Source organism: Vibrio sp. HI00D65 (assembly GCF_001635455.1).
GTDB lineage: Bacteria > Pseudomonadota > Gammaproteobacteria > Enterobacterales > Vibrionaceae > Vibrio.
In genome coordinates, this window is the sequence record NZ_LWEH01000192.1 from 1 (window position 1) to 43087 (window position 43087).

31 protein-coding genes and 4 pseudogenes are annotated in these 43087 nt (G+C 41.1%); 16 read left to right on the forward strand and 19 right to left on the reverse strand.

Annotation, left to right across the window (positions count from 1 at the left end; all coding sequences use genetic code 11):
* The first annotated feature begins 206 nt into the window (after positions 1 to 206).
* Together A3712_RS15005 and A3712_RS15010 are read left to right on the forward strand one after the other, a co-directional pair.
* Positions 207 to 623: a CesT family type III secretion system chaperone gene (locus tag A3712_RS15005; RefSeq protein ID WP_063524087.1), complete on the forward strand. Its 417-nt coding sequence runs from the start codon at positions 207 to 209 to the stop codon at positions 621 to 623.
* A gap of 17 nt (positions 624 to 640) precedes the next feature.
* Positions 641 to 1456 carry a hypothetical protein gene (locus A3712_RS15010; protein ID WP_063524088.1) on the forward strand — a complete coding sequence of 272 codons (816 nt, stop codon included), beginning with the start codon at positions 641 to 643 and terminating at the stop codon, positions 1454 to 1456.
* 416 nt (positions 1457 to 1872) lie between these two features.
* Here A3712_RS15010 and A3712_RS15015 read toward each other — a convergent pair whose 3' ends face one another.
* Positions 1873 to 2625 carry a hypothetical protein gene (locus tag A3712_RS15015; protein ID WP_063524089.1) on the reverse strand — a complete coding sequence of 251 codons (753 nt, stop codon included), beginning with the start codon at positions 2623 to 2625 and terminating at the stop codon, positions 1873 to 1875.
* 791 nt (positions 2626 to 3416) lie between these two features.
* Here A3712_RS15015 and A3712_RS15020 point away from each other — a divergent pair.
* The 6 genes and pseudogenes from A3712_RS15020 to A3712_RS15045 all read left to right on the forward strand — a co-directional run bounded on the left by A3712_RS15020 (position 3417) and on the right by A3712_RS15045 (position 11224).
* On the forward strand, positions 3417 to 4856 hold the full coding sequence (locus A3712_RS15020) for a 6-phospho-beta-glucosidase (RefSeq protein ID WP_063524090.1): 1440 nt from the start codon (positions 3417 to 3419) through the stop codon (positions 4854 to 4856).
* 96 nt (positions 4857 to 4952) lie between these two features.
* Positions 4953 to 5951, forward strand: coding sequence for a LacI family DNA-binding transcriptional regulator (locus A3712_RS15025; RefSeq protein ID WP_063524091.1), 999 nt, complete (start codon positions 4953 to 4955; stop codon positions 5949 to 5951).
* A 482-nt stretch (positions 5952 to 6433) separates the two neighbouring features.
* Positions 6434 to 7582, forward strand: coding sequence for an S-(hydroxymethyl)glutathione dehydrogenase/class III alcohol dehydrogenase (locus A3712_RS15030; RefSeq protein ID WP_063524092.1), 1149 nt, complete (start codon positions 6434 to 6436; stop codon positions 7580 to 7582).
* Positions 7583 to 7747: 165 nt separating this feature from the next.
* Positions 7748 to 9028, forward strand: a complete 1281-nt coding sequence (locus tag A3712_RS15035; protein ID WP_063524093.1) for a dicarboxylate/amino acid:cation symporter — start codon at positions 7748 to 7750, stop codon at positions 9026 to 9028.
* Positions 9029 to 9125: 97 nt separating this feature from the next.
* A pseudogene (locus tag A3712_RS15040) lies at positions 9126 to 9488 on the forward strand (TetR/AcrR family transcriptional regulator); the annotation flags it as partial.
* Between the two features lie 206 nt (positions 9489 to 9694).
* Positions 9695 to 11224, forward strand: a complete 1530-nt coding sequence (locus A3712_RS15045; RefSeq protein ID WP_063524094.1) for a phospholipase D family protein — start codon at positions 9695 to 9697, stop codon at positions 11222 to 11224.
* A gap of 105 nt (positions 11225 to 11329) precedes the next feature.
* Here the strand turns inward: A3712_RS15045 and nfsA are convergent, their stop codons facing one another.
* Complete coding sequence (nfsA, locus tag A3712_RS15050; RefSeq protein WP_063524095.1) at positions 11330 to 12052, reverse strand: oxygen-insensitive NADPH nitroreductase; 723 nt, start codon at positions 12050 to 12052, stop codon at positions 11330 to 11332.
* A gap of 516 nt (positions 12053 to 12568) precedes the next feature.
* On the opposite strand from nfsA, the gene A3712_RS15055 reads away from it, so the two are divergent.
* Positions 12569 to 12955: a hypothetical protein gene (locus A3712_RS15055; protein WP_063524096.1), complete on the forward strand. Its 387-nt coding sequence runs from the start codon at positions 12569 to 12571 to the stop codon at positions 12953 to 12955.
* A gap of 399 nt (positions 12956 to 13354) precedes the next feature.
* Positions 13355 to 13591, forward strand: coding sequence for a YdcH family protein (locus tag A3712_RS15060; RefSeq protein ID WP_004740376.1), 237 nt, complete (start codon positions 13355 to 13357; stop codon positions 13589 to 13591).
* 181 nt (positions 13592 to 13772) lie between these two features.
* Here A3712_RS15060 and glpD read toward each other — a convergent pair whose 3' ends face one another.
* The 4 genes from glpD to A3712_RS15080 all read right to left on the reverse strand — a co-directional run bounded on the left by glpD (position 13773) and on the right by A3712_RS15080 (position 19110).
* Positions 13773 to 15332 carry a glycerol-3-phosphate dehydrogenase gene (gene glpD / locus A3712_RS15065; protein WP_063524097.1) on the reverse strand — a complete coding sequence of 520 codons (1560 nt, stop codon included), beginning with the start codon at positions 15330 to 15332 and terminating at the stop codon, positions 13773 to 13775.
* Positions 15333 to 15620: 288 nt separating this feature from the next.
* Positions 15621 to 16415: a DeoR/GlpR family transcriptional regulator gene (locus A3712_RS15070; protein ID WP_004740378.1), complete on the reverse strand. Its 795-nt coding sequence runs from the start codon at positions 16413 to 16415 to the stop codon at positions 15621 to 15623.
* Between the two features lie 260 nt (positions 16416 to 16675).
* On the reverse strand, positions 16676 to 18196 hold the full coding sequence (gene glpK / locus A3712_RS15075) for a glycerol kinase GlpK (protein ID WP_063524098.1): 1521 nt from the start codon (positions 18194 to 18196) through the stop codon (positions 16676 to 16678).
* Positions 18197 to 18255: 59 nt separating this feature from the next.
* Complete coding sequence (locus A3712_RS15080) at positions 18256 to 19110, reverse strand: MIP/aquaporin family protein (protein ID WP_063524099.1); 855 nt, start codon at positions 19108 to 19110, stop codon at positions 18256 to 18258.
* Positions 19111 to 19608: 498 nt separating this feature from the next.
* Between A3712_RS15080 and A3712_RS27410 the strand changes: the two are divergent.
* Positions 19609 to 19707, forward strand: a pseudogene (locus A3712_RS27410) (LysR family transcriptional regulator); the annotation flags it as partial.
* A gap of 92 nt (positions 19708 to 19799) precedes the next feature.
* On the opposite strand, the gene arsB reads toward A3712_RS27410, so the two are convergent.
* Positions 19800 to 20855, reverse strand: a complete 1056-nt coding sequence (gene arsB / locus A3712_RS15090) for an ACR3 family arsenite efflux transporter (RefSeq protein ID WP_063524101.1) — start codon at positions 20853 to 20855, stop codon at positions 19800 to 19802.
* A 108-nt stretch (positions 20856 to 20963) separates the two neighbouring features.
* Complete coding sequence (locus tag A3712_RS15095) at positions 20964 to 21305, reverse strand: ArsR/SmtB family transcription factor (protein WP_063524102.1); 342 nt, start codon at positions 21303 to 21305, stop codon at positions 20964 to 20966.
* A gap of 321 nt (positions 21306 to 21626) precedes the next feature.
* On the opposite strand from A3712_RS15095, the gene A3712_RS15100 reads away from it, so the two are divergent.
* Positions 21627 to 22424 carry a Cof-type HAD-IIB family hydrolase gene (locus A3712_RS15100; protein ID WP_063524103.1) on the forward strand — a complete coding sequence of 266 codons (798 nt, stop codon included), beginning with the start codon at positions 21627 to 21629 and terminating at the stop codon, positions 22422 to 22424.
* 139 nt (positions 22425 to 22563) lie between these two features.
* On the opposite strand, the pseudogene A3712_RS27415 reads toward A3712_RS15100, so the two are convergent.
* Positions 22564 to 22710: pseudogene (locus A3712_RS27415) on the reverse strand (MFS transporter); the annotation flags it as partial.
* 195 nt (positions 22711 to 22905) lie between these two features.
* Here A3712_RS27415 and A3712_RS15110 point away from each other — a divergent pair.
* The 3 genes and pseudogenes from A3712_RS15110 (at position 22906) to A3712_RS15120 (ending at position 25016) form a co-directional block, all read left to right on the forward strand.
* Positions 22906 to 23244: a hypothetical protein gene (locus A3712_RS15110; RefSeq protein WP_063524105.1), complete on the forward strand. Its 339-nt coding sequence runs from the start codon at positions 22906 to 22908 to the stop codon at positions 23242 to 23244.
* A 105-nt stretch (positions 23245 to 23349) separates the two neighbouring features.
* Positions 23350 to 23766: pseudogene (locus A3712_RS15115) on the forward strand (GntP family permease); the annotation flags it as partial.
* An 80-nt stretch (positions 23767 to 23846) separates the two neighbouring features.
* Entirely contained in the window at positions 23847 to 25016 is a 1170-nt protein-coding gene (locus A3712_RS15120) for a glycerate kinase (RefSeq protein ID WP_063524107.1), read from the forward strand.
* Between the two features lie 201 nt (positions 25017 to 25217).
* On the opposite strand, the gene A3712_RS15125 is transcribed toward A3712_RS15120, so the two are convergent.
* From A3712_RS15125 to A3712_RS15155, 8 genes are all read right to left on the reverse strand, one after another.
* On the reverse strand, positions 25218 to 29042 hold the full coding sequence (locus tag A3712_RS15125; protein WP_063524108.1) for a hypothetical protein: 3825 nt from the start codon (positions 29040 to 29042) through the stop codon (positions 25218 to 25220).
* A 20-nt stretch (positions 29043 to 29062) separates the two neighbouring features.
* Positions 29063 to 30295, reverse strand: coding sequence for an RHS repeat-associated core domain-containing protein (locus A3712_RS15130; protein WP_063524109.1), 1233 nt, complete (start codon positions 30293 to 30295; stop codon positions 29063 to 29065).
* 140 nt (positions 30296 to 30435) lie between these two features.
* Positions 30436 to 32397 carry a hypothetical protein gene (locus A3712_RS15135; RefSeq protein WP_063524110.1) on the reverse strand — a complete coding sequence of 654 codons (1962 nt, stop codon included), beginning with the start codon at positions 32395 to 32397 and terminating at the stop codon, positions 30436 to 30438.
* Positions 32398 to 33175: 778 nt separating this feature from the next.
* The gene (locus A3712_RS28900) at positions 33176 to 33382 is read right to left on the reverse strand and encodes a hypothetical protein (protein ID WP_443083599.1); all 207 of its coding nucleotides are present in this window, start codon (positions 33380 to 33382) and stop codon (positions 33176 to 33178) included.
* A 52-nt stretch (positions 33383 to 33434) separates the two neighbouring features.
* A complete protein-coding gene (locus tag A3712_RS15140; RefSeq protein ID WP_231891820.1) occupies positions 33435 to 34157 on the reverse strand; it encodes a LytR/AlgR family response regulator transcription factor in 723 nt (240 codons plus the stop codon).
* On the reverse strand, positions 34135 to 35082 hold the full coding sequence (locus A3712_RS15145; RefSeq protein WP_197465837.1) for a sensor histidine kinase: 948 nt from the start codon (positions 35080 to 35082) through the stop codon (positions 34135 to 34137). Before A3712_RS15145 ends, A3712_RS15140 begins: the two co-directional genes overlap by 23 nt.
* 712 nt (positions 35083 to 35794) lie before the next feature.
* Positions 35795 to 36319 (reverse strand): superoxide dismutase family protein, encoded by a 525-nt coding sequence (sodC, locus tag A3712_RS15150; RefSeq protein WP_063524112.1) that lies wholly within the window; start codon positions 36317 to 36319, stop codon positions 35795 to 35797.
* A 223-nt stretch (positions 36320 to 36542) separates the two neighbouring features.
* The gene (locus A3712_RS15155) at positions 36543 to 38732 is read right to left on the reverse strand and encodes a BspA family leucine-rich repeat surface protein (protein ID WP_082856246.1); all 2190 of its coding nucleotides are present in this window, start codon (positions 38730 to 38732) and stop codon (positions 36543 to 36545) included.
* Between the two features lie 858 nt (positions 38733 to 39590).
* Between A3712_RS15155 and A3712_RS15160 the strand changes: the two genes are divergently transcribed.
* Complete coding sequence (locus A3712_RS15160; protein WP_082856247.1) at positions 39591 to 40493, forward strand: LysR family transcriptional regulator; 903 nt, start codon at positions 39591 to 39593, stop codon at positions 40491 to 40493.
* Between the two features lie 332 nt (positions 40494 to 40825).
* On the opposite strand, the gene A3712_RS15165 is transcribed toward A3712_RS15160, so the two are convergent.
* Both A3712_RS15165 and A3712_RS15170 read right to left on the reverse strand, forming a co-directional pair.
* The gene (locus tag A3712_RS15165; protein ID WP_063524114.1) at positions 40826 to 41425 is read right to left on the reverse strand and encodes a TfoX/Sxy family DNA transformation protein; all 600 of its coding nucleotides are present in this window, start codon (positions 41423 to 41425) and stop codon (positions 40826 to 40828) included.
* Between the two features lie 423 nt (positions 41426 to 41848).
* On the reverse strand, positions 41849 to 42673 hold the full coding sequence (locus A3712_RS15170; RefSeq protein WP_063524115.1) for a hypothetical protein: 825 nt from the start codon (positions 42671 to 42673) through the stop codon (positions 41849 to 41851).
* Positions 42674 to 43087: the final 414 nt, after the last annotated feature.

The window sequence follows — 43087 nt, forward strand, 5'->3', positions numbered from 1 at the left end:
TTTTCTAAAAATTGTATCTAATGATGTAAAATTAAAATAAATAATTATGCTTTAAAATTAAAAAACACACCATTATTGATGTTTCAACAATTGAATGTGTCAAAAGTATCAGACGAAAATATAAAAAAACAAGTCCGTAAGTGATATTTATTTCTTCTTTTTCTATATAAGATTAATGTAATTTTATAGAAAAAGGGACCTAAATTATGGATTCACTTTTGAATGTTGTAGCATTATTTTGTGAAAAAGTCGGTCTACCCCACCCGACAGAGGAAAAAGATGTTTTTACCTTCATTATTGAAGAGCAAGAAATTAACATTACTCAACTCCCAGCTGGTCATTTATTGATGTTTAGCACTCTACCTGATCACTATATTGAGAATTACCATCAAATAGAGATATACAGTAATAACTTATACAAACCATCGATTGGGTGGTCACAAGATGCTTATGCGTGGGTGATGTGGAATCGACAACCCTTCGAACATTTGGATATAAATACAATCTATCAACAGGCGTTCAACCTCAGTGAGGGGTATGCCCAGGCTTCAATAAAGGCAACACGAGAACCAGTGCCTGAACCACAAATGAATAACTTATTTTCAACAGCAATCAAAGCATAGAGTAAAGGTGGTCAAGAATGCCGTTAAATATCAATTCTAATGCAGTAAATAGCAGAAATATTCAGCAAGAAACAACCACGCAAACAGACGCAAAAATCGGTGATAAGTCAGTAAAAAATGCGGAAACTTCATCAAATGCGACTCTCCTAGCCAGAACACCGGATCTATCTGTAATGTCGCAGAAAGAGCTCCGACGAACGCAAAAACACGATTTAGTTAGCGATTTGGTGAGTTTGGTTGAAGCAGGGCGAGGAGGAGAAAGAGCTCTCATGAACTCAGCATTTGAGAATACATTCGAGAAGCTTGGTGTGCTTATGATTAAAGTAGAGGCGGATGAGAACCTGAAAGACATCTTATCGAACTCTAAAGGCTTTTCACGTAAACCTTCTGGAGGAATTACTGGAACTGACATAGACAACAAAAACCTTTATCAGTTTCTGAAGGCACACACATCAAGAGACTCTGCTGATAGTGAAACCTTCTGTCTACAAAGTATGGTAAAAGACGTCAAAAGTTGGACAATGCAGGCCATTGATAAGCAAGATAACAGCTTTAACAGCATCCAAAAAAAAGCGTTTAAAGAGAAGCTTGAAAAAGCCAATGAAGTTGGAGCTGACGAATATCGTAAGAATCCCGCGATGCGAGAACCAGAAACAGTCGAGGAAGCAGCGCAATACCTGTACTTTGCGGCTGGTCTCTTCGGTAGTGAAAAAGATTGGTTGGAACTAGCAAAGGAACCAACACAAGAACTTTTCGGTGCAGTAGCAAATATTTCCTACGCGAGAGCGAAAGGCATTTATGAAAAAAATGTTATCAATGGCATTTACTCCTAACTAAACAAGCCTATAGCAGGGCCTTAAAAATATATAGGCTGCTCGATAATGAGTGGCCTATTTGCTTTTATATTTGAATCTTAGATTGATACGTACCATCTCGAAGTATCTGTACGGAGATAAATGGATACTCAATAAACACAATAGTCGCAAGAAGTGTTAAATATAGAGTAGGCTTAGTTTATCAGTAGCTTTTTTCATCTTTACTTTTTTGCTTGGATCGCCACAGTCGCATTGCTTGAATACGTTCATAAAAACGTATAAATAACGTGATGTTTTCAAGGGTACCAATTAAAAAATAAAGCCTCGTTTAGTTGCAAACGAGGCGATAAGAACATTTCCTATGTAGGTCTATACTCAACAAGCAACGTTACAGTGTTTGTTATAAAGAAGTATGACGATATAAAAAGGATGTTCTATTTAGCGTCTTCATCAAGCAGCCACCATTCAACGCCTTCGGGATATAATTTTGCCGGCATTCCATAAAAATCCACCCCATTACTTGTATCGACGTACTCTTCATTCGTATATGCACCAGCCTTGTAGTCAAACATGGCAACTAGAGGTGAGGGTGAGACGAGGAGATCATTGTCCATATTAAATGAAATATCTTGTACAAAATTAGCTCTATTTTTGTTCGTTTTTACTTCATAAGAGCATGAGTGAGCATTGGTTGGATCAATGTTCTCAGATAAAGAAATCATCGCTTCTTTGAAAAAGTCGTAGTGAAGAGTGGTGCTGCCGTATGAGTTAGTTAAATATTGGTTGAAAAAATCATAGTCACTAAGGTTAGATAACTCTCGAATGTTACCTTTGAATCTATCTGCAGAGGCTGAAACTGAATCAATATTGAAGTTGTTTAACAATGTTTTATCTTGGGTAATACGAACTATATGTCCCATCATTACTTGTTTTAATAACTTGCCAAAATCAGGGTGGCCTTCACCGTTTAGTCCTTGTTGTAATAACTCAACAGCATTATGTTCTCTATATTTTGCTAGCCTAAATTCGTGCAGAATAACGGGAGAAAAATATTGGGAGAAAGACTGATGCTCTCTCGCTTGGCTAAGTTCTCCAATCAATGTGGAGAAATTACATTCCTCGGCTGAAACATTCAGTGTTAAAAGAATCGCTGAGAGCCCGAATAGTGATATTTTTTTATTTTTCATAATGATATAAAAACCTAAATTTACAAGAGCTTGATTCTATTGATTAATGATTATTTTGCATGGTGTTTTTTATAAAAATACCAAAATTGCAATTGTTTTCAGCAATAAAAAAAGAATTTAATTTCAAGTTTGTTAATAAAAGTAGTAATGAATTTGACTACACCTTGTTCACCAGAACTTACAAAGTAGGTTAATCCTGCCTTTTTAATAAAATTTCAAATTTTTGTGATGTTGTGAGCTTCTTGCTCAAATTGTCTAAAAAGTGAATGACTTTCAAATAGTATATGAGTTTCAAGCATACTAAACCTTGTAAGCTTGTTTAGCTCTTTGTCATTGTATCGGTCTCACCAAATATCTTTTATCACATCGTTTTTTGCTGCGTTTATCTGTTTCACTTTACGTTCCTTCCAAAAGAGTATTTGAATCAAACCTGGTACCAAGACCTTAGATTTATCCAAATTAATAGCAAAAAAAACAATGGCTTGGAATCTGACCATCCTTCTCTTTGCCCTCTATGGGGTAAAAATCTAGGCAGATAACTTAATAGGGTTTAGTGATGTACCGAGTTAGCTTTCTGCCTTCACTGTTGGCGTTTTTGAACGTTAGCTGTAAATCATGAGCACTTCCCTTAGATTAACTTTGTGATCAAAAAAAGATCAAAAACAGTTGTTGAAACCGGTTTCAGAATGTATCTTTATTGTATCTTGAAATTGGTTTCAGAGTTGCAGCTTTTAAGTTTGTTACCTTAAACCTATCTATATTCTAGCGAATAACTTGTAGCGAGTGATGGTATGAACAACGAATTTCCAAACGATTTTTTATGGGGTGGCGCGGTTGCGGCACATCAGCTAGAAGGCGGCTGGGATGCCAATGGTAAAGGTGTGAGCGTGGTTGACGTATTAACGGCAGGCGCTCATGGTGTACAACGTCGAATCACCGATGGTGTAATCGATGGTGAAAACTACCCAAACCAAGTAGCGGTTGATTTCTACCATCGCTACAAAGAAGACATTAAGTTATTTGCTGAGATGGGCTTTAAGTGTTTCCGCACTAGTATCGCGTGGACGCGTATTTTCCCGAATGGTGATGAAGCTGAGCCATGTGAAGCGGGCTTAAAATTTTACGATGACCTGTTTGATGAGCTTCTGAAATACGATATCCAGCCAGTTGTAACGCTGAGCCACTTTGAAATGCCTTACCATCTAGCGAAAGAATACGGTGGCTGGATGAACCGTAAAGTGATCGATTTCTTCGTTAAGTACTCAACCACTGTGATGGAGCGTTATCAGCACAAAGTGAAGTACTGGATGACGTTTAACGAGATCAATAACCAGATGAACACCTCAGCGGACATCTTCGGATGGTTATGCTCTGGCGTGAAGTTTCCACAGTGCGAAAAGCCGCAAGAAGCGATGTACCAAGCAGTTCACCATCAGTTTGTTGCAAGCGCATTGGTGGTGAAGAAAGGTCATGAGATCAACCCAGATCTTCAGATTGGTGCAATGTGTGCGATGGTGCCTTTCTACCCTCGATCTTCAAAGCCAGAAGACATCATGGTGGCGCAGCAAGCGATGCGTGATCGTTACTTCTTCTCTGATGTCATGGTTCGTGGTCACTACCCAAGTTACGCCAAGCGTGATTGGGCTATTAAAGGCTTTAATATCGAAATGCTGCCTGAAGATGAGCAAATCTTGAAAGAAGGCAAAGCGGACTATCTTGGCTTTAGCTACTACATGTCGAATACTTTGGATTCTTCTTCGCATCAGTCGACTGAAGAAGTAATGGACGGTGGTCATGAAAATTCGGTCGAGAACCCGTTCATCAAGTCGAGCGATTGGGGCTGGCCGATTGACCCAACAGGCCTGCGTTACTGCTTAGCGTCTCTTTATGAGCGCTATGAAGTGCCACTGTTCATCGTTGAGAATGGTTTTGGTGCGGTCGATACCATCGAAGAAGATGGCAGCATTAATGATGACTATCGTATTGCTTACCTTGGCGATCACATCAAAGAGATGAAAAAAGCCGTTGCGATTGATGGAGTTGATCTCATGGGCTACACCCCTTGGGGCTGTATCGATTTGGTGTCGTTCACCACAGGTGAGATGAAAAAACGTTACGGTTTCATTTATGTAGACAAACACAACGACCAGTCAGGAACACTAGAGCGTAAGCGCAAGAAGTCTTTTGAGTGGTACAAAGGCGTGATTGCATCTAATGGTGCCTCTATTTAGAATGCCTACAATTAAACGGCAGCGAGCGTTGCCGTTTCACTAAGCAATACAATTAGCTGGCTTAGGTCGGCTAATTTTTTATAGAAGGGTAAGTGAATGGTCACAATGCTTGATGTCGCGAATCGCGCTGGCGTCTCGAAATCGACGGTCTCTCGCGTGCTGAACGGCAAGAACATCGTAAGGCCTGACGTTGCCAAGAAGGTCTTTGATGCGATTCAAGAAACGGGCTATCGACCAAACCTGTTAGCTCAGCAATTGGCGACCAAGAAGACCAACTTTATCGGCTTTGTCATTACCAACGAGCTTTTCAACGGTCCTTACTTTTCATCTTTGATGTATCACGCCGCTTCTTACAGTGAAAAATCCAATCATCAGTTGGTGATTACCGATGGTAAACACAGTGCTGAGGACGAGCGCAAAGCCATTAACTTTTTACTCGATATGAAGTGCGCCGGGATCATCATTTACCCGCAATGCTTGAGTGAATCTGAAATCGCGCAGATTATTGAGAACACTGACACTCCCATTCTTGTACTTAACCGTGAAATGCCTTCGAAGCCTGAGCATGCGATCACTACCGATCATTATCAAAGTGCTTGTTTGATGGTTGAACACATCATAGAGCAGGGACATACAGAGATTGCGGTGATTCGTGGTAAAGCTGGCTCGTCGACCGATGAACAGCGTTATCAAGCGTATCAAGATGTGCTCACTAAGCATGATATTGAGCTAAACCAATCTAACGTTGCTCAAGGCGACTGGACGATGGAGAGTGGCTACGGTGCCGCGCAAGCTTTAATGGCAAGTAAAGTAAGTTTCACTGCGATTCTTTCTGAAAACGATGACATGGCGATTGGTGCGATTAAGGCGTTAACTGAGCTGGGATATTCATTACCTCAAGATATTTCTATCGTCGGCTTTGATAATAGCAAAGTGGGCGAGTTCCTCACACCAAGCTTAACCTCTGTGAGCGTTCCATTAGAGCAAATGACGCAAAAAGCGATTCTACAAATCGTTGGAGGTTCGAAACAAGCAGATGCCATCGACACCACTGGTAGTCTTGTAATTCGAGACTCAGTTGCTCAGCTTACCTAAACGATATACTACATCAATTTCAACTGGCCTTTGCTTAATAGCAAAGGCTTTTTTATTGGTGTCATTTATATGTGTCGTTTGTTGTGCATGAATTGCAATGGGTCGTTCACTACAAATCGTGAGAGGAAGCGCATCTCAGCAAGCCTCTTAAAGCCGCTCTTATTGTGGGAGGAAAAGATATGCGATATTGCATTTTTTTGCCGATGTATTGACTATTACTGGGTAGGTAGTGTGATGATAGGTAAATAATGCGAAAACAGATAAATAGAAGGTGTTGGCTGGAGAGCTTTATTTAGCCGAGGCCAAACCTTTTTTCCATTAGACGAATTGAATTTTACTATCTATTATTACCAATCTGTAATAATTATTCTCAAAAATATAGGATTATCAAATTGAATGATCACACCTATACTAGCCTCAACAAAACGAGAGAGTGATAGCAAACAAGCTCAACGTTGACTGACTAATATAGGAAATATCACATGACTATCGAAATCAAACCTGGTCAAACTCATATCCAATCTAAAGCAATGGTTGCTTGGAAAGCTGGTGAGCCACTAAAGCGTGAAACGGTTGATGTTGAACTGCCAAAGGCTGGCGAAGTACTTGTTCGTATCGTTGCTACTGGTGTTTGTCACACTGACGCATTCACTCTTTCAGGTGACGATCCAGAAGGTATCTTCCCTTCTATCCTTGGTCACGAAGGTGGCGGTATCGTTGAAATGGTTGGCGAAGGCGTAACAAGCGTTGAAGTTGGCGACCACGTTATCCCACTTTACACAGCAGAGTGTGGCGAATGTAAATTCTGTAAGTCTGGCAAAACTAATCTTTGCCAAGCGGTTCGCGAAACTCAAGGTAAAGGTCTAATGCCAGACGGCACAAGCCGTTTCTCTATCAATGGTGAGCCAATTTTCCACTACATGGGTTGTTCTACTTTCTCTGAGTACACTGTACTTCCAGAAATCTCACTAGCGAAAGTAAACAAAGAAGCACCTCTTGAGGAAGTTTGTCTTCTAGGCTGTGGCGTAACCACTGGTATGGGTGCGGTACTAAACACAGCTAAAGTTGAAAAAGGCGACACAGTTGCTGTATTCGGCCTAGGCGGTATCGGTCTTTCTGCAATCATCGGTGCTCGTATGGCGGGTGCAAGCAAAATCATCGGTGTTGATATCAACGAGAGCAAATTCGAGCTAGCAAAACAACTTGGCGCTACTGACTGCATTAACCCAATGAAATTCGACAAGCCAATCCAAGACGTTATCGTTGAGATGACAGACGGTGGCGTTGATTACTCATTCGAGTGTATCGGTAACGTAAACGTGATGCGTCAAGCTCTTGAATGTTGTCACAAAGGTTGGGGCGAGTCTGTAATCATCGGTGTTGCAGGCGCAGGTCAAGAGATCTCAACTCGTCCATTCCAACTAGTAACAGGTCGTGTATGGCGTGGTTCTGCTTTCGGTGGTGTTAAAGGCCGCTCTGAACTACCAGAGATCGTAAACCGTTACATGGCGGGTGAGTTCGGACTACAAGAGTTCATCACTCACACTATGGGTCTTGAAGACGTAAACGAAGCATTCGAACTAATGCACAAAGGTGAGTCTATCCGTACTGTTCTACACATGGATAAATAGCCTTAAGTCCTAAACCTTATCTGATTTTCTTAAAGTCCGTTAGAGCAAATCTAACGGACTTTATTTTTTATTAGGCACGCTTTACCAAGGCATATTTTTTATTTAAGGTGTCTTCCCTTTATAAAGTTATCTGAACTGTCCTACAGGGTTACTGGAACCGTACTTATGTTAACTAAACTTCGCCACTCTCTACCTCTACAGTTAATGTTAGCTGCTTTGCTTGCATGGCTTTTTGCACAACTTATTGCTTCAACCACAGGTATTACCCAAACGGGGTGGTATCAGTTCTTAATGCTTGGCAAAACTACCTATATCGGCTTGCTAAAAATGGTCGTTGGCTTAGTGGTTTTATTCTCGTTATTGCAAGGTATAACCAGCATTGGTTCGATAACTCGATTGAAGCAAATTGGCCGTAACACAGTACTTTTCTATAGCTTCACGACGCTGATAGCCATCTCTTTGGGCTTGGGAGCTTCACTGCTTTTGCCTGCTTGGGAGCCTTTAACCAGCGTTGCTATGATTGGAGACGATGTTCAGCTCATAAGCGAAGATGCGGCAGGTGGAGTTGCGATTGCTAGCAAGCTTTTTAGTATGGCTTTAGTTAACCCAGTAGCGGCGTTAACTAACGGTAACTTGCTCGCGATTGTCGTGTTCTCATTCATGCTCGGTATTGCTTTGCTTTCTTCATTGCCAGAAAAACACCCGATTTTTGAGGTACTGAATGGCTTAAATAAGAGCATCAATACCATTGTTGGTTGGATTATTCGTTTAGCTCCGTTGGCGGTTTTCGCCATTGTCCTTGATTTTACCGTTCGTGGTGGCGAGTCACTGTTTGAGCAATTGGCACAGTTCGCTTTGCTCGTGTTTGTGTTGACTTTGATCCACGGAGCGATTGTCCTGCCGACTATTGCCAAGGTGATGACTGGGATTCGTATTAGTACGCTGTTCAAAGGCATCTCTGCACCAATGGCGATGGCGTTCGCAACGTCTTCAAGCTCTGCTACCTTGCCGCTGGCAATGAAGAGCGCAGAAGAAAAGCTGGGCGTATCGCAAACTACAAGTAGCATGGTGTTACCACTTGGCGCAGTGATGAATATGGATGGTACGGCACTTTTCGAAGGTGTTGCGGCAATCTTCTTGGCTCAACTGTTTGGTGTGGACCTCACGACTTCTGGCTTGGTGATGATCTTCATTATGGCGATGGTCTCTTCAGTGGGGGCTCCTGGTATGCCATCTGGATCTATGTCTGGCATGCAGTTGGTGTTATTGGCCGCAGGTATACCACTGGAAGCGATCGCGATTCTGCTTATTATTGAACGCCCGTTAGATACATTCCGTACGGCAGTTAATGTAGAAGGTGACATGATTGCTGCACTGGTCGTGGATAAATGGCAGAAACAACAAAAGACAGTGCTTGAACCTGCACTGAGCGAGTCTGTAGCTTAGAGAGTATTAAGTTCAATGAAAAAGCCCGTTCAGGTGTTCTGAACGGGCTTTTTGTTGTTTGTTAATGTGTGCAGTCAGTGACTAAACGATTTTCGTCATCTCATTGGTAAGTGAAGTGGGACAGCCTTAGCAAAATCAAGTGTGGCAAGAGATCCTTTACCAGCTTAGCGTGAGCTATCTGTCGGTGTTGAACGACTACCGTGGGCTATTAGAAACTTTGCTGACGATGAAATTGCTTGGGCCCGTTGAGGTATTTAGTGAGCGCTTTGAAGCGGTAGTGAACCCGTTGAATCTCGCATTAGAGCAATCCGAAGATACTCTTCATTTGCTAGTAGACTATTTACATGGCTGTGTACTTGCATTGAACTGTAACCCGGATAGAACTTAGATTACGGTTGAGATGGTGAGAAAGCCTTTGGGCCTATATTGTCTGAGTATCGAACAACTGAAAGCATCATGACCTTTTAGTCAGTATTGATGCCTGAATAGGTGAATTTGGTACTGTGTTCCTCATGATGACGTCGCTAAGTTTTACTTATACTGGATAATTACCTATAAATTTCTGGATTTAGCAGTAATAATCAATGAGTAGCCTCGCACAACTTGGTCGTTGAAAAGTTGTCGAGGCCAATTCAAAGACCTCATTGTGAAAAGGAAGTCAAACACATGCCTGTGCTTCAACGCATCAGCTTAACCTTATTACTCGTCGCTGTACTCGGTGGCTGTTCTTCATTACCTGAAGGCATCGATCACCCGGCAGAACCATACCCCTCTTACGGACCAAGCGCTTTATCGGTTTTGGTGGATGAATATCAGCCCGCATCAGAGCAGGCGACGACGGCCGTTCGTTTACAAGAATCCGGTTGGGACGCTTTAGCTCAGCGCTTGGCACTAGTTGAAAGTGCAGAGCACACCATCGATATTCAATACTACATCTGGAACTCGGACAAATCGGGCAAGTATCTCGCTAGCCGCTTGCTAGCCGCTGCTGATCGTGGTGTTAAGGTTCGAGTGATGCTGGATGACATCAACCTCAATGAGCGTGAAGGGCTATTATCAGCACTCGACGCTCACCCGAATGTAGAGATCCGAATTTTCAACCCAACACCAACGCGCCGTGGTTTCAGTAAGTGGTTGAGCTTCCTTGGTAATTTCTCTCGTTTAAACCGCCGCATGCACAATAAATCGTTCACTGTAGATGGTACTTTGTCTGTGGTGGGTGGGCGTAATATTGGTGATGAGTACTTCGATCTTTCTGACGAGATCAACTTCCGCGATCGTGATGTATTGGTGATGGGTACCGTCGTTACCACTATTCAAACCAGCTTTATTGAGTATTGGGACAGCCGTTGGTCTTATCCTGTCACTATGTTGGGTGACGAAGAGCAACCGGATCTTTCAAAGATTGACGACATAACTGTTCCGCAATACAAAAACTACCCAGATTTACCATTAAATCGTGAAGCAGCAGATAGCTTACTGAAGAAGGCTCTTGATGAGATGACTTGGGTGAAGGCTCGTTTCGCTTACGATCGCCCTGTGCCTGTTGATTCAGACAATACTGATGAACCAAAAGCAACGGCAGTTCTATTGGGACAACTAGCGAGTGAGTCGAAACAAGAGATCTTGCTTGAGTCGGCTTACTTGGTATTTGATGATGGCCAATTAGAAGAGTGGCAAACGTTGAATAACGAAGGCGTTGAGATAAAAGCATTGACCAACTCAATGGCGTCAAATGACTTGGTTACTAACCACTCTGCTTACGCGGGCAGACGCTACGATATGTTAGAGCATGGCATCGACCTGTTTGAACTAAAACCAGATTCTAAGTTGTGTGAAGCATCTACCCAAGACGTGTCTAAATGTGCACCTGAGACAGCTTATGGTCTGCATGCTAAATCTGTTGTATTTGACCGCAGTATTGCGAGTATTGGCTCATTCAACTTCAACCTACGCTCGACATACTTAAATACGGAGTCGGTGTTAATCATCGAAAACAAAGCAATTGCTGAAACGCTAGCTGAAACTATCGAACAGGCTATGAGCGGATACAACAGTTGGCGTTTGGAGCTTGAAGACGCTGATGTGTATTGGTACTCAGGTGAGCAACGTTGGGACAGCGAACCAGAAACCGGCAAATGGGAACGCATGCAATCAGGCTTCCTACAGCTTCTCCCGATAGAGAAATATCTTTAAGAGAGTGGACCTCAGAATAAGGAAAAATGTCAGCGCGTAATGCGCTGACATTTTTGTTTGTGGTGATTGAAACTTAGCTTGTTTATCTGAGTTAGGTTTTGAACGCTACCTCTTAGTCAGTTGTTTACTGTTCAAGTACGGCAAAATATGTGGGCGAGATTCACCAGAGAGTTTCTGTGTGATCTGTTGTGACCAACTGCTTTGCTTTTGGTTACTTGAGCGGTTGGCGTAGTAGCTCTGCATTGAATCATCATAGCTAGCGATTTCATCTAGGCTTAATGGATGGTATTGGTTTTCGTGCATCACCACATGAGCTGGAAGTCGGGGTTTTATCTCTGGTTGCTGTGCAGGATGACCTAAACATATACCAAATAGCACGGCTGTGTGCTGTGGAAGTTCTAATAGCTCATCAACCTGTTGAGCGCTGTTACGTAAGCCACCAATGTATACGCCACCTAATCCCAATGACTCCGCTGCTAGCATACAGTTTTGCGCCATAATGCCAGAATCGACGGCGCCAATCAGGGTAAGCTCAGTAAAGTCGGTTTTTACTTCAGGGTTAATCTGGGCGTGGCGTTGATAGTCGATACAGAACACTAAAAACTCAGCGGCACTTTCCACATAAGACTGGTTGCCAGCGTATTCCGCTAGCAGTTTACGCTTGTCTTTGTCTGTTACTCTGATGATAGAAACAGCCTGCAGTAAGCTTGATGATGACGCAGCGAGACCTGCCTGGACAATTAAATCGAGGTGCTCTTTCTCTATTGGTTGATCGGTATACTGACGAATGGAGCGATGCTCCAAGATGGTCTCAATCGTACTATTCATAGCGCTCTGACTGTCCTTGTTTTGATGATGTATTACAAATCACCATAACGACATTTTTTAGTGGGGTAAACCTTTAACTCCGTAACGCATTTGTTTTTGAACTTGGATCTTTTTTGCGTTCAAAGACTGGCTGTATATGTGTCGATTATAATGCACATACGCGGGCGACCGCTATGTGGGCATATTTTCATGTGCCAGTTGAGCAATTCCCTCTGGCCTTTGTTGATATCGCTAGCTGTAGTGAAAAATGAACGCTTCAATAGAGCAAGCGCCGCACAGATTCAATAGTAACACATTGATATGTCGTCAAAGTATTTAGCTTTTATGTAGACACTGATATTTCTAAGAGTGGGTTACGAGTCATTTTCTTCTTTTAGAAAGCCCCAAATTGAGTGAATTAGAACTCTGCATCACATTTATTATAAATTAGTAGATATACCAATACACATTTATTTATCTTGTGAATAGAATCTCGTTCTAGCGTTATTTTGACGATGTAATTGAATGAGAATTAAAATGAATTTAAAATCTATTATTTTGGCTTGTCTGTCAGCAACGGCTCTTTCTGGTTGTTTGAGTGTTCCAATTGAAGAGTTACAACCAACAGCAGATCAAGAAACAATTGATACCGCTATTGAACACCTAAGCGATATAAAAGGAATGACGATTACAGAAAATGGTGTGATCTATTACGTTGAGTCACTGCCGAGAGATTCTCGATGGTCAACTGCACACATTTCGGAGTTGAGCTACCGTTATTCTTGCCAAGATCTTCGTTGGTTTGTTGATAGAGGCATGATCGTGAGAATGAGATTCCAAGGTAACAGTGGCACGACCCAAGATTATGACCTTGAGCGCTGTGAGACGGAAATTCCAACAGACTTATATGAATCTAAACAGTAGGCTGCTAATTATTTCACATTGAGATAAAGCATCGCTTTTATCAATAGCACATTAATACCCTTTCCTTCTGGTGAGGGTATTTTATTTAAAATTTAACAACTGATTCGACTATATTGTGGATTATCAACGAATGCTGACGCTGATACGCTTTGGTGTATTCGAGCACGCTCTGTGCTTGTAGACTGGAGAGACCAATATGAAATATGAGGGAAAAGTATATCGTTACTGAGACAATTCAATTTAACACCCTCGATTTTGTAGGGGGATGTTGTAAATTTGTGAGTCTAAATTGTCTATATTCTATGCTGTGTACTGGATCTCATTTGTTATTTGAGTCCCTTGCTAAGCTTAATGATGAACATGTAATACCAATCACTTTAATCAACCGAAGAGGTTTCTATGCTAGGTGAAAATCACTCTCTTGTTCACGAATTTCCTGAAATGAAAGACAAAATTGCTGAGCTTGCTAAAACTGATGATGGCTTTGCAACAGACATGAAGACATACGACAACCTTGATAAAGAGATTCGTAAACTTGAGCTGAAAGATTCACCCATTGATGATGGCTCAATGCACCAACTGAAGCACGACCGTTCTGTGCTGAAAGATGCGTTATATGCTCGCTTGAACAGCTAATGGACGACAGCTTTTAGATATCGACAATAAAAACTCCTTCGGGAGTTTTTTTGTTTGTAAGAGATGGCGCTTGCTCAAGTGATTGGGTGTGGTTTGATTACCTGGTAATAAAAAAGCTTAGCGCGGGGGACGCTAAGCTTGGTTATTAATCAGGTTTTTGAAATGTGCTTGTTGGCTGGTATTAGCCTACTTGAGAAAAGCTTACCACTTTACGTTGTAGCTTCTCTTTTAAGTAGTCAGACAATGCTTGTTGCTCAGATTCGCTCATGTACAAGCCAAGCTTGGTTCTGCGCCATAAGATGTCTTCTTCTGTCATTGCCATCTCTTGGTTGATCAAGTAATCAATCTCAGCTTGGTAAACACCGTGTGCTTCGCTTGAGAACTGGATACCAAGGTCCGATTCACACGTAGCGCCTTCAAGTAGATGCCATGTGTAAGTGCCAAATTGGGTCACGTAACGAAGCAGCAGTGCTTCTGATGCCCAAGGGTATTTCGTGTGCATCATTGTGGCAAGCTGTTCGCGGCTGCAGCTGAAGTTACCACCCGGTAGCGTGTCGTTAGCTGTCCAAGGTGCCCCCATATGTTTCAGGTAAGGTTCTAGCTTGTTTACAGCTGCTTCACCGAGCTTACGATAAGTGGTTAGTTTGCCACCGAAAATAGAAAGCAGTGGCGCTTGGTCAAATTCAGCATCTAATTCTAATGTGTAGTCACGGGTTATTGCTTGTGGTGAGTCAGATTCATCATCGCAAAGCGGTCTCACGCCACTGAAAGTCCACACTACATCGTCACGCTCTAGTTGCTTAACAAAATGCTGGTTTACAATATCAATTAAGTAATCAACTTCTACATCGTCGATAGCTACTTCGCGAGGATCGCCTTTGTATTCAAGATCGGTTGTACCGATGAGTGAGAACTTATCTAAGTAAGGGATCATGAACACGATGCGGTTATCTTTATTTTGTAGAATGTATGATTGTGGTTCGTCATGAACACGCGGGACCACAATGTGTGAGCCTTTGATTAGGCGAATATTACGCGGTGATGTTTGCTCCAAACCATCATCAAAGAACTGTTTCACCCAAGGGCCAGCTGCGTTGACCAACGCTTTCGCTTTGCGCTCAAAACGTTGGTTTGTCATCACATCAAGAATAGTTACATGCCAAATGTCGCCTTCACGGTGTGCTTTTTCAACTCGGCAGTAGTTGCGTACTTCTGCGTTGTTTTCTTTCGCTGCCAACACGTTCAGTAATACCATACGCGCATCATCTACCCAGCAGTCTGAGTATTCGAAACCTGTTTTCATTTCTGGTTTCAGCAAACCTGATTGAGCCAAGTTCACCGTTTTACTTCCAGGAAGAGTCGTACGTTTGCCCAAGTTGTCGTAAAGGAACAAGCCACAGCGAATCATCCAAGCTGGGCGTAAAAATGGACGGTGCGGTAAACGGAAACGCATTGGTTGTGCAACATGAGGTGCTTTTCTCAGCAACACTTCACGTTCTGCGAGTGCTTCTGAAACTAAACGAAACTCGTAATGTTCAAGGTAACGTAAGCCACCGTGGATTAGCTTTGAACTTGCAGAAGACGTCGCAGAGGCGAAATCATTTGCTTCGTATAAACCAACGTTTAGACCACGACCAGCAGCATCTGCCGCGATACCCGCACCATTGATGCCGCCGCCAATAACGATTAAGTCTAGAGTTGAAGATGTACTATTGTTTGAATTAGTTTGTTGAGCACTCATGGTTTTGACCTCTTTCTGAGCGAACGAGCATTTTAGAACATAGTTTAATCCTATATTAACTTTCGTTTTCGGTCATTTATTATTTTCGTTTATGCGCGTTTTATGTGATTTGCACATAAAAAAACCTTCGTTTATGACAGCGAAGGTTCCAAATAACTTTTATTCGAGCATAGAAGTGATACTGATCATGTTCAAGTACGACTTTCTAAGTAACAAAAGAGCCTATTATCGACAGAGTGATCTATCAATGGTGAGCTCTTCTAATGAACATGATTTCTGAGCGTTTTTTTATTCGTCCGACGCTAGTGGTTGAGAAGCAGTCTCGATCACTTCTAGTGGGATCGATGAATCCTTGAGGATGTTCAGGATCTCTTCTGGTGGTTGTTTATTCGTGAATACCATGTGTGCTTGAGAGATGTTACCCAGCTTCACCATTGCGTTACGACCAAACTTACTGTGGTCGACTGCCAGGAAGATGCTACGGCTGTTTTCAATGATGGCTTGCTTCACTCGAACTTCATGGTAGTCAAAATCAAGCAGTGAGCCGTCAAAGTCGATACCGCTGATCCCTAGAATGCCGAAGTCGAGGCGGAACTGCTTTACGAAATCGAGTGTTGCTTCACCCACGATGCCACCATCACGGTTTCTTACTTCACCACCTGCCAAGATAACTTTTATCTCTGGGTTTGGTAAAAGGATACTGGCAACGTTGATGTTGTTAGTCACGACTCTGAGTTGTTTGTGGTTTTTGTTCAGCGCGCGTGCCACGGATTCTGGTGTGGTGCCGATATCAACGAACAAGGTTGCACCATCTGGAATGTGTTTTACCAGCTCGTCGGCAATCACATCTTTTTCATTGAAGTTAAGCGCTTTACGCGTGTTGTAAGAGGTGTTTTCTGAGCTAAGAGGAATAGTAGCACCACCATGATAGCGACGGATTTTATTGCTATCAGCCAGCTCATTGAGATCTCGTCTGATGGTTTGTGGGCTAACATCGAACTTCTCTACGAGCTCTTCGGTGCTCACATATCCTTGTGTTTTTACCAGGTCTACAATCTGCTGGTGTCTTGGTATTTGCTTCACTTAACTTACCACTCCCTGCGCGCTGCAATACTTTAGCGCACCTAATTCTAAATATTACGTCGCGCTATTGTGCTCGAATTGATACTCAGAGAGAAGTAATGATGGTAAGGAATTATGTCTAAAGCGCAAAAACGTTGATCAAAACATGAAAAAAAGGCCCCAAACGCAAAAAAGAGCACAAAATAGTGCTCTTTTTAGTTTCGTTTACTGAGGAACGAACAATTCAATCGAAAAGAGAGTGATTATTCGAACGCTCGATTTTACTCTTCGTCGTCATCGTGCAGTTCAGACCAAACTTGTGCACACTTGATAGCACGTTTCCAACCTTTGTAACGGCGGTTACGTTTCTCTTCATCGTGGTGTGGCAAGAAAGTACGGTCTAGTACTGCTTTGTCTTGAAGCTCATCGATGCTGTCCCAGAAACCAACCGCCAGACCAGCAAGGTATGCTGCACCCAGAGCCGTTACTTCAGTTACTTCAGGACGGTGAACTTCTGTATCTAGCACGTCTGATTGGAACTGCATTAGGAAGTTGTTCGCTACTGCACCGCCATCAACACGTAGGTTTGCTAGCTTGATGCCAGAGTCCGCTTGCATCGCATCCAGTACGTCACGAGTTTGGTAAGCAATACCTTCCAGTGTTGCACGGATGATGTGGTTAGAGTTAACACCACGAGTTAGGCCAACAATCGTACCGCGAGCGTAAGCATCCCAGTATGGTGCGCCTAGACCAGTAAATGCAGGAACAACGTAAACACCGTTTGACGTATCGACTTTAGTTGCGAAGTATTCAGAATCTTCTGCGCCAGCCAGTAGTTTCATTTCATCACGTAGCCATTGGATAGATGCGCCACCCATGAATACCGCACCTTCAAGTGCGTAAGCTGGTTCGCCTTTAGGACCACATGCTAATGTCGTTAATAGACCGTTCTTCGATGTTACTTTCTCTTGGCCTGTGTTCATCAGTAGGAAACAGCCCGTGCCGTATGTGTTTTTCGCTTGGCCAGCTTCAACACACATTTGACCGTAAAGCGCTGCTTGTTGGTCACCCGCAATACCCGCGATTGGAATACGAGTACCACCTTTACCACCAAGGTTCGTTTGGCCGTAAACTTCAGAAGAGCGTTTCACTTCAGGCATCATAGATGCTGGAATACCCATCTCGTCTAGTAGCTTGCTGTCCCAGCATAGGTCATTGATGTTAAACAACATAGTACGTGATGCGTTAGTGTAATCCGTAACGTGTACACGGCCTTGAGTCATCTTCCAAACCAACCAAGTATCAACCGTACCGAACAGTAACTTACCTGCTTCAGCGTCTTCGCGAGCACCTTCAACGTTGTCTAGAATCCATTTTACTTTTGTACCTGAGAAATACGGGTCAAGGACTAAACCTGTATTGTCACGTACGTAGTCTTCTAGGCCGCGTTCTTTAAGTTCTTCACAGATTTCTGCAGTACGACGACATTGCCATACGATAGCGTTGTATACCGGTTTGCCAGTCTCTTTGTTCCAAACGATAGTGGTTTCACGTTGGTTAGTGATACCGATACCCGCTAGCTCGTCGCTGCGAATACCTGCTTTTGCTAGAGCTTCAACCAATGTAGAGCTTTGAGTCGCCCAGATTTCCATTGGATCATGCTCAACCCAGCCAGCCTTTGGATAAATTTGAGTAAATTCTCGTTGAGAAGAGCTTACGATGTTTGCATCGTGATCGAGGATTACAGCGCGAGAGCTTGTAGTGCCTTGGTCTAGGGCAACAATGTATTTTTGCTCGGTCATGGTAAGAATCCTTTTTGTTCCGTTATTTATATTTTAGTAAATTTAAGGTCGCTTGGGGGTTAAGCTTGAGCTTGTTCAGCTTCTTCCTCTGTTCCACATTGGTTTGGAATTGTGCAGCCTTGGCCTTCCACTGGTAGGTGAGCACCGATAACACGCGGGTACAACCAGCCACCAAAACACGCACCAGCAATAGGAGCAAGAATTGGAACGATGAAGTAAGGAATATCACGAGCACCGGTTAATGCAAAATCCCAACCTGCAAAGTAAGCGAAAAGTTTTGGTCCGAAGTCACGTGCTGGGTTCATCGCAAAGCCAGTTAGTGGACCTAATGAGCCACCAATTACCGCGATAAGAATACCGATCAGTAGAGGGTTCATTGGGCCGCGTGATGCACCATTGTTTTCGTCACCCAGTGCCAGAATGGCAAACATCAATACTGCAGTAATCACGAATTCCACAGCAAAAGCGCCGAAGAAAGAGAGTGAAGCATGTGGGTAAGTCGAGAAGATACCAGCAGTTGATAGTGCGTCTTGGCTGCTACGAACAAAGTTATGAGCAATTTCGTAATCGGTGAACAAGTTGCTGTATAGGCTGTAAACCAAAGCTGCAGAGCAGAAGGCACCAAGTAATTGAGAGATGATGTAAGGCACAACTTTCGCCTTATCAAATCCATGGAACATGGCTAACGCAATAGTTACTGCAGGGTTTATGTGTGCGCCAGAAACGCCAGCTGTACAGTAAATTGCGATAGATACGCCGAAGCCCCAGATGATACTAACTTCCCATTGTCCGAATGTTGCACCTGTCAATACCAGTGCAGCCACACAGCCAACGCCAAAGAAGATGAGCAGGCCAGTACCGATAAATTCGGCGAGGCATTGCCCAAATAAAGAAGGTTGTTTGTTTGTTGTCATGTTCGAGTCCTTGTTATTTTTGCTTATCTAGCACGCGTATTGTGCATAAATTTGCGAACTCGAAAATAAACGAGCATTAGAAATGAGCGTTTGAGCATGGAATTGTTAATTAAACTGGCTTGAAATGTTAAACCGAACACTTTTGCTCGAAAAAGAAGCTTCTATGGACGCTATTGCGCGAATGTATGTCTTGTGAGGTCGCTAAAAGTACCTGTATGTAAGCAGATGCACAACTGGTACGAGGAGTTGATGGCTGGATTTGTGATGATGATTCGAGAGTGGTGGTTTATTAAACTTGGATCTTGTGGACTTATCCGGGCTCTCAAATGTTGGAAAAGCGTTAACAAACAGGAATGTTCTTACGTTATGACTAAAAAATGCCAGATCCATACTGAATCTGGCAATTCGCTTGGTCTATCGCTCAGTGGTGATATTTGAGCGAATTGGTGACTTAATTGAGAGCGCTAACTTTGCCTTGTGTTACAAAGTAGTCTCTTAACGCCTCCCGTTGACTTGATTTTATCTAAAACACGCTCGAAAGGGCCAGTATTGCTATGGCTTGAACAAGCATTGAAAGGCCTATTTCACCAAACATAAGCTGGATGAGACTTAAACTGGATGAACTAGAATAAAGAAAAGGCTCACTAATTACTTTGTGAGCCTTTCTGTTTAAAGCGATACACGAATTTCTAGTTCGTAGATTTCACTACTAAACCGTTGTAGTACTTGTCTTTCATCTTAAGTGCAACGTTCACTAGGTAAATCAGCACTGGAACTTCAATCAGTGGCCCAATAACGCCTGCAAATGCTTGATCTGAGTTGATACCGAATACAGAGATTGCAACCGCAATCGCTAGTTCAAAGTTGTTACCTGTTGCTGTAAATGCAATTGATGCGTTCTTGTCGTATTCAATGCCCATCTTCTTACCAATGAAGAAGCTGATGAAGAACATCGCAGTGAAGTAGATAGTCAGTGGAACAGCTATCAATAGAACGTCCATTGGCAGCTCAACAATCATTTCACCTTTCAGGCTGAACATCAGAACGATAGTTGCTAGTAGTGCAATAAGCGTCGTTGGAGAAATGCGCGGAATGAACACGTCGGTGTACCATTGTTCACCTTTCATCGACACAAGGATCTTACGGCTTAAGAAGCCTGCTAAGAATGGGATACCTAGGTAGATAAGTACGCTGTGTGCAATATCGATCATTGAGATATCAACCAGCATGCCTTCGTAACCGAATACTGGAGGAAGAACGCTGATGAACAACCACGCCATAAAGCTGTAGCTAACAACTTGGAACGCACTGTTCAGAGCAACCAACGCGGCACCGTATTCTTTGTTACCGCCACCGATGTCGTTCCAAACTAGAACCATTGCCACACAACGAGCAAGGCCAATTAGAATCACGCCGACCATGTAACCAGGGTGATCACCTAAGAAAGTCAGTGCCAATACGAACATTAGAATTGGGCCAACAAACCAGTTCATGATCAAAGAGAGCTTGATGGCTTTCTTATCTTTTACCACGGTGCCTAGCAGGTTGTAGTTAACCTTAGCCAGAGGTGGATACATCATTAAGATAAGACCAATAGCAAGTGGAATGTTGGTGGTGCCAACGGACATTGAATCGTTCCACTGTTCGATCTGTGGGAATAGGGTACCCAGCAGTACACCAAGGCCCATGGCGATGAAGATCCATAGTGTTAAGTAGCGATCTAGAAAACCTAACTTTGGTTTCATGGTAATCTCTCTTTATTGAAATCGTAAATCGTCGAAAAACGATTAGTTATGAAAAAAAAAACGCTTAAAAGTAAAGGCTATCAAAGCCAATCATTCAAGCGTGAACTTCTATTTTAAAATGCTGTTAAATACCGATTCGAAGCGTTGAATATTTTCGCGGTCGATGCGGTAACACATCTTTGGCGGAATAGACTCAGCGGTAATGAAGCCTGAGTTTTTTAATATTCTTAAGTGTTCTGACACTGTTGATTGAGCTAAACCTAATTCACTCACCAGATCACTGTTTAAGCAGCCGCCTGACTTTTCTAGTGCAGACAAGATGCTAAGTATGCGAATTCGAGCTGGATGCGCGAGTGATTTTGCTAACGCTGCCATTTCTTTTTCTGCTTCTGCATTACTCGGCGGAAGAGGTAGAGAACAGCTTTCTGTTGCTTGGCATGTTGCAGTCATACTTAGGTGGCTCACTTAATTCTAATCGTAAAAAGACGATTAATGGTAAGCCTATTTTTTTTAGCGGTCAATGTGAATTTTAAAAGTCGCCTTAAATTGACCAGCCTAGCTCGTTGTTTTGATGACGCTTGATATCCGATCAGTTATCTAATTGAAATCCTATTAGACATTAACAAGATCTAAGATTTAGGCAAATAAACCGACCGAAAAGCATTTCACTCACTCGCTACTCTAGCGATATAATCGAACGCAGAACCGTTACCCAAGATAACGAAAAATCATAATTTACAATTTTATTTATATTTATAGGTAAGCTCTGAAATGCCACAACAGAACATCAAATTTATCGCTGCTGATATGGACGGCACTCTGCTTAATGAACACGGAAAATTAGACCCAGAATTTTTTAACCTCTACGAGCGACTAGAAGCTCAAGAAATTATCTTTGCTGCTGCGTCGGGTCGTCAGTACTACAGTTTAATGGAAACTTTTGCTCCTATTAAAGATCGCATGATGTTTGTTGCTGAAAACGGCACATTAGTGATGCATAAAGGTGAAGAACTTTACAGCTGCTTGCTAGATACAGATGCCATCAAAGAAATCATTAAAGAAGCGCGTGCTATCGAAGGCGCTCATATTGTGCTATGTGGTAAGAAGTCGGCGTACATCGAAACCAAAGATGAGCGTGCTCTAGAGGAAATCTCTAAGTACTACCATCGCCGTGAGCAGGTAGAAGATCTGCTGGCGGTTGAAGATGAGTTTATCAAGGTTGCTATTTGCCACTTTGATGGCTCACAAGAGAGAGTAAACCCAAGCATCGACGCTAAGTTTGGTGAAAATTACCAAGTGGTTGTAAGCGCAAAAATTTGGTTGGATGTGATGAATGCTGAGGCTTCAAAAGGGGCGGCAATTAAGCATCTCCAGAACACATTAGGTTTTACTTACGAACAGACCATGAGCTTTGGCGACTACCTAAATGATTACGAGATGCTTAAAGAAAGTTACCACTCATATGCGATGGAAAACGCACATCCAAAACTGAAAGAGATAGCTCGTTTTAGTGCGCCAAGTAATGTTGATACGGGTGTATTCCAAGTGTTGGAGAAGCTTCTCGCGTAACGTTTGAAATCCTTTTTAGCTTTATATCAAAGCCGACTCACTAACATGATTCGGCTTTTTTTGTTGGTAATCTCGAATTTGAAAACTCGCCTTAACATTGATTCGCTAGGGTACACTCCGGCTTGATTTGTCTGCCAAGTTAACCCATCCAAAATGTGGCAGCCAGAACCACGGCCCCAGCAATGGTAAAACCATAAATAATCGCATCGGCTTGCGCCAATACGGTAATCAACACATAATTTAGGCTCTTAGTTAAGGTGGCGAACAGCGCAAGTCCTCCATCTAATACCTTAGCCAAATTCTGTATCTGCTTCATGTTTGATGCCTCGTACGTTATCAAGCATGAGCGTTTTTCCAAACCCTCTAGCCATTTATTCCCATAAACACTTTGCATTTGAAACCGTCAGAGTGTCCAATATCGGTTAAGACTAAATTGACCAAAAACCTTATACTTTAAGGTGTTAAATGAGGGCTTTGCTTCATGCGTAAATCAGACAAGAAGATCGAAAATCAAATTAGAGATGTGCTAACTGACGTTTGTGAAGATACGTTGAAAGGCTACGACGGTTTTCTTTGGGTGACTCATACGGTCAACTTCTCATCTTTTCCTCAAAGCTTAAAAATCGTTTGTGTGTTCGATAGCAATCAAGATAAAACGAATTTCTTAGAGGCCGATGGTCAGCAACATGTGGCTTCAGTTATTCAAAGCGCATTCAATCGAGGCGGGATTAAGCTGAAGAACATTGATAAGCACTTAAGCTTCGATACACAAGAAAATTGCGACCGTGACCACCAAGGCAAGTGGAGTTTAAGGCTGTAATTCTGTCCCCAGAACATCTTGATACTCGATCAACAGTTACGGATTTTGGTGGTGTTGCTTTGGAAGCACCACAACTCCTCTCTATCCAAAGTTCTCATTTTGAGAATAAATGCTATCTCAATTTCAACACTATTGGTACCACTAGCGATTGCTTCTATGCTTTTTCTAATTCAAGGTTCAGCAACTTCAAGGTTCAGCAACGGTACCAATGATGGTTGCAGCAACGATGATAATACCATTGGTTGAAATAATTAGCCTTGATATCGCACCTCATGACTCTTACTTCCATATCATAAACCCTACTCTTGGTATTACTGATTTAACCGATAAAATCAAGATTTGGTCAGTTTCATCCACTATTGCGTGGGCAATTGGCGCATCTGTCATCATGATTTTAAACTTAGTGTTTGGTAAGGGTGGCACGATACTCGACCCATTAGTGCCAATTGTTGTACTTGGTGTGATTGTGGTTTGGTTAAATTTAAAGAGAAGTCACAAGTAAAAGCTTCAGCAGCAATCTAACACGGTATCTCTGGTTATACTGCCCCTATCGTTTGATTGGCTTATCGATCACTTATAGGGGCTTATTGGAACTGCGGGTTATGAGAATAGTTATTGCACCAGACTCATTTAAAGAGTCATTAGACGCTGTATTTGTGGCGAAATGTATTGAAAATGGATTTCGAGAAGTGTTTCCTAATGCAGAGTATGTCGCACTTCCTTTGGCTGATGGTGGTGAGGGCACGGTGGATGTTTTGCTGCAAGGCTTAGCAGGGAAAAAGCGAGTAACCCGGGTTGAAGGGCCGTTGGGTGAACTTGTAAACGCAGAATGGGCGATGCTTGAGCCATCCACACGAACCTCGAAAAAAACAGCACTGATTGAGATAGCGGCTGCGTCGGGTTTAGATTTACTAACGCCAGAGCAGCGTGATCCGCTGATGGCTTCTTCATACGGTACAGGTCAGCTCATTTTAGAAGCGATACAGCAGGGCGCTCAAACGATCATTCTTGGCTTGGGCGGCAGTGCAACCAACGATGGCGGCGCGGGGGTTGTTCAAGCGTTAGCAGGGAAGTTGCTCAATAGTAAAGGGCAGGAGCTCAGCCGAGGTGGTGCCGCGTTATCGGAGTTAGCTTCTATTGATTTAGCTGACATAGATTCGCGCTGCACGGATATCGAACTGATTGTCGCGTGCGATGTTGATAATCCGTTATGCGGTGATAACGGTGCCAGCCATATATTCGGCCCCCAGAAGGGAGCAACTCCGGAACAAGTTTTGATGCTTGATAAGGCCCTTGCTCACTTCGCTCAAGTTTCTGAGTCACAAGGCTGTGTTGAAGGTAAACAGTCGATTTACGAACGTACCGGTTATGGTGCGGCTGGTGGTACACCGATGGGGCTAAGTTTGTTATTCAACATGCAGATTAAACCGGGCATTGAGATGGTGCTTGATGTATTACAAGCCGATGAGATATTGAAAGGAGCGGACCTTGTGATTACGGGGGAAGGGCAGATGGACAATCAAACTCTACAAGGAAAAACACCTTATGGGATTGCTAAACGAGCGAGTTTACACGGTATACCCACGATTGGAATAGCAGGCTCTTTGGGAATTCAAGTTGAGGCTTTGTATGGTGACATGGCCTGTCTATTCGGAACCGTACGTTCTCCCCAGCCCCTTGAACAAGTGCTGCAAGAAGCCGAATTGAACCTAACCAGAACCGCAAGAAACATTGCATCAACGCTGAAATTAGGTCACACAATTCTCAAATAAAACATGGTTTGGTGCCAGGCATAGGTATGAGGCGACCAATATTGACGCTCAATAAATAGCAGTGTTGACCGCTTATAAAAATGCCCCGTAGTAATGGCAGGCTAATACCTGGGGTGAACCATCACCGAACGGGGCTAAAGAAGTTACAGTTAAAAATCTGTATTCTGTAACTCTAAAACGCTTAGCTAGACTTCGGCAACGTTACGCACGGAACCCATATGGCATATAAGCATAGAGCTGATCTTGAGCATTTCCTCTCTTTACCTTCAAAGGTGAATTAGATGTATTGCACAAGTAGTCAGTAATCATCTCTTGGTTTAGCGTTTTAAATTTCTTACTAACCATGCGCCCATCGACTAATGAGTGGCTAAGACCTAAATCTCCTTGTTGAATATAAACGAGATTATCATTCGCATAGCGGTATTCAATAGCCGGCTGATTAGGAATATTCTGTCTGCTCATGCGCCCAGCAACATCATATTCGTAGCTTGTTAATTCCTGCATTTGCGCATTAAAGACTTTTACTAGCTCTCCATACTTATTGTAGCTGAATTGTTTCCCTTCTTGGTCCTCTGTCAGCGATCCGTGAACGTTGTATTTCCCTTCTAAATTAACATTAGTGTAGGCAGGGTTACTATGTTCAATAGAGTACAATTGTGTTGGGTAATCTGGGTTATACGTATACACGGAGACATTGCTCGTTTGGTCTTGCATGTCACTGAGCACTTTCCTGGTATTACCAAAGTCATCAAATATGAAGTGCTGTTGTAAAATAGCTTTGCCGATCTCATCTTTAGGCAATAAATCCGGAGTACCTGATGCAGAATAATTCACCAAACGTCGCATGGCATCGTATTCAAAAAATTCAACCAGTTCTTGGGAACCTAGACGCGTTACTTTATTCTCGAGCAAACCATCTTTAGTGTAATGCTCGATTTCTTGTAAAACGTCTTGACCTTGCTCGGTCTTCGTTACCATCATCTCGGGAAGACCGGAGTAGTCATACGTAATTGTTGTTGGGGTTGCACCCGTGATTTCAACTCTCTGTGGTCTAGAGAAAGGATCAAAATTTAAGTACCGTGCAACGTTTATTCCATCATCAACCGTTTCAATTCGTTGAAAATCATCGTAAGTAACAATATCATAATTATCACCAGCGACGGAGCTCGCAAGTATTTTACCTAGCAAGGTGTAATCATAGCTATTTGTCACACCATCGATTTTCTCGCTTGCCACTAAACCATCAAATCGATGCGTATATTCTACAGATGAACCCGTTTCTTCATCGTAAGCTTCTTCAATTAACCCTCTAAGGTTCGGGTTTTGCACTTTAGCTCCTGTCCTTTTATAGAGATTAAATTCAGGATCATATTCAGTATCTAAAACGGTCCCATCCGGGCAAGTCACTTGATAATGCTGCATACTACCGGGGCGATAACTTAGGGTGGAAACACTATTGTTTATGGTTTGTTTACGTAAGCGAGCGAAAGCATCGTAGTCATTTTCCCCTAATAGTGATCGGTTGATAGAGATTGATTTAACACAATCTTTTCCAACTAGGTCAGGCGCATACACAATGTCTTTGGTTATTTCACGTTGCTCTCCTTCTGCATCGATATAACTTTTCGTAGTATTTCTAATGCGGTCCAGCGCGTCGTATAGATAATTTGTTGTGACGCCAAAGCCATCTAAACTAGTACTTGGCTTCTCAAACATATCAACCGTTACTTCAGAATATGTAAGCAATTGATTATTTTTATCAAAGGTTTTCTCGATCTGTTTTCTATCAGCCAATATGAATTCGGTTTGTTTATACTCCCTTCCTTCAAGGCCAGAAGTCTCAGTCTGGGTAATGGGATTAAAATCACTAATTTGAACCGTTCCATCAGGTTGAATTGTCCGTGAAACATTCATCCACCCATCGTATTCATAGTTTGTTCGCAGTTGCCATGTTCGATTTTGTACTGATGCACCCGTTTGAATCGCCACCAGTGAAGTATCTATCATCGTCTGACTAATTTGTTGCCCTAGGGTGTTGTATTCTCTTCGTTCAACGACAAAATCACTCACAATGTCAGGTACCGTTATTTGAATCTCAGTCATGTTACCTAAGCCATCGAAATAACTTCGTTTAGTATTATTGAATTGATCTCGCATTAGGGTCATTGACTGCTCATCAAAATATTCATACTCACGAGCACATTCATAGACACTATTAGGACTGCTGATTTCTTTTTTTAACCGCCCATCTGGATAATATTCCATTTTTGTAATGGATCCAGAATCATCAATCAATAATTTTTGTCCAGTGTATTGATCTAGTTCTAGCGAAAGATAGGATTCTTCACCGGGTAGACTATCTGCAGTTGTTGTGCATTTGACATACAAAGTTGAGTCATTATCAAGGTACGCAAATTCTTGTTTGGTACACTTCTGATCACTTTTTATAATTTGTCGAGAAAGAAGTCTTCCTTGGTCTACATTAGTTCGGTGGTAATCAAACTCAATGCTGGTATGAGAGTATGGGCTACTATCTGACAATAAATAAATAGAGTTATTGATCGCGGTATATTTTTTGACAGACACTTCGCGAATACTTGTTGCTTCATCAATCGTATTGAGATCGGTGACGGACTGCTTTTTTAAGAAAAAGATGAAATCTTCATATTTTGGACATCCTTCAACTTTATCAATACGGGTATCATAGTATTCATAGTCAATTCTGACATTCTGAACATGATCTATTTCAGAAAGCACATTACCAAATTCATCGTAATCGTATTCGTAAGTTTCAGTAAATCTGGCTTTAGTCAGATCACTATAGGTTTTCTCAATCTTATTCGCTAACTTAAAGCGCCCTTCCTGATCAGAGATGTCAACATCGTCATTGAGATAATAGTGGTATTTTTCAGCCTGAGTACACTCCTTATAGATTTTCTTTTGCTCTCTGAGGTTATGAAACTTATCATATATACACTCAACCACACTTTCTTGATTATCATGGTCTGTTTCCGTCACGATAACCTTGTAGAAGTATGGCTTAATGATGGAGTAGGTGGGATCGCTGCCGCGCGTATTGGAGATATCAGCCTTGTATCCATAAGCGTTGTAATCTTTTTTGTATTGATAATCACTAGAGTCATCGACAGGGGGCTTAAAATCGTAGGTTGTACGTTTTAACGTTCTACCATTAAACTCGATACTATGTTGTTTGACCACAGCCATTAATTTGCCTTTATGATCTTTGAGGGCCTCTCCCGAACGTTCTCCATGATCAACAGACTGTAAAGCGCCGTTAGGTGAAGTAATACTGTCAATAAGGTGGTATTTCACATTGGTCGAAAAATGCACAGATAGCTCATATTTCGGTTGGTCACGATATTGTGATGATTGAGAGTATGGTGTGCTCACTTCAATTTTTTTAAAACTAGAATTAATGTAGGTATAAATATAGTAACGGCCAGATAAAAGAGTTAACTCTCTGCCACTCCTATTTGAAGTGCGCTCTATAGATAGGTATTCAACGTCGTTATCGTCGACAATCTGTTCTAATTTTGTACCATTCCATTCTAAATGAAGGGCATTTCCAGCTGAATCGCGTCTTTTAGACAAAAATGCATAATCCGCTTTTGGCGTCTTCTTAAACTCATCCACAGATCCATCATGATATTTTACTAAGAGCAATGAGCCAGTCTCGGTTATTTTAAAGTTACTAAGACACGCCTCAATGGGGTTGGCTAAATTATTATCGGAAAGTTTTACTGATACCCCTTGATCAGTATGTAAGATGGCATTAGTGCAATCAAAAAATGGTAGGCTAAACTTTAATCCTTCACCTAACCCCATATCGATAGATTTGAAGTGGTCAAAGCTTAGAGAAATATTGAGCTCTGGCCCTTTCAAATTGTTACCAACAATATTGACAACTCCAGTAGAGAAATCAAAAAAACCATTTCTTTCATTAACACTGCCAGAAACTAAATTTATATAATTGTTACTGTAACTAATATCAACATTATTACTCATTGTTCTTCTCCACCATTATTCTAAGATGTGTAAATACCCTGACGTATTTGTGAATTTATTGAAGCCGGGTTTGTTTCAGCACTCAGAATACTAGTTCTTGACAAGCCTGGGGCGCTGACTCTGTCTAAATATTGATTTGCGCTCATATTTGAAAGCGCAGCAAAGTTTTGATTAGATAACGTGGTTTCTTTTTCTGCTAGCGCGGTCGCTTTAATCGTAATACCAATACCGCCAGATCCGATAGCACCCACTTGATCAATCATCGTTTTTGCAGCGGTTAAACCTCCTTTCCAAGATGTCATACTTTGTCTTGGTGTGTAGGTCTTGATCATGCGGCTACCAAAAAAGCCACTCTCACCAAATTTCTCAATTTTATTAACGGTTTCAGGAGCCTTAAACACCACACCATTTTCATTTTTCATCGAGATTGGAGTAACTTTCTGTTGAGTATTAATAATCTTCTTGCCACTCTTCAACTCATCTGCTTCCAAAGCAATTCTGCGTGCTTTGACCTGACTTTTAGGCCTGAATTTAATATCCACCTTCAGCCTAGAATTCCCTAATTTGCCCTTTGAAAGCTTCGAAATGAATCCTGGGGCTTTAGTCCCTTGGTAAATCCCACCCGCGGCACCTACAGCTCCAGCAACTAAAGAAATACCAGTAAAAGCCCAAGAAGCGATGTCTAATTTATCAGCAACATCTGGGTTTATTTCTGCAACAACGGCTGAAGCAATAGTTAACCCACCGCTTATGGCACCCGCTGCAGAACCAATAACACCTGCAGCGACAGCCAGAGAGGTGCCTCCAGTAAATGGTGCGGCAACCGCCCCTGCGATACCGACTAAAACGGCAAAAATACCAAGCCCAAGTTTTAAGCCATCGAGATGACCACTCGGGTCACTTCGATTGATGGGGTCACCACTACAATACTGGTATGCATTGATGCCAGCTTCAGCAAAAGGGCTTAAAGAGTCTTGTGACATAAATCGGATCAATGTCGGGTTATAAGCCCGATATCCGTTACCAAGCATATAATTTCCAGTGACCGGATCGAGAGTTTCACCATTAAAGCCTGTAAATTCATGAGAAAATAAAGTGATAAGATCATTTTCATCTAGATTGAAAGTTTTCGCAAAAACACTTAATGCATTCAAAGAGCAAGTTGCAGTAATTGCGATAGAGACACTTCTACTCAGAAATTTTCTACGTGATATATTTGGATTTAATATAAATTCAGAGTCATAATTTTTCATGGTATTACCAATACTAATTTTATTATTAAAGTTATTATTTAAATAATTATAGATTTTATTAATCTCGAGTTGAGAAATATAAAATTATTCAAATCGAAGTCGAGGTATACCCGAGTGCTGATTAAGCTCTCGGGTATTATTTAGTCAAGTATCGGTTCTAATGTTTCATCCTTCATACGGGATAGAACATAGTCTTTTGATACCCCGTTTGTTGCACCCATATTGGGTTCTGCATACAAGGTTGCGTTAAATCTGAAGCGGTTTCCGTAGTTATCCTCAATCACTGATGATATTTTCTTACTATCTATCTGAGTTGAACCAGCCCAGTGCCCCCCGTTAGGCTGTGCCCACATGACAAAACGCATGGTATCGCCTTTTCTAAAGTCGATCACAGGCAACACGCTGAAAACAGAGAAGGTTCCGGCACGTTCAGTATCTACAGCATCTGTGTCAAATTGCCATGTGTCTCTGTCTCCAGACACAAAGCCGGGCTTATCGGCATTCTCAGTAGAGTATGAAAGAGGTTTTGTTTTGGTCGTACCAAACTGAAGATCGGTAGTGTAGAAACTCACACCAGCACAGTCTCCACCATTACAGTTTCCACTTTCGACCACTCGAGTACAAATTCCATCATCTTTAGAGTCGCTGCCGCCAGAGGCATCACGGACACAACCTCTAGCTAAAGTGGTTGATTTAGTATTCTCTACAGGAATAAAAGAGTGATTATAGCGATTTGGCGAATATTTAAATAAGTTAGCGTTTACATAAGAAATGCCTCGTGTCCAACCATTGTAAATTCGCCAATTTGGTTGGTCGTGGCAGTTTTCTTCATTCTTACAGACTCCTTTTATCAAAAGTGGTGTTTCTTTGATAATATCCGGATTGTTATTAATTGAACCTTTGTAGTTTCCATCTATAATGGAAACCCGTCTGGATGAGCTCCCTGTGCCTTGTGAGTTACAGTCTTGAGTGTCAGCGCTCTCAATTATCTGACCATTTTCATCTTGCCAACGCTGGAATGCACAAACATTTAATGTTTTTTCCTCACCAAGGAAGTTTGCTTTATACCTTAGCCAAAAAGTCGTGCTTCTTAGGCCTCGCGCCGTTGGCATCTTCTTATCTTCTGGTAAATTGTTTCTTGCATTTTTACCCGGCAGGCTAGATTGATACCTTGGATCTTTTTCATAATCGACAAAGATTTCATTATCTTTCACTAAATCTTCGGGTAGGCCTGCGTCATTTCTCCCATAGCGGCCCAAATGAAGATAGTACTGCGCTTCTTCTTGCGTAATATCAACCAAAGGGCAAGAATATTCATCATCCTCGGCATCTTCGGTTAAACAAGCTCGATATCTAATTTCGATGGGTTTTTGCATTCGACCATTATTGTAGAGACCTGTGCCATTGATGCTTGTGTCAACAGAAATATCAAAAAATGTCAGGTCACGTATGTTATCTCCTTTAAACTCTACGTTTTGATTTTGCTCATCAATAACATCCCACTTAGCTTTGCTGTTGTTCCAAGTAAAAACGTAGTAGTCACCCTTTTTAATTTTTAAATTTTCATGTGTGTTTCCGAGCATGGCGTTATCAACATATGTATCATATGTAGCTTGTGACCTTACTAAAATCTTACTAGCTTTACCTTTTTGTATCGGTAGATGCAGTAGACTATTCCAGTTAGCATCAGCAACATAATAACTTATATATTTCTCATCATTTGGGATCTGATTTCCCACAGTATTCGGAGACGATTCATTTTTAAGACGCCAAGCAGATAAATGACCATCGAAAATGACATCTAATTTGTCATTCGTGTGCATTTCTAATGAACCAAAGCCCATTAAATTGCCAACCAATCTTGATGACCACGTCGCGTATGCTTTAAAAGTAACTACATCACCATTTTCTGGATATACTGGCAAATAAATTTCCGGCTGGTGATTCCCATCGCTTGTTTGGATAATAATATTGGAATCGTTACTAGGTAGTCTTCCCTGAACTAAGTCATTAGGAGAGTAAGTTCCTGCATTACATGTTGTCGCTACAGCAAGGGCTGCTAAAGTAAAAACGGATATAGGGTAACGCTTTCTTCTGAACATAATATCGCTCTACATTTATCTGATGGTTAAGTTTTTTATGAGGAAAGCCTAAAGAATATTGAGTTAATTATTAATTAAACTTCAGGCCAGTTTATTGTGCTCAGACACGTTATGTTTTTTAATCAAACCAGTAAAATAAAAAAAAATAAAAAATAACATATATTTTTGAATGAGAGTAATTAGATAAAAAAACATAAATCTCATTACTTATTTTTAAAAAATTGGAATAGAAGATTCACACTCTATTCCCTAAGAGCATATGGAGTACAAACTTACTATGTATATATAATGAAAACAGGACGGTATCTCTGTGACATTAATCTCATGTCGTGCTATCCAGCTTTCCTGGTACTGACAAGCAACTTTCGAATTGTTTGTGCAAGCTCCGAATATAAAGCCTATAACGGGCTTTTTACGCTATTCAGTGTGTAACTAAATAAAGAAGCTACGATCTGGTTGTGCCTATTCACCACTTTTTATCGCACCGCATCAAAAAAAGTCACCAGTTGCAATAGACACAATTGTGCATCAACGTACTCTTATGGTGTGATAAGCGGATAGGTTGAAAACAAATCGAGTGGGTGCGCAAGACATGCCAATATGGTCCTTATTTATCACAAAAAACTTATAGTTAAGGTAAATGGGAAACCCGGAGTCCCACGTGTTGGTCTATCTTTAAAATTGGTGACAAAATAAAGATAGCGGTAAGATAAAAATCCAATATGCTTCAAAGGAAAGAGGCATATCAAATTTTTTGTTTGGGAAGATAATAATTCTTTCAGGGTTTGGATGAGTAGATGTATAAATACTTGCGTTTTAATTGCATGACATCTAATTTGTCATTCGTGTGCATTTCTAATGAAACAAAGCCCATTAAATTACCAACCAATATTGATAACCATGTCGCGTATGCTTGAAAAGAAACTGTGTCACCATTTAATGGATATGCAGGTAAATAAATTTTTAGATTCCAACTCCCATCCATTGTTTGGATTATAATATGGGAACCTTGGTTGATTCAGTTGTTACTGGCAGGCTTAATTTAAATAATCATGAATCAGTACTACTTTAGAGCGAGCGATAGGAATTTTTTTACCTACATTCGTTAAAGAAACAAATGTATTTCTCTCTTCTTTATGGACACAGAGCAAGAGTTCTAAATTAACAATGTAGCTTCTGTGAACCCTTAAAAATTGAGTTGAACCCAATTTAGATTCGAAACTGGCCATACTGTTTTGAGTAACGATTGTTTCAATTTGGAAATCTTTCTTGGCTAATTCAGTGAGGTTGATTTGCTGGTAGCGCCCAATACTCTCGATATAGCTAATATCCTTAGGAAGAAGACGATAAGTCCTTTTGCCATCATTAATTGAGATTTTCTTAACTGGTTTAGTCGGAAGTTGGGGATGGAGTTTCTTAACTTTCTCCAGACAGCGTTCTAGCCTTGTTTGGCGTACAGGCTTTAACATGTAGTCGACAACTTTCGTTTCGAAGGCAGTTAAAGCGTGTTTAGGATAGGCCGTCACATAAACTAAGTGGTAGGGGATGTGTTCGGTTGCAGCCGCAATATCAAACCCGTTTAGTTCTGGCATTTCAATGTCCAAAAAGACTATATCGGGCAGCATTTGAATTATTGCTTCTTTACCTTCGTAAGGGTTGTGATAGCAACCAAGGACTTCAACCTCATCAAAAGATTCTAAGACTCGCTTCAAAGCTTTATTAGCGGCAGGTTCATCATCAATTAACAACACTCTGTGCACACTGGTCTCCTTTAAAGTTATGACGTATTGTTATTAATCCAAAAGTACGTTGATTTCCAAAATCCATCGAGAACTCACTATTAGTGAACTCTAATTTTAGTGTATTGCTTATATTGCTATGACCACTGCCCGGCTCAAATTTAGGTATGCTGCTTTCCGGCCAACTGTTACTCACAAGAATACGGAGCTCGCCTTCGACATAGTGAATTTTCACTTTGAGTGTAATACGTTTTATTGTTTTGCTAAGGGCGTGCTTTATGACGTTTTCTACCAGAGGCAAAATCAACATAGGGGGAATGGAAAACCGTTGACAAGTACTCTCAATGTCCATGATGACCTCTAATCGATCGACAAACCGTGCCTTTTGAATGGTCAGGTAGTGTTCAATTAAATCGATTTCAGTACCGAGTAAAATTCGTTTTTGCTCTGCAATAGCAATAGTTCCTCGGAGCAAATCGCTAAGTTCCAAGATGAGTTCCTGAGCAAGCTCCGGACGGTCAGGAATTTCACTGTGGAGTAGGTTTAATGTATTAAAGAGAAAATGGGGGTTTGTTTGCATACGTAACAGTGAAATTTCGGACTGCTTCAAGGACATCTCAAGCTCGATACCTCTTTGCTTTAGTTGCCAGCTATGAAGAACCACTGTGTATATCGTCACTTGCAGTAACATATTTAAATAAGTAAGCAGTTTGAGGCGGAATAGTTGAAAGACAGTGACGCTGTCGAACGTTGCTGGTGTCGTGAACCCAATATCAAAGATGGCAAAAGCGAGTGAAATCAATAGCAAGTTGATAGCAATTTCATGAAATACTGGGAGCCGAAAAGCGGTCTGACAAGTTGCCTCGAAAATGCGGCGGAATAGCCAAAACAACGCGCACTTTGAAAATGCCGCCAAGATTACATTCAGTGTCATGGCAGACGACATGGGTGGTCCCGGCATGATGTAATAGAGAGAGGTACAAACAATGAAGGCGTTGAATATTGGCCATACAATTAACAAGGCTAGGTCTTGTTTCGACAGAGGCAGCAGCGATATTTGCAAGTTCAAAACAGACTCTCTAATGAATTAATGTAGGTTATCATAACGTAATTTCATTTCCCTGTAGGACCAATCGTTACCTAAATGGTGCCGAATATGCAACTAGAGATTATAGTGTTTAATCAAACGGCATCTTTCAGATAGGATTTCGTTATAAATAACATCTCGGTTACCACTGACGACGCACATTACATATTTGTGGTTCGAGATCTTTGCTCAGAACTTAGTGCGTAAACATCAAACTTGCCTCTAGCTTATCCTTATCGATGCACAGTTTTCAGTCTTTTAGCGAAAGTTAGCCTGAGAAGATAATTATTAAGTGGGGTGCATGGTGACTATATCGAAGCCACTTAATGAGGCTCCATTTCTTACATTTGCTCGATGAATGAACCTCCTCCATTACAGCACCTAGGAGTTTAAAATCTTGTAGACGGTGCTATTTGGCCTTTACGCCGGGCTTCAACATAAACCATTAGCCTTAGATGTAGCGCATATCAGAGATATTGATGGCTCCACAACTAAGAAAGGCTCCCTAATGAGAGCCTTTCTTAGTTAGCTTCGGTGTTTATGTCTTATTAATGGAGTGTAATACTGTAAATTATTCAACAACACCACATACCATTCTTGCTCCACCACCACCAAGTGGTTCAGGATGGTCAGAATGATTATCTCCGCCGACATGAATCATCAATGACCGGGATTTTAAATCTCTAACTTTAATCCTAGGGGCTAATACAGGTTGATTCGCAGAACCCTCATTATCAACAAATAGTGCGGGTAAATCGCCCAAATGATTATCTTTTCCCCATGGTGAACCGTGTTTATTCGTTTGCTTGGGATCTAGGTGACCACCTGCCGCACCACCGATGACTGTTTTTCCATCTATAACCATTGCAGCACAGGATGGGTTGGTATGAACATGAAAGCCATGCAGTCCAGGGGCAATCCCGCTAAGCTCTGGTCTAAACACGGTGCCAAACTCCGTATCCTCAGCGACTATATGCCCAACCACATGGCCTTTATGTAAATCTCTCATTTTGATTATTACTTCCTCAGCAAAAGAGTTAAAAGCAGCCAAAGATGATGTTAAAAAAAGTGTTGTAAGAACAATATCTAATTTCATAAAAATCCATCGCCCATTATCGAATTAAGTAGATTGACAATTTTCTTGGCCCCCCTATATAAAACCGTTGACCAAAATTTCATGAACTTACATTCACTTTCTGCCATTTAGTGATGGATTACGCAACAATAAATATTTGGCCGTTCGGGGGCTATTCTTATGTCTAAACAAGGGGCTCACTAACTGGAGCTGTGTCGTGTTAGCAAACTGGTATGACCTTGAGCTAGTCAAATTTTGGCATGTTGCTATCCTCAAGAGAAGATCTTGAAGCAAAGTATTGGTAACTAGTTACATTATCTACATTCCAACCAGAAAGGTTTTGGTTAAATAAGATTGCACTACTAAACATACTAGACATATCAATAACTGAATCGGTTTGCCATTGTGAAATTTCAGTATCGAATGTTTCTGCATGCAAAAACATTCTGCTCATATCAGTCACAGACTTGGTTTGCCAATCTGAAATAACGCTGTTAAACTTTATTGCAAACGCAAACATATTATTCATATCAGTGACAGACCGAGTGTCCCACTCTAAAACATCAGGATTAAATGCTTGCGCGCCCCAAAACATGTGATTCATATCAGTGACGGATCCAGTGTCCCACGGTGAAATATTTTGATTGAATGCAGCAGCAGACATAAACATGTGATTCATCTTAGTTACAGAGCTAGTTTCCCACTCTGAAAGATCACCATTGAAATCCAATGCGTTGTCAAACATGTAGCTCATATCAGTGACAGAGATGGTTTCCCAATTTAAGGCTTCAGGGTTGAATCTCCACGCATTTTCAAACATGTGGCTCATATTGGTGACTGAACCAGTTCTCCACTCTGAAATATCACCATTGAATTTTTTTGCACCGTTAAACATGTGGCTCATATTTGTGACAGAGCTGGTATTCCACGCTGAAATATTTCTATTAAATGTAAGTGCGTTGCTAAACATGTGGCTCATGTCAGTGACAGATCTTGTTTGCCATTCTTTGATATCGCCATTAAATGTTTCTGCACCTTTAAACATGTGGCTCATGTCAGTGACAGAGTTGGTTTCCCAATTTAAGATATCTGTGTTGAATGCACGTGCTCCATGAAACATGTGGCTCATATTGGTGACAGAGCTGGTTTTCCACTCTGAAATATCACCATTGAATGTTTCTGCATCGTTAAACATGTAGCTCATATCAGTGACAGAGTCGGTCTCCCACTCTAAGGCTTCTTTGGGGTTGAATGCACTCGCACCATCAAACATGTGACTCATATTGGTTACAGAGCCGGTTTTCCATGCTGAAATTTCACCATTGAATGAAGATGCTCCCTTAAACATACCCTCCATTCTCGTAACAGAGCTGGTGTCCCATCTTGAAATATCACGATCGAATGAACGTGCACCGGCAAACATGTATGCCATATTGGTTACAGTGTTGGTTTTCCAATCTGAAATATCTCCATTGAATTCCTCTGCATTATAAAACATCCCTGATAATGATGTCATTCCATCGATATTATAAGACGCTATATAGGATTCATCATTTGTCAATATTGCTTTGTATAACTCTTTGTTTGGCGTTTGAGCAAGCTGCTCTTCTGAAATACTTGTTGCTGCAATATAAGAAGAATCATTCACAAGCTCTGGTAGATCCCAGTCTGAGAGATCTTGTCTAAAATTAAATGCACCTAAAAACATCCCCTCAATGGTTTTTACTTTATTTAAGTTCTGCCATGAAACATTGCCATTAAAAGCTGAGTTTAAGAACATATAGTCCATTGAAACAACGTTACTGGTATCCCAATTTGTTAAGTCTAAGTCTGAAATACGGCTATCAATTCCTGAAAATAAGCAAGTCATGTCTTTAATAGAAGATGTATCGTAACTTTCGATCTCAGCAACAGTCCCAGTATTAATAAGAGCAGCCAATGGAGCAACGTTCGGGTCTTTTGAAACGTAGTTGTCACAAAAATTAGAAAGACTTAACCGACGAACAATGAAATCATTACTGTCAATTTTAGCCAGTGATGCCGATATTGATGCCGTCTCGATATAAGCAGCTTCCTGCTTATTTCTTGTCATGATCAGTCCGTCCGAAGCAACGTAAAAAAGGTCACCAGCCTCCTCATCCGATGTTTCCCACTTTACAGTGTCGGTAATATCACGCTGTGAACCATCACTAAAATGACCAATAGCTTTTACATAAAAATCTGAACCATCAAAAACTCCAAACTGACGATTAGTTTCCTTAGAGAAAACACTGATGCTTTCTAATTTGAGTGGGCCTGGTACCTCTGGTGATCCTGGTTCCTCTGGTGTTCCTGGTACCTCTGGTGCTTTGGCCGATTCGCCTGATGAGGAATTGCAACCCGTTAATATTGATAATGCTATTGGTAAAAGTAGGGGAATAAAATGTTTTTTCATTGATATATCTTCTTAAAATTAAACGTTATAGGGAAATAGTTGCCTTCATCAATATAAAAATTTCCAGTTTTTTGTTGAGGTATTGCTTTAGGTCTCAAACATCACCACGCCTCTTGTTTCATTGTTGATATCTATGTGTCTGTGATTGTTTTTAGTATTCTAATGAATATATTGATCAGCTGGAGCCTGGAGTGTGTGTTTGGGTCTATTTGAGGTACGTTTAGGAGGGGGGGGAATGCAAAATGCGGTTCGATAGCCGGTGCTACCTTAGTTGTCAGTATCTGTGTTGATATTTGTAGTCAATGAGTCGATTTAAAGCAACCTCCACTATAGCTCTTATTAGGAAATTGGATAATTGTGCGGGTGTAAGGGCAAAGCCTACATCAAGATCTGAGTGGTCCTCTATATTCATAATCCAAAAAACGAAAGGTTTGAGTACAAACATGAGTGCATCCTTAAATATATAGATTGTATTAGTGACAGCGCTGGTTATCATTTTGATTTATTATCATAGAAGGTTTCAGCGAAGAGAAACATGTCACGCGCTTCACATACAATAGTATCTTCTGTTGAGGATGAAGATTCATTTTAAATCAGCCTAGACTAAAGCTTTATATCGGCTTTAGAGATCCATTGATGGTAATATTATTAACAATGTCTATTTCCTTTTGGTAAGTAAAATTTACCTCTTCCAGAAAATTTATTGATGTGAATCTACCTAAATTTTCTTGTTCATGTTACCGTGAATATAAATATTATTTAAATTCTATGAATTACGCTATTTATTTTAAGCTGCAAAGTAGGCATATGAAAGTTATGTTGGTATAATTAAATTCTTTAATCAAGACTTTCTTGTTGATGATTCAATTTACTTTAGAACAATTAATGTCATTTTCTATTGTGGCTGAACAGGGCTCATTTTCTAAAGCCGCACGTGTTATTTTTAAAGATAGAACCACGATCAGTGAGCATGTTAGCAACCTTGAAATTGCTTTGGATACCGAGTTATTTACTCGAAGTGGTAATAAATTAACCATAACAAAAGAAGGGGAAATACTATTACGTTGGGCTCGCTCCTTGGTAAAACAAGCACATGGGTTTCAGATGGTTTCAGACTCCTTGTCATTACACGAACAGCATCACTTTCGTATCGGTATTGATATGAATATATGTAATGAATTTATTGTTGATGTCAGTGCTGCACTCAAAGAGAAATATCCTTGTGCGACAGTTGATTGGATTTATCGTAATAGAAAAGAGGCACTGAATGAGGTTAATGAAAAAAGCTTGGATGCAGCCTTAATACTAAAAAATGATCAAGCTAATAATCTTCTTCCTCCCGCTGGACTGACAGCTTGTTATCTAGGAGAAATAAAAGGGAAAATATTCACTGCTGTTGATTCCCCGCTGCAAGATCTTGTCTCTATAAACTTTGAAGATTTACTTGATAGCACGAGATACGTACTTCAAAGCTTTTATGAGTCGGGTATTGGGGAACGAGCTTCTTACTCCGGACGTCAAGTTGTTCTAAACGGTATTGATTTGGTGGTTAAGTTTATTGAGAAAGATGGCTGGGCTTACTTGCCTTCAATTAATACTGTTGAGAATCACCCTAATATTAAAACGTTAAATGTAGATTTTCTGAATCAACATTGGTCAACAGGGCTGGTTTTGGTTAGCAGGCGAGATATCTCTGGTGACATCTACCAATGTCTATTAAAGCGCATAAAATATTTATTCCATGCATCATTCTCATCTTAACTTTTATATCCAAGTAACTCCCGAGATTCCTTTGGTTATGGCAGTAAAGTTAATGTCGGTTCGATAGTACCGTACTTTAAAGGAACGGAGAGTATAGAAAACGATGTCTGTTGTTTAACATGAAAGGGAGGCTACAGAAATTCCACAGCTCTCTCTAAGTGTTAAAAGAAAAGAAAGTTGTGTCGCTTTTGGGTTATGAGAGAGAATGAATGTGGTGAATTAGATCGTAGATTATCATTTTAGAGCAAATGAAATACGTTCCAAAGGCACACAGACATAACAGACCCTCAAAAAATTAAAACAAAAGCTGCTTAGTTTGGTTAAACACTCTTTCAACAACCTTCATTGACCTGGTTTATAAGCTCTTTTCGACGTTTATCTTGGATAACAGACCAATGAATGCCATTGATCGCTCCTTCTAGTGACAAAAGCAGTTCAATACTGACATCGCACGCATAAGTTTCCCTGATGGCGTTAAATGCGTTTACAGAGCCCGATTCACTTAAACGCTCTATGGAATCAATACCAGCCTTCTTCAGCATACGCTCAATGGTGATTCGAAGGTTGGGAAGATCTCTGAGTCGAGTTGGCTTAGCGGCAGATTTAGCGGCTCTCTCTTCTTTTGCTACGGCGAGAGACTTAAGGGCAAGCTGCAAGATTGTTTTTTGCTCTTTCCACAGTTCTTCGGTTATAGTGAAATATTTAGTTACGACAGGTCGACCGCGTTTTTTATATATGTATGGCTGAAACCCTTGCTGTTTTAAATGTTTTGTTGTGTCTTTGTCTGCTCGTATGTGTAATAGACTATTAGCGACCATTGCAAACATAATTTCATCAGCAAAAATACCGTATCCACCAAACATTGAGTGTGATTTTATTTTACCGAGGGGCTCAAATAACTTCATTAAGTCCTTTATGATCGCTTTATTCATATGGTTTACCTATGTGCTTCTAATATAGAATTATCAAGCCTGATAGAAGGTTAACAAAGCGTATTCTCTTCATCGCTACTACTGAATTCCTAAGGCGGCTTGCGCAGTCTATAATGTGTGATATATGCAAAGGGAACCTCTGCTAGCAGTGGTTCGAGGTAAACTAGGTGCTTAATCAAGTGCTTAAAGTCTAGCAATAATGGATGAATTACCATCAGCCTTGCGTTGGGAGTAAATGGCTTACTCTCGATGTCAGCTGGCACAATAGAAGTAACTCATTCCCGTTAAAATTTCACTCCGCTTACTTCTCAGACAGCCAAAATACATCCAGTTAAAATTCAACCACCCAGAGTTTCTGGGTGGTTGGTCATGTTTTAAGTAAAATACGATGAGTTAACGAATTACGCGACTCTATGTCTGATTTTATTTAGTTTCCCATTCGTCACGTGGAACTAAACTCCAAGCATTGTTTTCCGGATCATTATCTGTTTCTGCGGAGCCCGTACCTGGTGAATAAGCGTCAGGTATACCATTACACCAACCTTCTACTTCGCACTGATAAACTTCCCCAGTTAATGGTTGCCAAACACGATTGGTATGAACGTAATTCATTTCTTCAGGCCAAGGCCATGCATCAGCACCATAATACTCTGGATAAGGGGAAGGATTACCACCATTACCACCATCATCTACATTGCTTAAATCGGGTGTAAAGTAAACTGTTGTCTCGAAAAGGTCTGGAATTCCATCGTGTTGCTTACAATCGAAGTAATCGATGTTATCTTTATCCTTGTTGTAGAGATGAACTCCTGGTCTGTTTTCACCATCGTTACAACGGCCTTGCTCTTCAAGATCCCATAGGTTATTTGCTCCACCACCATGGAACCTGCTCCAGGAGTCAATCGAGTCAATATCGACTGAATCATCCCTTTCTCGAACTTGGAATTTAAAGTATACTTTACCCTCACCTCTAATTCTGCCCTGCAACTCCACTTCCGAACAATGTATACCAATATCATCTTTATCAATATGGAACGCATCATTACCGCTGCGATTAAAAACTTCCCCACTTTTGGTGTCCTTAAACCATTGGTCTGTAAGTACAGTTAAATCCGTCGGTGCTGCGTCTTCTAGTTTTATACAAAGTCTTTGTTTCAGATCGCCATGTTGAGGGCCTGCTAAGGTAGTTGTCGAAAACGCACACCCTGCCGATAGAATGGCAAGAGTTAGTAGTGTCTTTTGGTTCATAACTGCATCTCTCTAATGTTTGTCTTTATTGCGTAAGCTGTGTCGCGACATGTTTTGTCAATGATAAATAAAATTGAATATCATAATGCTCAACTAGGTGATCTCATCCAGTTGCTTAGCGACAGGTAGGATATTGGAGCATTTTAATATCAATCTCACATCGCTGATCGAGGGGATTGCCCTCTATGGGGGAACGCAGTATTCAAAAAGGATAAATCAGCAACTGGCGACCTGCGTTTGGCTTGTCGTATATAACCACAATAAAGTCCCTCACTTAATGCTCTTTCTAGTTAAAAATATATAAGAGTTGGAAAGTGAGTGAATTTGATATTTATTACATATACTTATTAGATTCACTCTTTTCATATATGTATAAAAAAAGCATATAAAAAATAGAACTACCGAAAGGTAATA

Bases quoted from the DNA above. Each gene is read 5' to 3' on its own strand.
- A3712_RS15155 (WP_082856246.1), bottom strand. From the start codon at position 38,732: ATGAAAAAACATTTTATTCCCCTACTTTTACCAATAGCATTATCAATA.
- A3712_RS15095 (WP_063524102.1), bottom strand. From the start codon at position 21,305: ATGACTGCAACATGCCAAGCAACAGAAAGCTGTTCTCTACCTCTTCCG.
- A3712_RS15110 (WP_063524105.1), top strand. From the start codon at position 22,906: ATGCGTAAATCAGACAAGAAGATCGAAAATCAAATTAGAGATGTGCTA.
- A3712_RS15120 (WP_063524107.1), top strand. From the start codon at position 23,847: ATGAGAATAGTTATTGCACCAGACTCATTTAAAGAGTCATTAGACGCT.
- A3712_RS15025 (WP_063524091.1), top strand. From the start codon at position 4,953: ATGGTCACAATGCTTGATGTCGCGAATCGCGCTGGCGTCTCGAAATCG.
- A3712_RS15045 (WP_063524094.1), top strand. From the start codon at position 9,695: ATGCCTGTGCTTCAACGCATCAGCTTAACCTTATTACTCGTCGCTGTA.
- A3712_RS15170 (WP_063524115.1), bottom strand. From the start codon at position 42,673: ATGAACCAAAAGACACTACTAACTCTTGCCATTCTATCGGCAGGGTGT.
- glpK (WP_063524098.1), bottom strand. From the start codon at position 18,196: ATGACCGAGCAAAAATACATTGTTGCCCTAGACCAAGGCACTACAAGC.
- A3712_RS15010 (WP_063524088.1), top strand. From the start codon at position 641: ATGCCGTTAAATATCAATTCTAATGCAGTAAATAGCAGAAATATTCAG.
- A3712_RS15035 (WP_063524093.1), top strand. From the start codon at position 7,748: ATGTTAACTAAACTTCGCCACTCTCTACCTCTACAGTTAATGTTAGCT.
- A3712_RS15100 (WP_063524103.1), top strand. From the start codon at position 21,627: ATGCCACAACAGAACATCAAATTTATCGCTGCTGATATGGACGGCACT.
- A3712_RS15145 (WP_197465837.1), bottom strand. From the start codon at position 35,082: ATGTCGTCTGCCATGACACTGAATGTAATCTTGGCGGCATTTTCAAAG.
- A3712_RS28900 (WP_443083599.1), bottom strand. From the start codon at position 33,382: ATGGATGGGAGTTGGAATCTAAAAATTTATTTACCTGCATATCCATTA.
- glpD (WP_063524097.1), bottom strand. From the start codon at position 15,332: ATGAGTGCTCAACAAACTAATTCAAACAATAGTACATCTTCAACTCTA.
- A3712_RS15130 (WP_063524109.1), bottom strand. From the start codon at position 30,295: ATGAAAAATTATGACTCTGAATTTATATTAAATCCAAATATATCACGT.
- A3712_RS15015 (WP_063524089.1), bottom strand. From the start codon at position 2,625: ATGAAAAATAAAAAAATATCACTATTCGGGCTCTCAGCGATTCTTTTA.
- sodC (WP_063524112.1), bottom strand. From the start codon at position 36,319: ATGAAATTAGATATTGTTCTTACAACACTTTTTTTAACATCATCTTTG.
- nfsA (WP_063524095.1), bottom strand. From the start codon at position 12,052: ATGAATAGTACGATTGAGACCATCTTGGAGCATCGCTCCATTCGTCAG.
- A3712_RS15165 (WP_063524114.1), bottom strand. From the start codon at position 41,425: ATGAATAAAGCGATCATAAAGGACTTAATGAAGTTATTTGAGCCCCTC.
- A3712_RS15030 (WP_063524092.1), top strand. From the start codon at position 6,434: ATGACTATCGAAATCAAACCTGGTCAAACTCATATCCAATCTAAAGCA.
- arsB (WP_063524101.1), bottom strand. From the start codon at position 20,855: ATGAAACCAAAGTTAGGTTTTCTAGATCGCTACTTAACACTATGGATC.
- A3712_RS15080 (WP_063524099.1), bottom strand. From the start codon at position 19,110: ATGACAACAAACAAACAACCTTCTTTATTTGGGCAATGCCTCGCCGAA.
- A3712_RS15125 (WP_063524108.1), bottom strand. From the start codon at position 29,042: ATGAGTAATAATGTTGATATTAGTTACAGTAACAATTATATAAATTTA.
- A3712_RS15005 (WP_063524087.1), top strand. From the start codon at position 207: ATGGATTCACTTTTGAATGTTGTAGCATTATTTTGTGAAAAAGTCGGT.
- A3712_RS15055 (WP_063524096.1), top strand. From the start codon at position 12,569: ATGAATTTAAAATCTATTATTTTGGCTTGTCTGTCAGCAACGGCTCTT.
- A3712_RS15160 (WP_082856247.1), top strand. From the start codon at position 39,591: ATGATTCAATTTACTTTAGAACAATTAATGTCATTTTCTATTGTGGCT.
- A3712_RS15020 (WP_063524090.1), top strand. From the start codon at position 3,417: ATGAACAACGAATTTCCAAACGATTTTTTATGGGGTGGCGCGGTTGCG.
- A3712_RS15135 (WP_063524110.1), bottom strand. From the start codon at position 32,397: ATGTTCAGAAGAAAGCGTTACCCTATATCCGTTTTTACTTTAGCAGCC.
- A3712_RS15060 (WP_004740376.1), top strand. From the start codon at position 13,355: ATGCTAGGTGAAAATCACTCTCTTGTTCACGAATTTCCTGAAATGAAA.